The organism is Pseudomonas sp. NPDC012596 (assembly GCF_042902325.1).
In the GTDB taxonomy this organism is placed as follows: domain Bacteria; phylum Pseudomonadota; class Gammaproteobacteria; order Pseudomonadales; family Pseudomonadaceae; genus Aquipseudomonas.
This window is the reverse complement of record NZ_JBIBEB010000026.1, coordinates 1-56,006: the sequence shown is the minus strand read 5'-3', so window position 1 is coordinate 56,006 and position 56,006 is coordinate 1. Positions and strand designations below refer to the sequence as shown.

The following is a 56,006-nucleotide window of genomic DNA, read 5'->3' as shown; positions in this document are numbered from 1 at the left end:
CCAACTGAGCTATTCCCGCGTCGTGATGGGTGCCATTCTAGCAACATCTAAAACGGCGTCAACCCCTTGATTCAAAAAAGTTTTATTTTTGCTCAGAACCTTCGCGCAGGTGCGGCCAGGCCGCCAGCAGGTAGTGCACCATCGACCACAGCGTCAGCGCGGCAGCCACCAGCAGCAGGCCGTAACCGAGAATGACCCAGAACGTCACCGCCGGCGGGTTGGCCAGCAGGATCACCAGCGCCAGCATCTGCGCTGCGGTTTTCCATTTGCCCAGGTTGGACACCGCGACGTGCGCCCTCGCCCCCAGCTCGGCCATCCATTCGCGCAACGCCGACACGACGATTTCACGGCCAATGATCACGGCGGCCGGCAGGGTCAGCCAGAAGTTGGCGTGTACCTGCACCAGCAGCACCAGCGCCACGGCGACCATCAGCTTGTCGGCCACAGGGTCGAGGAAGGCACCGAACGGCGTGCTCTGCTGCAGGCGACGCGCCAGGTAGCCGTCCAGCCAGTCGGTGGCGGCGGCGATGGCGAACACCGTGCTGGCGGCCATGTAGCTCCAGTGATAGGGCACATAGAACAGCAGGATGAAAATCGGGATGAGCAGGACGCGTAGAACGGTGAGCAGGTTTGGAATATTCATCGGTACGACTGGCTGCGGGTTGAGCCCGGCATTCTACTCGCTATGCAGGCTGGCATAAATCGACTCGGCAAGCTTTTTACTGATGCCGGGGGCTTTGGCGATTTCATCGATACTGGCGCGGTTGAGCTCTTGCAGGCCACCGAAATGTTTCAGCAGGTCGCGGCGGCGCTTGGGCCCTACCCCGGCAACGTCTTCCAGGCTGGACACGCGCCGGGCCTTGCCACGGCGGGCGCGGTGGCCGGTGATGGCAAAACGGTGGGCTTCGTCGCGGATCTGCTGGATCAGGTGCAGCGCCGGGTTGTCGCCCTTGAGGGTGAATTCGTGGGCCACATCGTTAAGGTACAGGGTTTCGAAACCGGCCTTGCGGGTAACGCCCTTGGCCACGCCGAGCAGGGTCAGGTCGGTGAAGGCCAGCTCCTGCATCACTTCGCGGGCCATGTTCAACTGGCCTTTGCCGCCGTCCACCAGCAGTACATCGGGCAACTTGCCCTCACCGTCCTTGATGCGCCCATATCGGCGCATCAAGGCCTGGCGCATGGCGGCGTAGTCGTCCCCAGCGGTCACACCTTCGATGTTGAAGCGGCGGTAGTCGGACTTCAGCGGGCCTTCCGGGCCGAACACCACGCAACTGGCCACCGTGGCTTCGCCGCTGGAATGGCTGATGTCGTAGCATTCGAGACGCTGTGGCACTTCATCCAGGCCCAGCACCTCGGCCAGGGCCTCGAAGCGCGCAGCCATGTGCTGGCGGTTGGCCAGGCGGGCATTGAGCGCTTGCTCGGCGTTGGTGACCGCCAGTTGCTGCCAGCGGGCGCGCGTGCCGCGCACCCGGTGGCTGATGGTCAGCTCGCGGCCGCGCAGGGTCTGCAGCGCCTCGCTGATGGCGGCGAAGTCCTCGTGCACCACGTTGACGATCAACTCGCCCGGCAATTCACGCTCAGCGTTGCCCAGATAGTACTGGGACAGGAAGGCCGCCATGACTTCGGCCACCTCCTCCTCGATGCCCACCTGGGGGAAGAAGTTCTTGCTACCCAGCACGCGCCCGCCGCGCACGCTGATCAAGTGCACGCAGGCACCACCTGGGTTGACGAAGGCGGCAACCACATCGACATCGCCAGAGCCGCCTTCCATGTATTGCTGGTCCTGCACCCGGCGCAACAGGGCGATCTGGTCGCGCAGTTCGGCCGCTTTCTCGAAGTTCAAGGCCATGGCGGCCTTTTCCATCTCGGCGTTGAGCTCGTTGCCCAGCTGCTGGCTGCGGCCTTCGAGGAACATCACCGAGTGGCGCACGTCCTCGGCGTACTCTTCGGCGGCCACCAGGTCGACGCACGGCCCCTTGCAGCGTTTGATCTGGTACTGCAGGCAGGGCCGGGTGCGGTTGGCGTAATAGCTGTCCTCGCACTGGCGCACCGAGAAGGCCTTCTGCAGAAGGCTGAGGCTTTCGCGGATGGCGCCGGCGCTGGGGTATGGCCCAAAGTATCGGCCCTTGGCTTTTTTCGCACCGCGGTGAATGCCCAAACGTGGGAATTGGCCGTCAGACAGGAATACATACGGGTAGGATTTGTCGTCGCGCAACAGAATGTTGTACGGCGGCCGCCACTCTTTGATCAGGTTCTGCTCAAGCAGCAGCGCTTCGGTTTCGTTAGCCGTGATGGTGGTTTCGACCTGGGCGATACGCGCCACCAGCGCGGCGGTTTTCGGCGCCAGGCCGGCCTTGCGAAAATAGCTGGCCAGACGCTTCTTGAGGTTCTTGGCCTTGCCCACATAGAGCAGCCGAGCCTCGGCGTCGAACATCCGGTAAACGCCCGGGCGACCGCTGCAGGTCGCCAGGAATGCGCTGGCATCAAAGATTTGGGACATGAGGTTTTACAGGCTTGCGTCGACCATACCGTGGCGAACGGCCAGCAAGGTCAGTTCGACGTCGCTGGTGACCGAGAGTTTTTCGAAGATCCGATACCGGTAAGTATTGACGGTCTTGGGAGACAGGCACAACTTGTCGGAGATGATCTGCACTTTCTGGCAGCCAACGATCATCAGGGCAATCTGGATTTCCCGCTCCGACAACGCGTCGAAGGGCGAGCCCTGCGGCTGGAACGACTTGAGCGCAAGCTGCTGGGCGATCTGCGGGCTGATATAGCGCTGCCCGGCAAACGCCAGACGAATGGCTTGGACCATTTCGTCCAGGCCCGCGCCCTTGGTCAGGTAACCGGCCGCACCGGCCTGCATCAGGCGCGTGGGGAACGGGTCTTCTTCGCACACGGTGACCGCAACCACCTTGGTATCGGGGTGGCTGCGCAACAGTTTGCGGGTGGCTTCCAGGCCGCCGATCCCAGGCATCTTGACGTCCATCAGCACGACATCCGGCTTGAGCTCTCGGGCCTGTTTGAGCGCCGACTCGCCCGAATCCGCCTCACCCACCACCTGCAAGCCGTCGATGTCGGCCAACATGCGTGTAATACCGGTTCGTACCAGATCGTGGTCATCGACCACTAGGACCCTAATCAAGCAGACACCTCGTCAACAGGGCGATTGGATCCCGCCACCTTAACAAAATTTTTCAAGGTGGACCTAGCGTAAAACTTCCGACAGAAACGTCTGACGTTCCAAGCGCTGAGGCCGCGACACCTCACGGCTACCCCCCTCGCCCACCAGGCGCCCCAGCAAATGCCACAAGGCAGCCTGATCGGCCACCGGCAAGCGCCGAAAAGCGCCCAGCAGGCCGGCTTCTTCCGCCGACAGGCTTTCCAGCGGCGCAGGCGTACGCATACCGCTGAGCACATACAGCGCATCCACGCCCTTGCCCGCAAGGGCCGCCAGGTAATCAAGCCGTGGGGTGCGCTCGCCACTTTCGTACTTGCCCTGGGCATTGGGTTCGACGCCGCCGATATCACCGAATACCCGCTGGGTCATGCCCAGCCGTTCACGCTCTTCCCTAAGACGCGGACCGAGTCCATTCATATGACGCTTCTCCTTGTTTCCTGATCGTCACCGGATAACGCTCACGACCCTGTGAGCACTTGCAGACTGCACAGTCACTATGCCCATCGCGGGGGTTCGTCGCAAGCCAGCATCACGCCCTCAAGCCGCGGCTCCCGGCCAACCGGTCTGGCGCTGCATGCGCACAAAACACGCGTCGTCGCCCATTTCCATAAAGCCGTGGCGAAGGTACAGCCGCCGTGCGGGGTTGCTCTTGAACACCATCAAGCGCAACAGCGGCAGGCGCCGTTGCGCGGCCCAGGTAGCCAGCACTTCCAATACCTGGCCGCCGACACCGTGCCCACGGTGCTCGGGCAACAGGTGCAGCTCACGAATGAACAACGCCTGGCGGTCCTGGCTGAGGCTGCAGAACCCCAGCACGCTTTCGCCATCGACCACCAGCCACTGCTCGCGCCACCCCCAGGCCTGATCGAATGCTTCTTCGATCCACAACAGGTCGAACTCCCGGTAGTACGGCAGCATCGCCCGGCGAGTGAGGTCACGGGCGAAGGTGCGGTGGTGGTCGGTGGCGGGGATGAGATCAATGGGCATAGCACACCGGCGAACTGCCAGGCCCGCGCCGCTCCAACTCATCTTCAAGCCAGGCGGCCAATACCTGGGCATGGTTGTGCTCGATGTCCTTGCTGGCATACAGCAATGTGAGGTCTCCCTTGGCTGCCAGGTCCAATAATGAATACCAGTGCTCGGGATGCGCCGCGAGCTCCTGCTGGTAGCGTTGGGCGAAGCCGATGTAATCCACCTCGCCCTGGTGGAACGCCTTGCGCAAGGCGTTCGAAGGCGCGACCTCGCGCAACCACTGCCCGTGCAGGTCTTCCTTGCGTTTATTGCGTGGCCACAGGCGGTCCACCAGCACACGCTGGCCATCGCACTGGTCGACCGCGTCGTAGACACGCTTGCAGCGAATCATCGGTTGCTCCTGCCCTTACCACTCGTCTTGAGCCTAGGTAATCCATTGACCGAGGTCACGTCCCAGTAACGATTTGTTTCTATGCTGACAGCCTTCGGCACCTTCGCCCGACGCCAATCGGAGCCCCCATGGCAACCCCGTCACTGGCCAGCCAGCCGCAACTGGCCCAACGCGATGCCCGCCCGCAGCTCTCACACAAACCCGGGCGTGCCACCCTGCTTCTGTTCTTCAGCCTGCTTATGGCCGGCATCGCCTACACCGCCTGGAGCCTGAAGCAGGATGTCAGCGCCAGCGGCACCGTGATCACCACAGTCACGCCGTTTCTGCTGCTGGGCCTGGCCTTGCTGATTGCCTTGGGTTTCGAGTTCGTCAATGGCTTCCACGATACCGCCAACGCCGTGGCCACGGTGATCTACACCCACTCGTTGCCAGCACCGGTGGCCGTGGTCTGGTCCGGGCTGTGCAATTTCCTGGGGGTGTTGTTTTCCAGTGGCGCGGTGGCGTTCGGCATCATTGCCCTGCTGCCGGTGGAGCTGATACTGCAAGTGGGCTCCACGGCCGGCTTTGCCATGGTTTTTGCCCTGCTGCTTGCTGCAATCATCTGGAACCTGGGCACCTGGTGGCTGGGCTTGCCAGCGTCTTCCTCGCACACCCTGATCGGCTCGATCATCGGGGTTGGCGTGGCCAATGCACTGATGCATGGGCGTGACGGTACCAGCGGGGTGGACTGGGGCCAGGCCAGCAAGGTCGGCTACGCCCTGCTGTTCTCGCCGCTGATCGGCTTTGCCTGCGCAGCCTTGCTGCTGCTCGCCCTGCGTGCACTGGTCAAACGCAAGGAACTGTACCAGGCACCGCAAGGCCAGACACCCCCGCCGTGGTGGATCCGTGGCGTGCTGATCCTGACCTGCACCGGCGTGTCGTTCGCCCATGGCTCCAACGATGGGCAGAAAGGCATGGGGCTGATCATGCTGATCCTGGTGGGTACGCTGCCCATGGCCTACGCGTTGAACAAGACCATGCCCAGTGAGCAGGCGCTGCAGTTCTCTGCCGTGGCCGAAGTCACCCGCCAGGCACTGGTGCGCAGCGACCCGCAACCATTACCGGCAGACCCTCGCCAGGTGCTTACCCTGTTTATCACCGAGCCCAAGGGCAACCCGCAACTGGTGCCAGCCCTTGCAGCGCTCACCGGCATGATCGGTGAAGAGGTCAAGGGCTATGGCTCGCTCAAGCGCGTACCGGCCGAAGCCATGGCCAACGTGCGCAACGACATGTACCTGACCAGCGAAGCCATCCGCCTGATCGAGAAGCACCAGCTGGTGGCCTTCGACGCCGACACCCGCAGCCATGTGCAGCTGTTCAAGACCCAGCTGGACGACGCCACGCGCTACATTCCGTTGTGGGTGAAGGTGGCTGTGGCGATTGCCCTGGGGCTGGGGACCATGGTCGGCTGGCGGCGCATCGTGGTGACGGTGGGCGAGAAGATCGGCAAGACCCACCTGAGCTATGCCCAGGGTGCGTCGGCTGAAGTGGTTGCGATGTGCACCATTGGTGCAGCAGACATGTTCGGGCTGCCGGTGTCGACCACCCATGTGCTGAGCTCAGGGGTGGCCGGGACCATGGTTGCCAACGGCTCGGGCGTGCAGAAGCGTACGTTGATCAACTTGCTGATGGCGTGGGTGCTGACCTTGCCGGCAGCGATGTTGCTGGCGGGTAGCCTGTACTGGCTTCTGAACCAGATGTTCTGATCAGGTCAGCCCCTATCGCCGGCAAGCCGGCTCCCACTGGTGTGACGCAGTATTTGAGGGCTGCGCTGGACCTGTAGGAGCCGGCTTGCCGGCGATAGCGCCCGAACTGCGAGCCTCAGCCCGGGATTTTCAGGCCACGCTGAACGGCCGGCCGCTCCAGGAATGTGGCCAGCACGCGCTGCACTTGCTTGAACTCATCGAACCCCACCAGCTCACGGGCGTTGTAGCGTTCGACCAGGTTGCGCACCCAAGGGAAGATGGCAATGTCGGCAATGCTGTACTCGTCGACCACCCACTGCCGGCCTTGCAGATGCCGGTCGAGCACGCCAAGCAAGCGCTTCGATTCGTTGACGTACCGATCCCGCGGGCGCTTGTCTTCGTATGCCTTGCCAGCAAAGAAATGGAAGAAGCCCACCTGGCCGAACATCGGCCCGATGCCGCCCATCTGGAACATCAGCCACTGAATGGTCTGGTAGCGGGTAGCCGGATCCTGGCTGAGCAGTTGCCCGGTCTTTTCCGCCAGGTATTGCAGGATCGCGCCGGACTCGAACAACGGCAGCGGTTTGCCACCCGGGCCATCGGGGTCGAGGATCGCCGGGATCTTGTTATTGGCGCTGAGCGAGATGAACTCGGGGCTCATCTGGTCATCGTTGTCGAAGCTGACCTTGTGCGGCTCGTAGGGCAGGCCGATCTCCTCCAGCATGATCGAAACCTTGACGCCGTTGGGCGTGGGCAGCGAGTAGAGCTGAAGGCGCTCGGGGTGTTGCGCGGGCCATTTGCGGGTGACGGGGAATGCGCTGAGATCGGTCATGGTCAACCTGTGCCGGATGGATGAAACTGTCACTTTAGTGGACATCCCCGGCGGCTGACCATCACCTGCCTTTCATCAGCCCGGGTGGCCATGCGCCTTGAGCTTGAGCTTCTCGGTGTCCACACGAACGAATACGGAATCGGCGCTGACAGTCAGCACATCCCCCGCCCATACTTCGCACACCACCCGTGTCTTGCGCCCGACTTCGCCTTCCACTCGCGCCTTGAGCAGAAGCTCGACGCCCATGGGGGTGGGCTTGAGGTAGTTCAGGCCAAGGCTGCCAGTGACGCAATCAATGCGCGGCAGGCTGCCTGCTTCGCGACCTTCGGCCCGGTAGTGATAGGCCATGGCAGTCCAGTTGGAATGGCAGTCGACCAGCATCGCCAGCAGCCCGCCATAAACCAGGCCGGGCCAGCCGGTAAACGTGCCATCAGGTGTGTGCCGGCACAGCAGGTGAATACCATCGGCGTCCCAATGGCTTTGCACATGTAGCCCGCTGGGGTGGGCACAACCGCAGCCGTAACAAATACCATCAGGTGCGGCCAAGGCCTGCAGAGACAGAGCTTGTTCGTTCATACGCTTCCTGTGCTTGTTGGAATGGGAAGGAATGCAAGCTGTGATGGTAGCGCCGCTTCTTGTCAGCGCCAATGACAAAGGGGCGCCAGGCGCCCCTCGTGGTTCACGCCGTCTGCGCAACCACCCTGCCGCGCCGCTGGGTGAACGAAACCAGCAGGATGAACAAGGTCACGCCGGCCGTCATCAGCGTTTCATAACGGTAGGCATCGCTGAACAGCATGTAGCCCAGGACCATCACGATGGTGCCGATCACCAGCCAGGTCAGCCAGGGGAACAGCCACATCTTCAGCTCCAGCGGCCGCCCTTCCCGATCTGCACGGGCACGCATGCGCAGCTGCGATACCGCGATCACCAGGTACACCAGCAAGGCGATTGCGCCAGTGGTCGACAGCAGGAAGCCGAACACCTTGCCGGGGAACACGTAGTTGACGAAGCAACCCGCAAAGCCTGCCAGGGTCGAGAGAATGACTGCCACGGTGGGCACACCGGCACCGGAAATGCGCTTGGTGATGCTCAGCGCCTGGCCACGCGCGCCCAGCGAATACAGCATGCGCGAGGCGGTATAGAGGCCGGAGTTCATGCAACTGGTGACCGCTACCAGCACCACCAGGTCGACCAGCAGCTTGGCGCCGGGCACGTTGAGCACCTCCAGCACACGCTGGAACGAACCCACCGCCTTCAGCCCTGGGTCGTTCCAGGCTACCAGCGATACCACCAGGAAGATCGAGGCCAGGTAGAAGATCGCAATGCGGTACACCACCAGGTTGGTCGCGCGGCGGATCTTGTCTTTCGGGTTGGCCGTCTCATCAGCGGCGATGGTGACGATTTCGGCGCCGAAGAACGAGAAAATGGTGATCAGCACACCGCCCAGCACCGTGCCGAAACCATTGGGCATGAAGCCGCCGTTATCCCACAGCCGGCTGATCCCCGAAACCTCGGCCAGCGGCCAGAAGCCGAACACGGCCAGGCTGCAGACCGCGATGAAGGCGACGATCGCGATTACCTTGACCAGGGCAAACCAGTACTCGAACGCACCGAAGTTCTTCACGCTGATCAGGTTGGTGCACGACAGCAAAAGCATGATCAGAAAGGCGAACAGCCAGGACGGTACGCCCGGGAAATAAGCGTGCAGGATGTCGGCACCGGCAATGGCTTCGACAGGAATGATCAGCACCCAGAACCACCAGTACAGCCAGCCGATGGTGAAGCCGGCCCAAGGGCCGATGGCCTCGGAGGCGTAAGTCGAGAACGAACCGCTGTTGGGGTTGGCGATGGCCATTTCGCCGAGCATGCGCATCACCAGCAGCACCAGCAGGCCGGTCATGGCATAGGAGATGAGAATGGCCGGGCCGGCCGTGGCAATGGCGTTGGAGGAACCGATGAACAGGCCGGCGCCGATGATGCCGGCGATGGAGATCATGGACACCTGACGGGACGTCAGGCCGTGCTGCAGGGAACGCTGTTTGTTGTTTTCTAGCGAAGCCATGGAGAACCCTCGAATGGGTCGGCCGCCGCGCGGACGGCTGAAAGTTGGAGCAGAATTCTTGTAGGTCGTATTGCTCTTTTTTCTTGTTGTGAAGTCGCCGGCGGTGCACTTGCCTCCTCTTCGCAGTACCGGTTGTAATCGTTGACTCAGGTCAGTATTAATCTATAGGGCGAGGTCAACAAACGACCTTTTCGAAGCACATGATTCCGATACGGAATGAACTTCTTCCTTTTCTGCTCGGTACGCGCCTGCCATGTCCAAACGCCTGATGCCCTCGACCACCGCCTTGCAGTGCTTCGAAGCCGCCGCCCGGCACCTGAGCTTCACCCGTGCCGCCCACGAGCTGCACCTGACCCAGAGCGCCGTCAGCAAGCAGGTCGCGCAACTTGAGGAAATGCTCTCGCACTCGCTGTTCCAGCGCATTCGCCGGCGCCTGCACTTGACCCCGGCCGGCGCGCTGTACCTCACCGAGGTGAACAAGATCCTCACCCAGATCGACATCTCCAGCCGCTACATCCTCAGCTACGGCGACGAGACCGAAGTGTTGCGCATTGCCACTCAGCCGACCTTCGGCGCCCGCTGGCTAGTGCCCAGGCTCAAGGGCTTTGGCGACCGCTACCCGCGCATTCACCTGGACATCCGCAACGAGCTGGAGCCCTTCGACCTGGTGCAAGCCAAGGCCGACATCGCCTTCTTTTTCGGCCAGGGCACCTGGCCTGGGGCAACCTGCATCGAGCTGTTCAGTGAGGAGGTGGTGCCGGTGTGCGCACCGCAGCTGCTGGCCACGCACAGCTTCGGCAGTGCCGGGGCGCTTACCGAACACCGCCTGCTGCAGTGCGCGTCGCGGCCGGAGGCCTGGCACGAATGGTTTCTGGGGCTGGGGCTGCACAGCCAGAACAGCTACCACGGGCCGCGGTTCGACACGTTTTACCTGTGTATCCGCGCGGCCATCGCTGGTTGCGGTATCGCCTTGATTCCGCGCTACCTGGTGGCCGAGGAGTTGAGCGAAGGCAAGCTGGTGGTGGCCTGGGACCACCCGGTGGCTAGCAACGGGCGGCACTTCATCGCCCATGCCGAGCACGCGGCCGAAGTGCCGAAGATCAGGGCCTTCGTGCAGTGGATCCGCGAGCGGGTAGCGGAGGGAGATTGACCAAGTTCACGAATCGAGGGAATGATCGCAATCGAATAATTCGTTTGCGGAATAACACGTCGGCGCGCTTCGATATTAAGAAACTCGAACAAGGTCCGCGTGCCCATGAATCTGGAAAGTATCAGCCAATCCATTGCCGTCGTTCACCCGATTACACTTTCCCATGGCCGTAATGCCGAAGTTTGGGATACCGATGGCAAACGTTATATCGACTTTGTCGGCGGTATCGGTGTGCTCAACCTGGGCCACTGCAACCCGGCCGTGGTCGAGGCGATCCAGGCTCAAGCCACCCGCCTGACCCACTACGCGTTCAACGCCGCGCCCCATGGCCCGTACCTGGAACTGATGGAACGCTTGAGCGAGTTCGTCCCGGTCAGCTACCCGCTGGCCGGAATGCTCACCAACAGCGGTGCGGAAGCGGCGGAAAACGCGCTGAAAGTCGCCCGCGGCGCCACTGGCAAACGGGCGATCATCGCCTTCGACGGTGGCTTTCATGGCCGCACCCTGGCAACCCTGAACCTGAACGGCAAGGTCGCCCCGTACAAGCAACGGGTGGGTGAACTGCCGGGGCCTGTGTACCACCTGCCCTACCCCAGCGCCGATACCGGCGTGACCTGCGAACAGGCGCTCAAGGCCATGGACCGCCTTTTCAGCGTCGAGCTGGCAGTCGAGGACGTGGCGGCGTTCATCTTGGAACCGGTGCAAGGCGAAGGCGGCTTCCTCGCCCTCGACCCAGCCTTCGCCCAGGCCCTGCGCCGCTTCTGCGACGAGCGTGGGATCCTGATCATCATCGATGAAATCCAGTCCGGCTTCGGCCGCACGGGCCAGCGTTTCGCCTTCCCACGGCTGGGCATCGAGCCGGACCTGTTGCTGCTGGCAAAAAGCATTGCCGGCGGCATGCCGCTGGGTGCAGTGGTCGGGCGCAAGGAATTGATGGCAGCGCTGCCCAAGGGCGGCCTGGGTGGCACCTATTCGGGCAACCCGATCGCCTGTGCGGCAGCCCTGGCGAGCCTGGCGCAGATGACCGATGACAACGTCGCCACTTGGGGCGAACGCCAGGAGCAGGCGATCATCAGCCGCGTTGAACGCTGGCAAGGCCAATACCCGTTCATCGGCCGCCTGACCGGCGTGGGCGCCATGCGCGGGGTCGAGTTCGTCAATGCCGATGGCAGCCCGGCGCCGGCTCACCTGGCCAAGGTCATGGACGCGGCGCGGGCCAAAGGTTTGCTGTTGATGCCCAGCGGCAAGGCGCGGCACATCATCCGCCTGCTCGCACCGCTGACCATCGAGGCCGAGGTGCTCGAAGAAGGGTTGGATATCTTCGAGCAATGCCTGGCCGAGTTGAACTGAGGCTTACAGGCCCAGTTCTTCAGGGGTGAGCATGTCCGACTCGAAGGCGATCCAGCCGCCTTCGAGTTCGGCGTGGCCGTTGACGATCGGGCCGTAGTAGGTCAAGCCGTTCTCCAGGGTCACGCAAATGTGCGTGGCCGGTTTCTCGGGGGCCGCGAGCGTACCAACGAAATGCACCTTCTTCAGGGTTTCGGTCACCGCTTCCAGGCCCACGCGCATCTTGGGGTTTTCCGAGGCCTCGGTGTCACCGCCTCGGTCTTCGGCGCTGATGGTCACGGTGGCGGTGTACGGGTACTTGTTGCTCAAGCGGGTTACCTCGGTATTGATGGGTTTGTTTTGCGGGCGCGTAGAGTACGGCAGCGGCCAGCACTTGTCTCTATTGGCCTTATGGGCGGCACGCCACAACACATGGCCTCCCCCGCCCCGATCTGTTAGGGTGCCCACCGATGCACGCCACACCACACGAGGACACCGAGTGAGCGCCGAAGAACCCCTGATCGCCGACCTGTTCGAGGTCGATAAACGCCTGACCCTCAAGCCCGTCGTGGACTTCAACAGCTACCTGCGCAATGCCTTCGGCGAAGGCCCGTGCCGCTGCCACCGCTGCACCGAAGGCAGCGACCAGGGCGCCTATAGCCATGCGCACAACTTCACGTTCGAAGGGCGCCAGTGGCACCGCCGCTTCGCCAGCACTGCCGGCAGCGATGTCGCGCAGGTGCTGAAAAAGGCCTGGTTGTCCTACACCAAGGCCGACCTGAACCTGATCGGTGCGCTGGACCTGAGCACACTCAAGACCTTCACCGATGCCACCCTTCACGAGCGCCTGCTGGCCCTACTGCCGGCCAGCGGCCTGGCCCGCGAAGTGGATGGCCAGTGGTTGCTGCAAGCCCAGGCCGACTGACGGCTCGGCGGTAAAGCAGGATTCTCCCGCTCTGCTACCGTGGGAGAATCCGCACAGCCGCAGGTAGTCCGTCATGGCCCGCACAACGCCCATCGAGCTGTACCGCAATATTGGTATCGTCGCCCACGTGGACGCCGGCAAGACCACGACCACCGAGCGCATCCTGTTCTATACCGGCGTCAACCACAAAATGGGCGAAGTGCACGACGGTGCCGCGACCATGGACTGGATGGCCCAAGAGCAGGAGCGCGGTATCACCATCACCTCGGCGGCGACCACGGCCTTCTGGCAAGGCTCCACCAAGCAGTTTGCCGACAAGTACCGCTTCAACATCATCGACACCCCCGGCCACGTCGACTTCACCATCGAGGTGGAGCGCTCCTTGCGCGTGCTCGATGGCGCGGTGGTGGTGTTCAGCGGCGCCGACGGGGTCGAGCCGCAATCCGAGACGGTGTGGCGCCAGGCCAACAAATACCACGTGCCGCGCCTGGCCTACATCAACAAGATGGACCGCCAGGGCGCCGACTTCCTGCGCGTGGTCAAACAGATCGACAAGCGCCTGGGGCATCACCCGGTACCCATCCAGCTGGCCATCGGCAGCGAAGAAAACTTCATTGGCCAGATCGACCTGGTGAAGATGAAGGCCATCTACTGGAACGATGCCGACAACGGCACCAGCTACCGTGAAGAAGAGATCCCCGCCGAACTCCAGGCGCTGGCCGATGAATGGCGCGCGCACATGATCGAAGCTGCAGCCGAGGCCAATGACGAGCTGACCATGAAGTTTCTCGATGGCGAGGAGCTGAGCATCGACGAGATCAAGGCCGCCCTGCGCCAGCGCACCATCGCCAACGAGATCGTGCCGACCATTCTCGGCTCGTCGTTCAAGAACAAGGGCGTACCGCTGATGCTCGACGCGGTCATTGACTACCTGCCCGCGCCGTCTGAAATCCCGGCTATCAAGGGCACCCACCCGGACGACGAAGAAAAGCACCTGGAGCGCCACGCCGACGACAAAGAGCCCTTCTCGGCCCTGGCTTTCAAGATTGCCACCGACCCGTTCGTCGGCACTCTGACCTTTGCCCGGGTGTACTCAGGCGTGCTCAGTTCCGGCAATGCCGTGCTCAACTCGGTCAAGGGCAAGAAGGAACGCATCGGCCGCATGGTGCAGATGCACGCCAACCAGCGTGCTGAGATCAAGGACGTGTGCGCCGGCGACATCGCCGCACTGATCGGCATGAAGGATGTCACCACCGGCGACACGTTGTGCGACATCGACAAGCCGATCATCCTCGAGCGCATGGACTTCCCCGACCCGGTAATCTCCGTGGCCGTGGAGCCGAAAACCAAAGCCGACCAGGAGAAAATGGGCATTGCCCTGGGCAAGCTGGCCCAGGAAGACCCATCGTTCCGCGTGCGCACCGACGAGGAAACCGGCCAGACCATCATCTCCGGCATGGGCGAGCTGCACCTAGACATCATCGTCGACCGCATGCGCCGTGAATTCAACGTCGAGGCCAACATTGGCAAGCCGCAGGTAGCCTACCGCGAAAAAATCCGTAACACCTGCGAAATCGAGGGCCGTTTCGTTCGCCAATCCGGCGGGCGCGGCCAGTACGGCCATTGCTGGATCCGCTTCGCGCCTGGCGATGAGGGCAAGGAAGGCCTGGAGTTCATCAACGAAATTGTCGGCGGCGTGGTGCCGCGCGAGTACATCCCGGCAATCCAGAAAGGCATCGAGGAGCAGATGAAAAACGGCGTGCTCGCCGGCTACCCGTTGATTAGCCTGAAGGCAGCGGTGTTCGACGGCTCCTACCACGACGTCGACTCCAACGAGATGGCCTACAAGATCGCCGCTTCAATGGCCACCAAACAGCTGTCGCAGAAAGGGGGTGCTGTGCTGCTGGAACCGGTGATGAAAGTCGAGGTGGTCACGCCCGAGGAGTACCAGGGCGATATCATGGGCGACCTGAGCCGCCGCCGCGGGATGATCCAGGATGGTGACGAGACGCCTGCCGGCAAGGTGATCCGCGCCGAGGTGCCGCTGGGTGAGATGTTCGGCTATGCCACCTCAATGCGCTCCATGACCCAGGGCCGCGCCAGCTACACCATGGAATTTACCCGGTACGCCGAGGCGCCGGCGAGCATTGCCGATGGGATCGTGAAGAAAAACCGCGGGGAGTGATTAAGCGAGCGGCTGCGCCCTTGATCGTCGGCAAGCCGGCTGCCACAGGTAACGCGCATGCCTCGGAACATGCGCTGTACCTGTAGGAGCCGGCTTGCCGGCGATAGGGCCATTGCAGACCACAAAAAAATCAGTGCTGCTCGCCAGCCCGCTTTAACAGCTTCTTGCAGCGCTCGGAAAGGTGCACCACCCGCAGCTGCTTGCCGGCCTTGGCATAGCGCTCGCGCAAGGTCTTGAGGGCCGCAATTGCCGAGTAATCGACAAAGCTCAAGTGCCTGCAGTCCAACGTCACCTTGGCCGGGTCGCCTGCCGCGTCGAACTGGTTGAGAAACGGTGTGACCGACGCGAAGAACAACGTGCCATGCACCTGGTAATGCTTGACCCCCTCCCCATCCTCATGGCTGTCGGCATACAGCTCCCGTGCATGCTGCCAGGCAAAGTTCACCGCTGCGATGACGATGCCGAACAGCACAGCCGTGGCCAGGTCGGTAAACACTGTGACCAGCGTGACCGCAATGATCGCCAGTACATCGCTCACCGGCACCTTGTGCAGCACCCGCAGGGACGCCCAGGCAAACGTCTGTTGGGCGACCACGAACATCACCCCGACCAACGCCGCCAGTGGTATACGCTCGATCAGCGGCGACAGGAACAGCACGAACAACAGGATCATCACCCCCGCCACCACACCCGAGAGCCGGCCTCGGCCGTTGGAGCTGAGGTTGATCACGGTCTGGCCGATCATCGCGCACCCACCCATGCCGCCGCACAGGCCCGAGACCATATTGGCCGCGCCCAGGGCCACGCACTCACGGTCCGGGTAACCGCGGCTCTCGGTGATTTCGTCGGTGAGGTTGAGCGTCAGCAGGGTTTCCAGCAACCCGACCATGGCCATCAGCACCGCATAGGGGGCGATGATTTTCAGGGTTTCCAGGTTCCAGGGCACATCCGGCAGGGCCAGCGCCGGAAGGCCACCGGCGATGTGCGCCATGTCGCCGAGGGTGCGGGTCGGCAGGTCGAGCAGGTACACCAGCAAGCCAACGCCAAGGATCGCCACCAGCGCAGGCGGTACGGCGCGGGTCAGCTTCGGCAGCACGTAGACCACCAGCATGGTCAGCGCCACCAGGCCGATCATGAGGTAAAGCGGCGAGCCGCTGAGCCAGTGCTCGCCCTGTTTAAAGTGCTCCAGCTGGGCCAGGGCGATGACGATCGCCAGGCCGTTGACGAAGCCAAGCATCACCGGGTAAGGCACCAGGCGTACCAGCTTGCCCAGGCGCAGCAGCCCGAACAGGATCATCACCAGGCCACCCAGCAGCACCGTGGCCAGCAGGTATTGCGCACCGTGCTGTACCACTAGCGCGACGATCACCACGGCCATCGAGCCGGCGGCACCGGAAATCATGCCCGGGCGGCCGCCGAACAGAGCGGTCAGGGTACAAATGATGAAGGCGCCATACAGCCCCATCAGCGGGTTGAGGTGGGCCACGAGGGCGAAGGCGATGCACTCGGGCACCAGGGCGAAGGACGTGGTCAGGCCGGCAAGCAGGTCGGCGCGAAGGCGAGCGGGTTTCATCAAGATCCTACAGGGACGGCAACAATCGAGGGGCGCGATGTTACGGAATTTGTCTGACAGCAGCCACCGCTTGAGGTAATCACCCGTGGCACTGACGAGCATTATCGAGTGCGCGGCGCAGCGGGGAAGGGCCTTAGATTATCCGCAAACATCATGCTGACTATAATTTGTCGCTAGCCGGATAATGCCAGGATAAAAAAGCTGCCCTTGATGTGCATCCAGTGCAAGCTGAACCTTTTTGACATCATGGCAAATTCTACCTGCGGAGATCATGGACATGCCGCTACGCCCCCTTTTCGCCTCACTGCTGCTGGCTGCAAGCCTGGCCGCCCAGGCTGCTACCGAAGTGCTGCCCCTGCAGCACCGCAGCAGCGCCGAACTGCTGCCTGCCGCGCAATCCTTCATCGGCAAGGACGGCAGCGTCAACGCTTTCGAGAACAAATTGATCGTCAATGCCAGCCCCGAGCGCATCGACGACCTTCGCGCCCTGCTGCAGCAACTGGACACAGCCCCCAAGCGCCTGCTGATCAGCGTCGACAACAACGACAGCAATTACCAGGACAACCGCGGCAACGCACGCGTCATCCATTATGGCACCAGCAACCGTGACGGCGGCCTGCAGCAGGTTCAGGCCAGCGAGGGCCAGCCGGCGCTGATCCAGGTTGGCCAGAGCATCCCGGTCACCAGCAGTAGCACCGATGGTTATGGGCGCATCCAGAGCAACACCGAATACCGCAATGTTACCCAGGGTTTCTACGTGACTCCAAGCCTTAGCGGCGAAACGGTTCGTTTGCAAATAAGCACCAATAACGACCGAATGAGCCAGGAACGTGCTGATGTAGTGAAAGTGCAAAGTACCGACACGACCATCACCGGCAAGCTCGGCGAGTGGATCACCCTGGCAGGGTTCAACGAGCAGAGCCAAGCCGACCGCAGCGCGTCAAGCCACACGTACAGCACGCAACGGGGTGAAAACATGACACTGCGTGTCAAAGTCGACCTTATCGACTAATCCCAGGCAATTCCAGGCCTCGACCCAAGGCCTTGAAACTGACCGCCGAGTCGCATTAGACCAAAGATGTAGTAAGCAAAAAAAAGCACTACAAAACATTTGACAGGCACTTTTTACCAAGGGCATGATGGCCTCGCTCCCGCTAATCAGGGGCCCTGGCAAGGGCCTTCGAGGCGTGCTCCTCCCACCCCTGGAGGCGCCTCGTGTCTATACGGCCCACAAGGCGGTTCGACGGGATTGCGACTGCAACGAAGAAGTTGTCCCGAGGGACGGAAGCGCATCACCGCAGTTCTGGCAATCGCGTAGCACCGCAGCAAGGCAACCACGAGCCGACCTGCCGGAGCACTCCTTCGCCTGGCCTGTACCTCCTTCCCCCTCGAGCCTTCGCGTTCGCCGCCGCATTCCCCCGAACAGGACAGCCGCCAGGTCCCTGATTCGTACCCGAGCATCAGCACAATTACCCCAAGATCGATGCGACGAGGTTTATTTCCATGGCACTGACACGCGAACAGCAAATTGCAGCCCTCGAGAAAGACTGGGCCGAAAACCCGCGCTGGAAAGGCGTGACCCGTACCTACACCGCCGCTGATGTCGTTCGCCTGCGTGGCTCCCTGCAGCCGGAGCACACCCTGGCCCGCCAGGGCGCAGAAAAACTGTGGAAGCTGGTCACCCAGGGTGCCCACCCCTCCTTCCGCCCCGACAAAGATTTCGTCAACTGCATGGGTGCCCTGACCGGCGGCCAGGCAGTGCAGCAGGTAAAAGCCGGCATCCAGGCCATCTACCTGTCCGGCTGGCAGGTTGCCGCCGACAACAACTCGGCCGAGTCCATGTACCCTGACCAGTCGCTGTACCCGGTCGACTCGGTACCGACCGTGGTCAAGCGCATCAACAACTCGTTCCGCCGCGCCGACCAGATCCAGTGGAAAGCCGGCAAGAACCCGGGCGACGAAGGCTACATCGACTACTTCGCCCCCATCGTGGCTGACGCCGAAGCCGGCTTCGGGGGCGTACTGAACGCCTACGAACTGATGAAGAACATGATCGAAGCGGGCGCCGCCGGTGTGCACTTCGAGGACCAGCTGGCCTCGGTGAAAAAATGCGGCCACATGGGTGGCAAGGTACTGGTACCGACCCAGGAAGCTGTACAGAAGCTGGTTGCCGCACGCTTGGCAGCTGACGTGTCGGGCGTGCCGACCATCATCCTGGCCCGCACCGACGCCAACGCCGCCGACCTGCTGACCAGCGACTGCGACCCGTACGACCAGCCGTTCGTGATTGGCGAGCGCACCCGTGAAGGCTTCTATAAAGTGCGCGCTGGCCTTGACCAGGCGATCTCCCGTGGCCTGGCCTACGCACCGTACGCCGACCTGATCTGGTGCGAAACCGCCAAGCCGGACCTGGACGAAGCGCGCCGCTTCGCCGAAGCGATCAAGAAGGAATACCCGGACCAGATCCTTTCCTACAACTGCTCGCCTTCCTTCAACTGGAAGAAGAACCTGGACGACGCGACCATCGCCAAGTTCCAGCGCGAACTGTCGGCCATGGGTTACAAGCACCAGTTCATCACCCTGGCTGGCATTCACAACATGTGGCACGGCATGTTCAACCTGGCGCACGACTACGCCCGTAACGACATGACCGCCTACGTGAAGCTGCAAGAGCAGGAATTCGCTGACGCCAGCAAAGGCTACACCTTCGTGGCGCACCAGCAGGAAGTGGGCACGGGCTACTTCGACGACATGACCACCGTGATCCAGGGTGGCGCTTCGTCGGTGACTGCCCTGACCGGCTCGACCGAGGAAGAGCAGTTCCACTGATAGTGGCTAGCGGCAGAAGAAAGGCCCGGGGTTGGTGAGGACCCTGGGCTTTTTTTTGGGGCGCCACTTTAGCTCAAGATTTGAGATCTTCGGCGCTGATGAAATCGAGCGCCGCCCGCGCGGCGCATCGCGGCTAAAGCCGCTCCTACATTTGTTGCAACGTGCCGTTCCAGCCAGGCCATGGTTGTTCGCCTTAGCGCCTGACTGAAGAATGGCGGAGCGGCGGCAGCGCCAGCCGATAAATCGCGTCGTGCCAACAAGGCTGACAACTATGGCCTATCAGGCCATGGCACGTTGCAACAAATGTAGGGGCGGCTTTAGCCGCGATGCGCCGCGCGGGCGGCGCTCGATCTCGTAGGCACCACTCCCCTCCCGCCAAGCACCTACCCGCCCCCCCTCACCAAGGCATGCAAAGGCAGAACCCAGAATCCCGACTATGCTTGGGGGCTCCATCTCCCTGGCCATCAACGCGACGCCTGCCGCGCTCCCTTCGCCGACCCACGAGCGCTCAACCGATAAAGTATTGACCCAGAGCGGTGCGCGCAGTGTCGGCAGCTGCTAGAACAGGAGTCTTTCGCATTTGCAAGTAGGGCAAATCGCCAGATGAACTTTACAAGGCACATAACAGCCCAATTACATAGCATCAGGTCAAATGATATTAATTATCATTACGACATTTGTAATTCGTTACCAGTCGCAAGAAACATAATTAACAAAACCGCGTGCAATGCCCGAATTTCAAGGCTTTCAGCCAGTTACGAAGGGCTTTTGTTCTAAATGCTACGAATAAATTTGCGACAGAAATTTTACTTGCACCGGGTTTACCCATAAAATCAGCGCGATTGATTCAGCTGCGACATTTGGTCACTGCACCTGCGACACCACGTCGCCGCTTTACTTATTTCAGACTGCAGAGCTGGGTCTCTGTATAAGGATCTCTAGCATGTCCGATTCGGCAGGACTCATCGCCCACAACTGGGGCTTTGCCATCTTCCTTCTGGGTGTCGTCGGCCTGTGCGCCTTCATGCTCGGCCTGTCCAGCCTGCTCGGTAGCAAGGCCTGGGGCCGCGCCAAGAACGAACCCTTCGAATCCGGCATGCTGCCCGTTGGCAGCGCCCGCCTGCGCCTGTCCGCCAAATTCTATCTGGTCGCGATGCTGTTCGTGATCTTCGATATCGAAGCCCTCTTTCTCTTTGCATGGTCTGTGTCCGTCCGCGAAAGCGGCTGGACCGGGTTCGTCGAAGCTCTCGTTTTCATAGCAATTCTGTTGGCAGGTCTTGTCTACCTATGGCGCGTCGGTGCTCTTGATTGGGCTCCCGAAGGTCGCCGCAAGCGGCAAGCGAAGCTGAAACAATGAGGCTTTGGCAATGCAATACAATCTCACCAGAATCGATCCGGATGCGCCTAACGAGCAGTACCCGGTAGGTGAACGGGAAACCGTCACCGACCAACTGCTAGAGGACCAGGTCCACAAGAACATCTACATGGGGAAACTCGAAGATGTGCTGCGTGGAGCGGTCAACTGGGGTCGCAAGAACTCCCTCTGGCCGTACAACTTCGGCCTGTCCTGCTGCTACGTGGAAATGACCACGGCCTTCACGGCGCCCCACGACATCGCCCGCTTCGGCGCCGAAGTCATCCGGGCCTCGCCGCGTCAGGCCGACTTCATGGTCATCGCTGGTACCTGCTTCATCAAGATGGCGCCGATCATTCAGCGCCTCTACGAGCAGATGCTCGAGCCGAAGTGGGTCATCTCCATGGGTTCGTGCGCCAACTCCGGTGGCATGTACGACATCTACTCGGTCGTTCAGGGGGTCGACAAGTTCCTCCCCGTGGACGTCTATGTGCCTGGCTGCCCGCCACGCCCTGAGGCTTTCCTGCAAGGCTTGATGCTGCTGCAGGAGTCGATCGGCCAAGAACGACGCCCGCTTTCCTGGGTTGTTGGTGATCAAGGTATTTACCGTGCCGAGATGCCCGCCCAGAAAGACCTGCGTCGTGAGCAGCGCATTGCAGTAACCAACCTGCGCAGCCCCGACGAAGTCTGATCCAGCGACCTGCCGCCCGCTCCCCCTGGAGCCGGCGGCCTGGCTTCATTCTTAACGTTGACCCAAAGCGACCGAGACCATGACAGCGGACAACGCTATTTTCATTCCGCCCTACAAGGCTGACGACCAGGATGTGGTCGTCGAACTGAACAACCGTTTTGGCGCCGAAGCATTCGTCGCCCAGGAAACCCGCACCGGCATGCCTGTGCTGTGGGTCAAGCGCGCCCAGCTCAAAGAGGTGCTCAGCTTCCTGCGCGGTGTCGCCAAGCCCTACAGCATGCTGTACGACCTGCACGGCGTCGACGAGCGCCTGCGCACCCAGCGCCGCGGCCTGCCTGCCGCCGATTTCAGCGTGTTCTACCACCTGCTGTCGGTTGAGCGTAACAGCGACGTGATGATCAAGGTGTCGCTCAGCGAAGGCGACCTGAACCTGCCGACCGTGACCGGCATCTGGCCAAACGCCAACTGGTACGAGCGCGAAGTCTGGGACATGTTCGGCATCGACTTTGCCGGCCACCCGCACCTGAGCCGCATCATGATGCCGCCCACCTGGGAAGGCCACCCGCTGCGCAAGGATTACCCGGCCCGTGCGACCGAGTTCGACCCCTATAGCCTGACCCTCGCCAAGCAACAGCTTGAAGAGGAATCGGCGCGTTTCAACCCGGAAGCCTGGGGCATGAAACGTCAGGGCGCCAACGAGGACTACATGTTCCTCAACCTCGGCCCCAACCACCCGTCCGCCCACGGTGCGTTCCGTATCGTCCTGCAGCTGGACGGCGAAGAGATCGTCGACTGCGTGCCGGACATCGGCTACCACCACCGTGGTGCCGAGAAGATGGCCGAGCGCCAGTCCTGGCACAGCTTCATCCCCTACACCGACCGTATCGACTACCTCGGCGGTGTGATGAACAACCTGCCGTATGTACTGGCGGTGGAAAAGCTGGCAGGCATCAAGGTGCCGCAGAAGGTCGACGTGATTCGCATCATGCTCGCCGAGTTCTTCCGCATCACCAGCCACCTGCTGTTCCTGGGTACCTATATCCAGGACGTCGGCGCCATGACCCCGGTATTCTTCACCTTCACCGACCGCCAGCGCGCCTACACCGTGATCGAAGCGATCACCGGTTTCCGCCTGCACCCGGCCTGGTACCGCATTGGTGGCGTCGCCCACGACCTGCCGCGCGGCTGGGACAAGCTGGTCAAGGACTTCGTCGAGTGGCTGCCCAAGCGCCTGGACGAATACACCAAGGCTGCCCTGCAGAACAGCATCCTCAAGGGCCGTACCGTCGGCGTTGCCGCCTACAACACCAAGGAAGCGCTGGAATGGGGCACCACCGGTGCCGGCCTGCGTTCCACCGGTTGCGATTTCGACCTGCGTAAAGCACGCCCGTACTCCGGCTACGAGAACTTCGAGTTCGAAGTACCGTTGGCCCACAACGGCGATGCCTACGATCGCTGCATGGTCCGTGTCGAGGAGATGCGCCAGAGTATCCGCATCATCGACCAGTGCCTGCGCAACATGCCGGAAGGCCCGTACAAGGCGGACCACCCGCTGACCACGCCGCCGCCGAAAGAGCGCACCCTGCAGCACATCGAAACCTTGATCACGCACTTCCTGCAAGTCTCGTGGGGCCCGGTCATGCCGGCCAACGAGTCGTTCCAGATGATCGAGGCGACCAAGGGCATCAACAGTTACTACCTGACGAGCGATGGCGGCACCATGAGCTACCGCACCCGGATCCGCACCCCGAGCTACCCGCACCTGCAGCAGATCCCTTCGGTGATCAAAGGCAGCATGGTCGCCGACCTCATTGCGTACCTGGGCAGTATCGACTTCGTTATGGCTGACGTGGACCGCTAAGCATGAACAGCACGCTTATCCAGACAGACCGTTTCGCGCTGAGCGAAACCGAGCGCTCGGCCATCGAGCACGAAATGCATCACTACGAGGACCCGCGCGCGGCGTCCATCGAAGCCTTGAAGATCGTCCAGAAGGAACGTGGCTGGGTGCCGGACGGCGCCATTCACGCCATCGGCGACGTGCTGGGCATCCCTGCCAGCGACGTTGAAGGTGTCGCCACCTTCTACAGCCAGATTTTCCGCCAGCCGGTTGGCCGCCACATCATCCGTGTGTGCGACAGCATGGTCTGCTACATCGGCGGCCACGAGTCGGTGGTCAGCCAGATCCAGAGCGAACTGGGCATCGGCCTTGGCCAGACCACGCCTGACGGGCGCTTCACCCTGCTGCCGGTGTGCTGCCTGGGCAACTGCGACAAGGCCCCGGCGCTGATGATCGACGACGACACCTTTGGCGACGTGCAGCCTGCTGGCGTTACCAAACTGCTGGAGGGTTACGTATGACCATTACTTCCTTCGGCCCGGCCAACCGCATCGCGCGTTCGGCCGAAACCCATCCGCTGACCTGGCGCCTGCGTGACGACGGCGAGCCGGTCTGGCTGGCCGAATACGAATCCAAGAACGGCTACGCCGCTGCCCGCAAGACGCTGGCGCAGATGTCGCAGGACGACATCGTTCAGGCGGTCAAGGACTCCGGCCTCAAGGGCCGCGGCGGCGCGGGCTTCCCCACTGGCGTGAAGTGGGGCCTGATGCCCAAAGACGAATCCATGAACATTCGCTACCTGCTGTGCAACGCGGATGAAATGGAGCCGAACACCTGGAAGGACCGCATGCTGATGGAGCAACAGCCCCATCTGCTGGTCGAGGGGATGCTGATCAGCGCCCGCGCCCTCAAGGCCTACCGCGGCTATATCTTCCTGCGCGGCGAATACACCACCGCAGCGAAAAACCTCAACCGCGCCATCGACGAAGCCAAGGCCGCAGGCCTGCTGGGCAAGAACATCCTCGGTTCGGGCTTTGACTTCGAGCTGTTCGTGCACACCGGTGCCGGCCGCTACATCTGCGGTGAAGAAACCGCACTGATCAACTCGCTGGAAGGCCGCCGCGCCAACCCGCGCTCCAAGCCGCCCTTCCCTGCCGCCGTCGGCGTGTGGGGCAAGCCGACCTGCGTGAACAACGTCGAAACCCTGTGCAACGTGCCGGCCATCGTCGCCAACGGCAACGACTGGTACAAGTCGCTGGCCCGCGAAGGCAGCGAGGACCACGGCACCAAGCTGATGGGCTTCTCCGGCAAGGTGAAGAACCCAGGCCTGTGGGAACTGCCATTCGGCGTAACCGCCCGCGAGTTGTTCGAAGACTACGCCGGCGGCATGCGTGACGGTTTCAAGCTCAAGTGCTGGCAGCCAGGCGGCGCCGGTACCGGCTTCCTGCTGCCCGAGCACCTCGATGCGCAGATGTACGCCGGTGGCATCGCCAAGGTCGGCACCCGTATGGGTACTGGCCTGGCCATGGCGGTCGACGACAGCGTCAGCATGGTCTCACTGCTGCGCAACATGGAAGAATTCTTCGCCCGCGAATCGTGCGGCTGGTGCACACCCTGCCGTGACGGCCTGCCGTGGAGCGTGAAAATGCTGCGCGCACTGGAAAACGGCCAGGGCCGCGCCGAAGACATCGAGACCCTGCTGGGTCTGGTCAACTTCCTCGGCCCAGGCCGTACCTTCTGTGCTCACGCACCGGGTGCCGTCGAGCCATTGGGCAGTGCCATCAAATACTTCCGCTCCGAGTTCGAGGCCGGTGTCGCGCCAGCCAGTGCTGCCGACGCCCTGCGCCCGAACCTGGCCAAGCCAGTGCCGAGCGGGCCGATCGTGGTCGGCGCATAACAAGATGAGCTGCGGGTGGTCCGTGCCACCCGCCAGCCTGCAGGCCGGCCCGAACGAATCGTGGCGGGCCGCAGGCGTACAGATTTCCATTAGCCACGCCCGCTCACGCGGGCCAACGAAGAACTTTGAACAATGGCCACTATCCACGTAGACGGCAAAGCGCTCGAAGTCAACGGTGCAGACAACCTGTTACAGGCCTGTCTGTCACTCGGCCTCGACATCCCTTATTTCTGCTGGCACCCGGCGCTTGGTAGCGTTGGCGCCTGCCGGCAGTGTGCGGTCAAGCAGTACACCGACGAGAACGACACCCGTGGTCGTATCGTCATGTCGTGCATGACCCCTGCCTCCGACGGCACCTGGATCTCCATCGAAGATGACGAGTCCAAGGCATTCCGCGCCAGCGTCGTCGAGTGGCTGATGACCAACCACCCGCACGACTGCCCGGTGTGCGAGGAAGGCGGTCACTGCCACCTGCAGGACATGACGGTAATGACCGGCCACAACGAGCGCCGTTACCGTTTCACCAAGCGTACCCACCAGAACCAGGACCTCGGCCCGTTCATCGCCCACGAGATGAACCGCTGCATCGCCTGCTACCGCTGCGTGCGTTACTACAAGGACTACGCAGGCGGCACCGACCTGGGTGTCTACGGCGCCCACGACAACGTGTACTTCGGCCGCGTTGAAGACGGCGTGCTGGAGAGCGAGTTCTCCGGCAACCTGACCGAGGTCTGCCCGACCGGCGTGTTCACCGACAAGACCCACTCCGAGCGCTACAACCGCAAGTGGGACATGCAGTTTGCCCCAAGCATCTGCCACGGCTGCTCCAGCGGCTGCAACATCAGCCCGGGCGAGCGCTACGGCGAGCTGCGTCGGGTCGAAAACCGCTTCAACGGCTCGGTCAACCAGTACTTCCTGTGCGACCGTGGCCGCTTCGGCTATGGCTACGTCAACCGCACTGACCGCCCGCGCCAACCACGCCTGGCCGATGGCACCAAGCTGAGCCTGGACGCCGCCCTGGACAAGGCCGCCGACCTGCTGCGCGGCCGCACCATCGTCGGTATCGGCTCGCCACGCGCCAGCCTCGAAAGCAACTACGGCCTGCGTGAGCTGGTCGGCGCCGAGTACTTCTATTGCGGTATGGAAGCAGGCGAACTGGCCCGTGTGCGCCTGGCCCTGAACGTGCTGAACAACAGCCCGCTGCCGGTACCGACCCTGCGCGACATCGAAGACCACGACGCCGTGTTCGTGCTCGGTGAAGACCTGACCCAGACCGCCGCCCGTGTGGCGCTGTCCGTGCGCCAGGCCACCAAAGGCAAGGCCGAGGCCATGGCCGAAGCCATGAAAGTGCAGCCTTGGCTGGACGCCGCCGTGAAGAACATCGGCCAGCATGCGCTGTACCCGCTGTTCATCGCTTCGCTGGCTGAAACCAAGCTGGACGACGTGGCTGAAGAGTGCGTACACGCAGCTCCGGCGGACCTGGCCCGCATCGGTTTCGCCGTGGCCCATGCCATCGACCCGAGCGCACCCGCAGTAGCCGGCCTGGACGAAGAAGCCAAGGCCCTGGCCCAGCGCATCGCCGACGCCCTGGTGGCGGCCAAGCGCCCACTGGTCATCGCCGGTACTTCCCTGGCCGACCCGGCGCTGATCGAAGCCGCCGCCAACATCGCCAAGGCCCTGAAGCTGCGCGAGAAGAACGGTTCGCTGAGCCTGGTCGTGCCTGAGGCCAACAGCCTGGGCATGGCGATGATGGGTGGCGAGTCGGTCGATGCGGCGCTGGACGCAGTCATCAGCGGCAAAGCCGATGCCATCGTGGTCCTTGAAAACGACCTGTACACCCGCGTGCCGGCCGCCAAGGTCGATGCCGCGCTGGCTGCCGCCAAGGTGGTGATCGTCGCCGACCATTCCCACACCCCTACGCTGGAACGCGCCCACCTGGTGCTGCCAGCGGCGTCGTTCGCTGAAGGCGACGGTACCCTGGTAAGCCAGGAAGGCCGTGCTCAGCGCTTCTTCCAGGTGTTCGACCCGCAGTACCTGGACAGCAGCATCCTGGTCCATGAAGGCTGGCGCTGGATGCACGCCCTGCGTGCCACCCTGCTGAACAAGCCGGTCGACTGGACCCAGCTGGACCACGTCACCAGCGCCTGCGCCGAAGCCGCGCCGCAACTGGCCAGTATCGTCAACGCCGCACCCAGCGCCGCATTCCGCATCAAGGGCATGAAGCTGGCGCGTGAGCCACTGCGCTACTCCGGCCGTACCGCCATGCGCGCCAACATCAGCGTGCACGAACCGCGTACCCCGCAAGACAAGGACACCGCGTTCGCCTTCTCGATGGAAGGCTACTCGGGCTCCGTTGAACCGCGCCAGCAAGTGCCGTTTGCCTGGTCGCCGGGCTGGAACTCGCCGCAAGCCTGGAACAAGTTCCAGGACGAGGTCGGTGGCCACCTGCGTGCCGGTGACCCGGGCGTGCGCCTGATCGAATCGCAAGGCGATCGCCTGAACTGGTTCAACGCCATCCCGGGTGCTTTCAACCCGGCCCGTGGCACCTGGACCGCCGTGCCGTTCTTCCACCTGTTCGGCAGCGAAGAAAACTCCTCGCGCGCCGCTCCGGTGCAAGAGCGCATTCAGCCTGCCTACGTGGCCCTGGCCAAGTCCGAAGCCGACCGCCTGGGTGTCAACGAAGGTGCCCTGCTGAGCCTGAACGTCGCCGGTGTGGCCCTGCGCCTGCCGCTGCGCATCAATGAAGAGCTGGGCGCTGGCCTGGTCGCGCTGCCGAAAGGCCTGGCCGGCATTCCGCCTGCCATCTTCGGTGCATCCGTCGAAGGCCTGCAGGAGGCAGCACAATGAGCTGGTTCACCCCCGAAGTGATCGATGTGATCATCCAGGTCGTCAAGGCCATCGTGGTGCTGCTGGCCGTCGTCGTCTGCGGTGCGCTGCTCAGCTTCGTCGAGCGCCGCCTGCTGGGCTGGTGGCAGGACCGCTACGGTCCTAACCGCGTCGGCCCGTTCGGCATGTTCCAGATCGCTGCCGACATGCTGAAGATGTTCTTCAAGGAAGACTGGAACCCGCCCTTCGTCGACAAGATGATCTTCACCCTGGCGCCGGTCGTGGCCATGAGCGCGCTGCTGATCGGCTTCTCGATCATCCCGATCACACCGGGCTGGGGCGTCGCCGACCTGAACATCGGCCTGCTGTTCTTCTTCGCCATGGCCGGCCTGTCGGTCTACGCGGTGCTGTTCGCCGGCTGGTCGTCGAACAACAAGTACGCCCTGCTGGGCAGCTTGCGTGCTTCGGCACAGACCGTGTCGTACGAAGTGTTCCTGGGCCTGGCGCTGATGGGCGTGGTGGTGCAGGTGGGCTCGTTCAACATGCGCGACATCGTTGAATACCAGGCCCAGAACCTGTGGTTCATCATTCCGCAGTTCTTCGGCTTCTGCACCTTCTTCATCGCTGGCGTCGCCGTGACTCACCGTCACCCGTTCGACCAGCCGGAAGCGGAACAGGAACTGGCCGACGGCTACCACATTGAGTATGCCGGCATGAAATGGGGCATGTTCTTCGTCGGTGAGTACATCGGCATCATCCTCATCTCGGCGCTGCTGGTCACCCTGTTCTTCGGTGGCTGGCACGGCCCGTTCGGCATCCTGCCGCAAGTGCCGTTCCTGTGGTTCGCGCTGAAGACCGCGTTCTTCATCATGCTGTTCATCCTGCTGCGCGCCTCGATCCCGCGCCCACGCTATGACCAGGTGATGGACTTCAGCTGGAAGTTCTGCCTGCCGCTGACCCTGATCAATTTGCTGGTGACCGCTGCGATCGTGCTTTACAACACGCCAGCCGTCGCGGCCCAGTGAGGATTTGACCCATGTTCAAGTATATCGGCGACATCGTTAAGGGCACCGGCACACAGCTGCGCAGCCTGGCCATGGTGTTCTCCCACGGGTTCCGCAAGCGCGACACCCTGCAGTACCCCGAAGAAGCTGTGTACCTGCCGCCGCGCTACCGTGGCCGTATTGTCCTCACCCGCGACCCCGATGGCGAAGAGCGCTGCGTGGCGTGCAACCTCTGCGCGGTGGCCTGCCCGGTTGGCTGCATCTCGCTGCAGAAGGCCGAGACCGAGGACGGTCGTTGGTATCCGGAGTTCTTCCGCATCAACTTCTCGCGCTGCATCTTCTGCGGCCTGTGCGAGGAAGCGTGCCCGACCACCGCGATCCAGCTGACCCCGGATTTCGAAATGGCCGAGTTCAAGCGTCAGGACCTGGTGTACGAGAAAGAAGATCTGCTGATCTCCGGCCCCGGCAAGAACCCTGACTACAACTTCTACCGTGTTGCGGGCATGGCGATCGCTGGCAAGCCGAAAGGCTCTGCGCAGAACGAAGCCGAGCCGATCAACGTGAAGAGCTTGCTCCCATAAGGACAGAAAGATGGAATTCGCTTTCTACTTCGCATCCGGGATCGCCGTGGTTTCCACCCTTCGTGTGGTCACCGGCACCAACCCCGTGCACGCCCTGCTCTACCTGATCATTTCGCTGATTTCCGTGGCAATGATCTTCTTCGCCCTGGGTGCGCCGTTCGCCGGCGCCCTGGAAGTGATCGCCTACGCCGGCGCCATCATGGTGCTGTTCGTGTTCGTGGTAATGATGCTCAACCTGGGGCCGGCCTCGGTCGCCCAGGAACGTGGCTGGCTCAAGCCCGGCATATGGGCGGGGCCGGTGATACTCGGCACCCTGCTGTTGCTGGAGCTGCTGTACGTGCTGTTCGTCACCCCGAGCGGTGCCGGCATCAGCGGCACCACCGTGGGCCCGAAAGAAGTGGGCATCAGCCTGTTCGGCCCGTACCTGCTGGTGGTCGAACTGGCTTCGATGCTGCTGCTCGCTGCAGCCGTCACCGCCTTCCACCTGGGCCGCAACGAGGCGAAGGAGTAAATCATGGGTGCTATCCCTCTCGAGCATGGTCTGGCGGTCGCTGGCATCCTGTTCTGCTTAGGTCTGGTTGGCCTTATGGTCCGCCGCAACATCCTCTTCGTGCTCATGAGCCTGGAAGTCATGATGAACGCCTCTGCCCTGGCGTTCGTCGTCGCCGGTGCCCGTTGGGTCCAGCCCGACGGCCAGGTGATGTTCATTCTGGTGATCAGCCTGGCAGCCGCCGAGGCCAGCATTGGCCTGGCGATCCTGCTGCAGCTGTATCGCCGCTTCCACACTCTCGACATCGATGCTGCCAGTGAGATGCGCGGATGAACCTTATCTTCCTGACTTTCGTCTTCCCCCTGATCGGCTTCTTGCTGCTGTCGTTCTCGCGCGGGCGGTTCTCGGAGAACCTGTCTGCCCTGATCGGCGTCGGCTCGGTCGGCCTCTCGGCCGCAACAGCCGCCTACGTCATCTGGCAATTCAACGTCGCCCCGCCTGAAGGCGGCGCGTACAGCCAGCTGCTGTGGCAGTGGATGTCGGTGGACGGCTTTGCGCCGAACTTCACCCTGTACGTGGACGGCCTGTCGGTCACCATGCTCGGCGTGGTCACTGGCGTAGGCTTCCTGATCCACCTGTTCGCGTCGTGGTACATGCGTGGCGAAGCGGGCTACTCGCGCTTCTTCTCGTACACCAACCTGTTCATCGCCAGCATGCTGTTCCTGGTGCTGGGCGATAACCTGCTGTTCATCTACTTCGGCTGGGAAGGCGTGGGCCTGTGCTCGTACCTGTTGATCGGTTTCTACTACAGCAACCGCAACAACGGTAACGCAGCACTCAAGGCCTTCATCGTCACCCGTATCGGCGACGTGTTCATGGCCATCGGCCTGTTCATCCTGTTCGCCCAGCTGGGTACCCTGAATGTGCAGGAACTGCTGGTGCTGGCACCGCAGAAGTTCCAGGCAGGTGACACCTGGATGGTCCTGGCGACCCTGATGCTGCTGGGTGGCGCGGTCGGTAAATCGGCCCAGCTGCCGCTGCAGACCTGGCTGGCCGACGCGATGGCAGGCCCTACCCCGGTTTCGGCACTGATCCACGCCGCAACCATGGTGACCGCGGGCGTGTACCTGATCGCCCGTACCAACGGCCTGTTCCTGCTGGCGCCGGACATCCTGCACCTGGTCGGCGTAGTCGGCGGTGTGACCCTGGTGCTGGCCGGCTTCGCCGCGCTGGTACAGACCGACATCAAGCGTATCCTCGCCTACTCGACCATGAGCCAGATCGGTTACATGTTCCTGGCTTTGGGCGTCGGTGCCTGGGACGCGGCGATCTTCCACCTGATGACCCACGCCTTCTTCAAGGCCCTGCTGTTCCTTGCTTCCGGTGCGGTGATCGTTGCCTGCCACCACGAGCAGAACATCTTCAAGATGGGCGGCCTGTGGAAGAAACTGCCATTGGCCTACGCCAGCTTCGTGGTCGGTGGCGCCGCCCTGGCGGCCCTGCCGATCGTGACCGTCGGTTTCTACTCCAAGGACGAGATCCTCTGGGAAGCCTTCGCCAGCGGCAACACCGGCCTGCTGTACGCTGGCCTGGTCGGTGCGTTCATGACCTCGCTGTACACCTTCCGCCTGATCTTCATCGCCTTCCATGGCGAAGCCAAGACCGAAGCCCACGCCGGCCACGGCATCAGCCACTGGCTGCCACTGGGCGTGCTGATCGTGCTGTCGACCTTCATCGGCGCCTGGATCACCCCACCGCTGGCAGGTGTGCTGCCTGAAAGCGCAGGCCATGCTGGCGGTGACGCCAAGCACTCGCTGGAGATCGCCTCGGGCGCCATCGCCATCGCCGGTATCCTGCTGTCGGCCATGCTGTTCCTGGGCAAGCGCCGCTTCGTCAGCGCGGTCGCCAACAGCGGCATCGGCCGCGTCCTGTCGGCCTGGTGGTTCGCCGCCTGGGGCTTCGACTGGATCTACGACAAGCTCTTCGTCAAACCTTACCTGCTGATCAGCCACATCCTGCGCAAGGACCCGGTTGACCGCAGCATCGGCCTGATCCCTCGGATGGCACGTGGTGGCCACGTCGCCATGAGCAAGACCGAGACCGGCCAGCTGCGCTGGTACACCGCTTCGATCGCCGTCGGCGCCGTGCTGGTACTCGGTGCTGTGGTAGTGGCTGCGGTATGACTATGAATCTTGCGACTTTGCCAAAGGAAACCAACCCGTCATGATTTTGCCTTGGCTGATCCTGATCCCCTTCATCGGCGGCTTCCTGTGCTGGCTGGGTGAGCGCTTCGGCGCCACCCTGCCACGCTGGATCGCGCTGCTGACCATGTCCCTGCTGCTCGGCATCGGCCTGTATCTGTGGGGCACCGGCGACTACACCCTGGCCCCTGCTCCGGGCGCCGAACCTGCCTGGGCACTCGAATACAAAGTCGAGTGGATCAAGCGCTTCGGCATCAGCATCCACCTGGCCCTGGACGGCCTGTCGCTGCTGATGATCCTGCTGACCGGCCTGCTCGGTGTGCTGTCGGTACTGTGCTCCTGGAAAGAGATCCAGCGCCACGTCGGCTTCTTCCACCTCAACCTGATGTGGATCCTCGGCGGCGTGGTCGGTGTGTTCCTGGCCCTGGACCTGTTCCTGTTCTTCTTCTTCTGGGAAATGATGCTGGTGCCGATGTATTTCCTCATCGCGCTCTGGGGTCACAGCTCTGCAGACGGCAAGAAGACCCGGATCTACGCTGCGACCAAGTTCTTCATCTTCACCCAGGCCAGCGGCCTGATCATGCTGGTGGCGATCCTTGGCCTGGTGCTGGTCAACTACAACACCACCGGCGTGCTCACCTTCAACTACAGCGACCTGCTCAAGGCCGAGCTGCCAGCTGGCGTCGAGTACGTGCTGATGCTGGGCTTCTTCATCGCCTTTGCGGTGAAGCTGCCGGTGGTGCCGTTCCACTCCTGGCTGCCTGATGCGCACGCCCAGGCGCCGACCGCAGGTTCCGTGGACCTGGCGGGTATCTTGCTGAAGACTGCGGCCTACGGCCTGCTGCGCTTCGCCCTGCCGCTGTTCCCGAACGCCTCGGCCGAGTTCGCGCCGATCGCCATGACCCTGGGCCTGATCGGTATTTTCTACGGTGCCTTCCTGGCGTTCGCGCAGTCCGACATCAAGCGCCTGATCGCTTTCTCCAGTGTTTCGCACATGGGCTTCGTACTGATCGGTATCTACTCCGGCAGCCAGCAAGCCCTGCAAGGCGCGGTGATCCAGATGCTGGCCCACGGCCTGTCGGCCGCTGCGCTGTTCATCCTGTCCGGCCAGCTGTACGAGCGCCTGCATACCCGTGACATGCGCCAGATGGGTGGCCTGTGGCACCGCATCGCGTACCTGCCTGCAATCAGCCTGTTCTTCGCTGCTGCCTCCCTGGGCCTGCCCGGCACCGGCAACTTCGTCGGCGAGTTCCTGATCCTGATCGGCAGCTTCGCCAGCGTGCCATGGATCACCGTGATCGCCACCACCGGCCTGGTCTTCGGCTCCGTCTACTCGCTGATCATGATCCACCGCGCCTACTTCGGCCCAAGCAAGAGTGACACCGTGCTGGCCGGCATGGACGGCCGCGAGATGATCATGGTGCTGGGCCTGGCGGTGCTGCTGATCGTGCTTGGTGTGTACCCGCAGCCGTTCCTCGACACTTCTGCCGCCACCATGAGTGGTGTGCAGCAGTGGCTCGGTTCCGCTTTCACTCAACTCGCTTCGGCCCGGTAAGAGCGCTATGGAATTCACCACTCAACACTTCATCGCATTGGCGCCGATGCTGATCACCACCATCACCACGGTGGTGGTGATGCTGGCGATCGCCTGGAAGCGCAACCACTCGCAGACCTTCCTGCTGTCCACCGTGGGCCTGAACCTGGCCTTGCTGTCGATCTTGCCGGTACTGAAGGTCGCGCCGCTGGCGGTTACCCCGCTGATCACCATCGACAAGTTCGCCTGCCTGTACATGGCGATCATCCTGGTGGCCACACTGGCCTGCGTCACGCTTGCCCACGCTTACCTGGGCGAAGGCTCCAAGGGCTTCCCGGGCAACCGTGAAGAGCTCTACCTGCTGCTGCTGATGTCGGCACTCGGTGGGCTGGTGCTGGTCAGCGCCAACCACCTGGCCGGCCTGTTCATCGGCCTGGAGCTGCTGTCGGTGCCGGTCTACGGCCTGGTGGCGTATGCCTTCTTCAACAAGCGTTCGCTGGAAGCGGGCATCAAGTACATGGTGCTGTCGGCTGCAGGTTCTGCCTTCCTGCTGTTCGGCATGGCACTGCTGTACGCCGATGCTGGCAGCCTGAGCTTCGACCAGATCGGCAAAGTGCTGGCAGCCACCAACATGCCAAGCCTGGTCGCGCAACTAGGCCTGGGCATGATGCTGGTGGGCCTGGCCTTCAAGCTGTCGCTGGTACCGTTCCACCTGTGGACCCCGGACGTGTACGAAGGCGCCCCGGCGCCGGTGGCCGCGTTCCTGGCCACCGCCAGCAAGGTGGCGGTATTCGCCGTGGTCGTGCGCCTGTTCATGCTGTCCCCAGCTGCCAGCAGCGGCGTGCTGAGCACCGTGCTGGCTGTGATCGCGGTTGCCTCGATCCTGATCGGCAACCTGCTGGCGCTGACCCAGAGCAACCTCAAGCGTCTGCTCGGTTACTCGTCCATCGCCCACTTCGGCTACCTGCTCATTGCCCTGGTCGCGAGCAAGGGGCTGGCCCTGGAAGCCATGGGCGTGTACCTGGTCACCTACGTGATCACCAGCCTCGGCGCATTCGGCGTAATCACCCTGATGTCCTCGCCTTACGGCGGCCGTGACGCCGATGCGCTGTACGAGTACCGCGGCCTGTTCTGGCGCCGCCCGTACCTGACCGCCGTACTGACCGTGATGATGCTGTCGCTGGCCGGTATCCCGCTGACCGCAGGCTTCATCGGCAAGTTCTACATCATCGCCACCGGTGTCGAATCGCACCTGTGGTGGCTGGTCGGTGCGCTGGTGATCGGTAGCGCCATCGGCGTTTACTACTACCTGCGCGTCATGGTCACCCTGTACCTGGTCGAACCAAACCTGCGTCGCCACGATGCCCCGCTGAAGTGGGAACAGCGCACCGGCGGCGTCATGCTGCTGGCCATCGCCATCCTCGCCTTTGTGCTCGGCGTGTACCCGCAACCGTTGCTGGAAATGGTCCAGCAAGCCGGGCTGCAACTGATCGGCTGATTGCCCCGCCAACACAAAACACCCCGCCTAGGCGGGGTGTTTTTTTATCTGCGCAATTTCTGCCTGCCCCCAGTGACGCCTCACTCAACCGAGCTGGCCTGGCCTGCCCCAGGCAGGGCGGCCTTGCGCAAATCACCGTTGGCTGAAGGCAGGTACACTTCCGGATTGGGCATCCCGCTAGGGGACAGTTCATGGGTCATTTCGAATTCGGCGCGTACTGACCAGCCGCACGCCTCGGTGGTGCATTGCAGATAAGCGATACGCAGGAAAATATGGCGCCCTTCGCTCGTGCGTATGCGCATCCGGCTGTGGCAATGCGGGCAAACCAGCTTGTAAGTACTCACGGCAAGTACCTGCTAGCATTGCCCAGGCCAACCTGTGTGTCAGTATTGGCTGCAACTGTGGGTGTATTCTTCAATTTGATGGTTCTCATTGCAGAAGTGCTCCTTAAAACGCAGGGCTGTATTCATAACGAGTAGTTTAAGCCCATGGAATATCATTAAACCAGTCATGGATATATGTTATGAGTACTCACGTACTTGCTGCGGTGCTCACGCGCCTTAAGCTTCTCACTGGTGCGCAGACTGATGCCGAGCTATCTCGTGCGTTATCGGTCAGCCCGCAGACGCTGAGCAGCTGGAAAGTTCGCGACAGCGTTCCATACTCAATTTGCATAGATATAGCCAGACAACATACGTGCTCACTGGACTGGTTGCTGTTGGGCGAAGGGGAACAACGCCCGGCATGCCAAAGTGAGGCAGGCTGGGAGTTCGACATGCTCGACAGGCTGCGCACGTTGTCCCCAGCTGATCGCCAGGCCATCCTGCTGCTCATCAAGGACAAGCAACGCATCCAGCAGCTGGAACAGCTATTGAGCGAGCTGACCAGCCACCTGCCCAAAGCCACCAGCGGCTAACCTCGACGGCGCCAGCGCTGGATGAGTTCGCGGGGGTCGAGCGTATCCAGCCAGACCATGACCTTGAGGCTGATGGGGATCACCACCACGGCAGCGACGAATGCCGCCATGCCACGGGTCAGCAAGGGCGCCAATGACGACACCAGCGGTTCGAACAGGTGGCCCACCCCCACGGTCACGAAGACCAGCAACAGCTTCTTGCCCAGCGTCAGGCGCCTGGTGGCATTGGTGATCAACCGGTCGCGCGCCGCGCCCACCAGCAAAGCCCCCAGCAGCGCGGCAAACAACACGCTGCCATCCATGCCTAGCAGTTCAATCAGCCCCGCGGCCAAGCGGTCGATAACAGATGCCTCAGGCATGAGCAGCCCCCCGACGCATAATGGGCAGACATGAGCTCGCGCCCAGGCTGTACATGACTGCGGCCTCGACAAAGCGGATGTAGCACACCCGCAATGCGCGGCCTTGGTCATGCCCGGCCACATCCTCAAGACGCTTGTAGCCCCGCTCTCGCAGCACCGCTCGCCAGCGCGCGAATTCCCGTGCTGCATCGATGGCGGCACAACGTGCGGCCACTTCCAGGGCGGCCTCACTGACCGGCCACGTCAGGTTCAGGCGCTCACGGAGCCTGCCAAGGTCCACCCGTGGCCAGAACGGGTCATGGCTGTCTACATAACGCGGTAACCGAGGGTCTTTGCGCATACCTCACCTCTTCATTGCTCGGCCAGCATGCCGTAGCGAATAGCCTTGATTACCGCCGCCACCCGTGTAGGTACGTCGAACTTGCGCAAGATGTTGGACACGTGGAAGTTCACCGTCGACTCCTTGCATTCAAGGATCCGGCCAATCTCCCACGAGCTCTTGCCGTAGGCACACCACAACAGCACTTGCCGTTCGCGTGCTGTCAGGCGAACCGGGGCATCCGCCGGGGGTTGCTGTGGGTGTCGTGCGTTGTCAGTCATGCTTGTACTCCACGGGTGATTGAGCGAGGCATCGCTGCCGATCTGCTGCCACCTTACGAAGCGCATGTCGCCCCGCTCCACCGGTGCGGCGTGTAAAGAACTTTCGTACAAAACCGTCTGACGAAAGCCATTCAACATTTGCTGACTTTCTTCGTGCTCCAAGCGGCATTTCGCTCGTCTCAACGCCGTTGTCCATTCGTCTTTCGCCTGGAGTCGTACAATGCGTTCCGTTTTTCCCCCATCGTCGTGCCTTGGCCTGCTGGCTGCCTTTGCTGCCACCCAGCCCGCCCTGGCGGCATCCGCGGTCGAATTGGGCCAGGTGCTGATCACCGATGAGGAGCAGAACGACCTGACAGCCGCCAGCGAGCGCCTACGCGAGCTACCTGGTGCCAGCAACTTGGTGGACATGCAACGCGTCGGGCAAGGCCGGGTGGCCAGCAACCAGGACGTGCTGGCCTACCAACCCGGCGTATTCGCCCAATCGGCGGGCAACGACGGCATCAAACTGTCGATCCGCGGCTCGGGCATCAACCGCGCGCCGGGTGCCCACGGCTCCGGGGTGTACACGATGTTCGACGGCCTGCCGTTGACTGGCCCGGGCGGTACGCCCTACGAGCTGTTCGAACCGCTATGGTTGAGCCGCGCCGAAGTGCTGCGCGGGGCCAATGGTTTCGACCAGGGTGCCCTGGCGCTGGGCGGCGCAATCAACTACGTCACCCACACCGGCTACGACGCCGCGCCGCTGCAGGTGCGCTACGAAGTCGGCAGCCGCGGTTACCAGCACCGGCACATCAGCTCCGGTCAGGTGCTGGGCAATCTCGACTACTACGTGGCCCTGACCGACTCGGAATACGACGGCTATCAGGCGCACAGCAGCGGCAGTGCCAAGGGTATTGCTGCCAATGTCGGCTACCGCTTTAACCCGAACCTGGAAACCCGCTTCTACCTGCGCTACCGGGAAACCGAGAACGACCTGGCCGGGCGCCTAACCAAGGACCAGATCAAGCACGACCCGCGTGCTGCCAACGCGGCCTACCTGGCGCGCGACGACAGCCGGCCACAACCGGGCAGTACCTGGGTGGCCAACAAGACCACCTTTTACCTCGAGGACGATGCCCGCCTGGAAGCCGGGCTGGTCTATCACGACTTCCCGATGGACCTGCGCGAAGGCCCGATGCGCTTGAAGGTTGCCTACACCGATGTCAGCGGCACGCTGAACTACTCGCGCCGCGACACCCTGCTCGGGCACGAGAGCAAGACCACCCTCGGCTGGCGCACCACCAAACACCTGCCCAACAGTGGTGCCTCGCAGTTTGCGCGTACCAGCGGCGACAACTTCGGAGCGCGCAGCCGCGACTTCAGCTACCAGGGGTCGGACACCGTACTGCATGTGGGCAACGACCTGGAGCTGGTCCCGGACCTGTGGCTGACCACCGGCCTGGCGATGATCTACACCCGCCGAGAAAGCGACGTCACCTACCCCGCCACGGGCGGCAAGGTCAGCCAGCACGACTGGGACTACGCGCCACGCCTGGGCCTGCGTTATGACTTCAGCCCGCAACTGCAGGTGTATGGCAACCTGAGCCGGTCCGTCGAGCCGCCACACCCGTGGTCGCTGATCTGGAGCTCCACGGTCGCCACGCAGCCGATCGAGATGCAGAACCAGACCGCCACCACGCTGGAGCTGGGCGCACGCGGCGATTCGGTGCTGGGGCGATGGGACCTGGCCTGGTACTACTCGCAGGTACGCCACGAACTGTTGGCCGTGGAAATCGTGCAAGGCCAACCGGCCAAGGAGTTCAATGCCAGCGCTACCGTGCACCAGGGTGTTGAAGCCGGGCTGGACAGTACGCTGTGGGAGCGCCCCGGCACAGGCAAGCTGAGCCTGCGCCAGGCCTACACCTTCAGTGATTTCCACTACCGCGACGATGACACGTTTGGCGACAACCGCTTGCCAGGCATCCCCATGCACTATTACCAGGCCGAACTGCGCTACGACTGGCCAAGCGGCTTCTACGCCGGGGTCAACACGCAGATGGCCTCCAAGGTGCAGGTGGACTACGCCAACAGTTACCACGCCGACGCCTATGCGCTGCTGGGCGCACGGCTGGGCTGGGACTCGCCGAAGCAGGACTGGCAGACATGGCTGGACCTGCGCAACCTGACCAACAAACGCTATGCCGCGACGGTGACGCCGGGGTACAACGATGCCGGTCAGGACATTGCCCGCTCGACGCCCGGTGAAGGGTTTGGAGTGTACGCCGGTGTGTCGTACAGCTTCCGCTAGTCAAATGCCCAGGGGCCGTCTCGCAGCCCCTACTGAGGCAATTGCACCTGCGGCTTGGTCGCTGCGAAAATCCCCCAGCTCGAGATGAACAACGCCGCGATCAGCGGCCCGATCACGAAGCCGTTGAGCCCGAACACCGCTAGCCCCCCCAAGGTGGAGACCAGGATCAGGTAATCGGGCATCCGCGTATCCTTGCCCACCAGGATGGGCCGCAGCACGTTGTCCACCAGGCCGATCACCAGCACGCCAAAGGCAGTCAGAATCGCCCCCTGGAGGATCGCCCCGGTCAGCAGGAAGTAAGCCGCCACCGGCGCCCAGATGATCCCGGCACCTACCGCTGGCAGCAGCGACAGGAACGCCATCAGCACCGCCCAGACCAGCGCGCTGGGAATGTCCAGCACCCAGAAGATGAAACCACCCAGCGCCCCCTGGGTAATCGCCACCAGCACATTGCCTTTGACCGTTGCCCGCACCACCCGGTTGAACTTCAGCTGCAGCCGGCGCTTCTGGTGTTCCGGCAGTGGTATGGCAAGGCGTACCCGGCGCGCCACCTCCGCCCCCTCGCGCAGAAAGAAGAACAACAGGTAGAGCATGATGCCGAAGCTCACCAGGAACTCGAAGGTACCCTGGCCAAAACTGAACGCCTGGCTGGCCAGCACCTGGCTACCCTGGGTTGCCCACTTGGTGATCTTGTCACGCAGGCCGTCGAGGTTGCCCACGCCCATGCTGTCCAGCCCGTGTTGCAAGAATGGGGGCAGCATGTTCATGCCGCGCTCGACATAGCCGGCGATGTCCAGTTGCCCGCTTTCGATACGCTGGTACAGCGTGGCGCCTTCCTGCACCAGCAGGGCACTAGTGATGATCACCGGCAAGATCGCCACCAGCAGGCACACCAGCAAGGTAGCGGCGGCCGCCACGTTGCGCCGTCGGCCAAAACGCATGAGCAAATTGCGCTGCAACGGCGCGAACAGGATGCCAAGAATCACCGCCCAGAAGATGGCGCCATAGTACGGCAGCAGGATCCAGCCGAAGGCGATGGTCACCAGCGCCAGCAGCACTGCCAGGGCTTTGTTCTGCAAAGCGGTTTGGTTCATGGATTTTCCTCAAGTGTCCTGAACGTTAGTGCACGGCGTATTCATAAAAGTGCCGTCGCTCCGTTGATTCAAATCAATATGCCCTGGGCGGCCAGGCCATAGGATCCGCGCTTTTTGCACCGGTGCGCATATGAAGCTACCCGCCAAGCCCGAATTGCTGGCCCCTGCCGGCACCCTCAAGACCATGCGTTACGCATTCGCTTATGGTGCCGATGCGGTCTATGCCGGCCAGCCGCGCTACAGCCTGCGGGTGCGCAACAACGAATTCGACCACGCCAACCTGGCATTGGGCATCGAGCAGGCGCATGCACTGGGCAAGCGCTTCTACGTGGTGGTCAACATTGCGCCGCACAATGCCAAGCTCAAGACCTTCCTCAAGGACCTGGCCCCCATCATTGCAATGGCGCCCGATGCGCTGATCATGTCCGACCCCGGCCTGATCATGCTGGTGCGCCAGCACTTCCCACACATGCCCGTGCACCTGTCAGTGCAGGCCAACACGGTCAACTGGGCCAGCGTGCAGTTCTGGCAGCAATTGGGCCTGAGCAGGGTGATCCTGTCTCGGGAGCTGTCACTGGACGAAATCGAGGAGATTCGCCAGCAGGTGCCCGGCATGGAGCTGGAGGTGTTTGTCCATGGAGCCCTGTGCATGGCCTATTCCGGCCGCTGCCTGCTGTCGGGCTACCTCAACAAGCGTGATGCCAACCAGGGTAGTTGCACCAACGCCTGCCGCTGGAAGTACCAAGCCACCCCGGCCACCGAGAACGCCACCGGGGACATCGTGCGCGAGGTCGAGCCGACCCTGGGGCTGGGTGCGCCGACCGGGCAGGTGTTCCTGCTGCACGAGAGCAACCGCCCGGGCACCGAGATGCCGGCGTTCGAGGATGAACACGGCACCTACATCATGAACGCCAAGGACCTGCGCGCCATCCAGCACGTCGAGCGCCTGGCCGCCATGGGCGTACACTCCCTGAAGATCGAGGGCCGCACCAAGTCGCACTTCTACTGCGCCCGTGCGGTGCAGGCGTACCGCAAGGCCATCGACGACGCCGCAGCCGGGCGCCCGTTCGACATGGCCTTGATGGACAACCTCGAGTCGCTGGCGCAACGCGGTTACACCGAAGGCTTCCTGCGCCGCCATGTGCACGACGAATACCAGAACTACCTGCGGGGCAACTCGATGTCCGAGCGCCAGCAGTTCGTCGGCGAACTGACCGGTGTACGGGTGGACGGCCGCGCCGAAGTCAAGGTGAAGAACCGCTTCGCCGTGGGCGATCATCTGGAGCTGATGACCCCACGTGGCAATTACCATTTCGACCTGCACCACCTGTACGGCCGCCAGCAGCAGCCGATCGACGTGGCGCCGGGCGACGGGCACGTGGTGTACCTGCCGATCCCCGAACAGGTGTCGCTGGAACATGGCCTGCTGATGCGTGACCTGGGGCACGACGAGCCGGCCGCCTGACAGGACTGTAATGTGCAGCTCAGCTGACTGACAGGCGTGGCAGGCGAGGATCGTGGTTCTTTCGCAAGAGGCCACGCCATGTTGCGCAACCCTAACCGCCGCACCTTCGTCCAGGGTCTGGGCGCCGCCACCGCACTGGCGGGCCTGGGCCTGTGGCGCCCCTTGGCACACGCCTCGCATGGCCGTGAACTGGCCGGCCGGCACTTCGAGCTGTTCATCGGTCAGACGCCGGTGAACATCACCGGCAGCCCGCGCACCGCTGTGACCATCAACAACAGCCTGCCTGGACCGCTGCTGCGCTGGCGCGAGGGCGACACAGTGACCCTGCGCGTGCGCAACCGGCTGGCCGAGGACACGTCGATCCACTGGCACGGCATCCTCCTGCCCGCCAACATGGACGGCGTACCCGGCCTGAGTTTCGCCGGCATCGCTCCCGGTGGCGACTACCTCTACAGCTTCACCCTGCGCCAGAGCGGCACCTATTGGTACCACAGCCATTCCGGCCTGCAGGAACAGGCCGGGGTGTACGGGGCAATCGTCATCGAGCCACGCGAGCCTGAAGCCCACCGCTACCAGCGCGACCATGTGCTGCTGCTCAGCGACTGGTCGGACCAGGCGCCGGAAGCGTTGCTGGCGACCCTTAAAAAGCAGTCCGATGCCTTCAACTACCACAAGCGCACGCTTGGCGACTTCATCGACGACGTCGCGCAACACGGCTGGGGCACTACCGTCGACGAACGCCTGGGCTGGGCGCGCATGCGGATGAGCCCCACCGACCTGGCCGACATCAGCGCCGCCACCTACACCTATCTGCTCAACGGGCAGCCACCGGACGGCAACTTCACCTGCCTGTTCCAGCCCGGCGAAACCGTACGCCTGCGGCTGATCAACGCCTCGGCGATGACCTACTTCGATTTCCGCATCCCCGGCTTGCAGCTCACGGTGATCGCCGCCGACGGCCTGCCGGTGACGCCGGTGACCGTGGACGAACTGCGCATCGCCGTGGCCGAGACCTATGACGTGCTGGTGACCGTGGGCGATCTGCCCGCCTACACGCTGTATGCCCAGAGCATGGACCGCAGCGGCCATGCCCGCGGAACCCTGGCCCGCGCCAGCGGCCTGCAGGCGCCAGTACCGCATCCTGACCCAAGGCCCATGCTGAGCATGGCCGACATGGGCCACGACGAAATGGCGGCCATGACCGGCATGGACCACAGCAAAATGCCCGGCATGAATCACCCAACGATGACCGCCATGCAGCAGCACCCGGCCAGCGAAACTGGCAATCCGCTGGTGGACATGCAGACCATGGCCCCCCAGCCCAACCTGGCCGATCCCGGTATCGGCCTGCGCGACAACGGTCGTCGGGTACTAACTTATGCCGACCTGCGCAGTGCCTACCCCGACCCGGATGGCCGCGAACCCTCGCGGGAAATCGAACTGCACCTGACCGGGCACATGGAGCGTTTCGCCTGGTCGTTCGACGGGGTCAAGTTCAGCGATGCCGCCCCCTTGCGCCTGAAATACGGCGAGCGCGTACGCATCACCCTGGTCAACGACACGATGATGACCCACCCCATCCACCTGCATGGCATGTGGAGCGATCTGGAAGACGAGCACGGGCACTTCATGGTGCGCAAGCACACCGTCGACATCCCGCCCGGCAGCCGCCGCAGCTACCGCGTCAGCGCCGATGCCCTGGGCCGCTGGGCCTACCACTGCCACCTGCTTTACCACATGGAAACTGGCATGTTCCGCGAGGTACGGGTCGATGAATGAACGCAACCACCGCCGCGTCGTCAACGGCGTCGCACTGCTCGCGCTGCTGGCCAGCGTACGGGCCATGGCCGCTGGCATGGACCACATGGGCCACGGTAAGGTGCTCATGGACCACAGCCAGATGAACCACGGCGCTGCGCCGACCGGCCATCCAAGCACACCACTGCCCGTGATCACAGACGCCGACCGCCAGTCCGCGTTCCCACCCCTGCCCGGCCATCGGGTGCATGATCGCGCCCTCAACTGGGCGGTGATCGTCGATCAACTGGAGTACCAGCACTTCGAGAGCAGCAACGCCTTGAACTGGAACGCCACGGCATGGGTCGGCGGCGATATCGACCGCTTGTGGCTACGCAGCGAAGGCGAACGAGAAGCGGGCAAGATGCACAAAGCCGAGCTGCAGGCGCTATGGGGCCATGCGATCAGCCCCTGGTGGGAGCTTGTCGCTGGCCTGCGCCAGGACTTCAAGCCTGCCAGTGGCCAGGCCTGGGCGGCGTTCGGCATCCAGGGCACGCCTTTGTACGGCCTGGAGCTGCAGGCCACTGCTTACGCAGGGGAGCGGCAACAGACCGCGCTGCGCCTGGAGGCTGCCTACGCTATGCTGCTGAGCAATCGCTGGGGCCTCGAGCCCACCCTGGAAGCCAACTTCTTCGGCCACGACGATGCCGCTCGCGAGCAAGGCTCGGGGCTGGCCGACAGTGAGGTCGGCCTGCGCCTGCGCTATGAAATAACCCGCGGCTTCGCACCCTATGTCGGGGTAAGCTTCAATCGCCTGCACGGTAACCGCGCCGACCAGGCCCGAGAGGACGGTGAAGACCTTGGTCAGACCCGCCTGGTCGCAGGCGTGCGTCTGCGTTTCTGAAGGAGTGCCTGGACCATGCTGCATAAACACCTGATCGCTTTCGGCCTGCTGGCCATCACCGGCCTGGCCCAGGCCGCGGAAACCATCGACGTGTACCGCGACCCCAACTGTGGCTGCTGCAAAGCCTGGATCAGCCACCTGCGCGACAACGGTTTCACCGTCAATGACCATGTCGAGCCGAACATGAGCGCCGTGAAGCAACGCCTGGGCGTGGCGCCGCGCCTTGCGTCGTGCCACACCGGGGTGATCGACGGCAAGTTCGTCGAAGGCCATGTGCCGGCTGAACAGGTGCGCCTGCTGGCCAAGCGCAGCGACCTCAAGGGACTGGCCGTGCCAGGCATGCCGATGGGTTCGCCAGGCATGGAAATGGGTGACCACAAGGATGCCTATCAGGTTATCGGGGTGACTCAGGACGGCCAGGACACCGTGGTCGCCACTTACTGATGCTCAGCCTCTGGGCGCTGTTTCTAAGCGCCTTTGGCGCCGCTACGTTGCTGCCGCTGCAATCGGAGGCAGTGCTGGTTGGCCTGCTGCTAAAGCAACCGGACGCCTGGTTGACACTGTTGCTGGTCGCTACTTTGGGCAACGTGCTGGGCTCGGTGGCCAATTGGTTGCTCGGGCGGGCCATCGAGCACTGGCGTGACAAACGCTGGTTCCCGTTCAGCGCCGGGCAGCTGGAACGCGCACAGCAGCGTTACCAGCGTTGGGGGCAGTGGTCGCTGTTGCTGAGCTGGATGCCGGTAATTGGCGACCCGTTGACCTTGATTGCCGGGATCATGCGTGAGCCGTTCTGGCGTTTCATGTTGCTGGTGACCCTGGCCAAGGGCGGGCGCTACATCGTCGTGGCCGTGATTACGCTGGGCTGGTTTCATGCCTGGTAACACCTTTAACGTTTAAGGAGCTTCACCGGCTGCTAAAGTCGCCCTTTCCTACATGGTCCTACATGGAGTGCCCCTATGCTGCGCGCAACCGCCCTGGCCCTGGCCTGCCTCGTCGGCGCCCCGGCCATCGCCGCCGAACCGCCCACCTACGGCAAACAGCTCGAAGGCTTCAGTTACCCTCACCCCCTCAAGCATTTCGACTTCCAGTCCCAGGGCCAGCGCCTGCAGATGGGCTACATGGATGTGCCGGCCAAAGGCCAAGCCAATGGCCGCAGCGTGGTGCTGATGCATGGCAAGAACTTCTGCGCCGCCACCTGGGAAACCACGATCGACGCGCTGAGCGAGGCTGGCTACCGGGTCATCGCCCCAGACCAGGTCGGCTTCTGCACATCGAGCAAGCCGGACTACTACCAGTACAGTTTCCAGCAGCTGGCCGACAACACCCATGCCCTGCTGGAACAGCTGGGCATCAAGCAGGCGGTCATCCTTGGCCACTCCACCGGCGGCATGCTGGCTACCCGCTACGCGCTGATGTACCCGCAGCAGGTCGAGCGCCTGGCGATGGTCAACCCCATTGGCCTGGAGGACTGGAAGGCCCTGGGCGTGCCGTACCGCACGGTGGACCAATGGTATGCCCGCGAACTCAAGCTCGATGCCGAGGGCGTACGCGAGTACGAGCGCAAGACGTACTACGCGGGGCGCTGGAAGCCTGAATACGAGCGCTGGGTGCAGATGCTGGTAGGGCTGAACAAAGGCCCAGGGCACAAAGCGGTGGCGTGGAACTCGGCGTTGATCTACGACATGATCTTCACCCAGCCGGTGTACCACGAGTTCAAGGACTTGAAGATGCCGACCTTGCTCATGATCGGTGATCAGGACACAACCGCCATCGGCAGTGATATTGCCCCGCCGGAGGTCAAGGCGCGGTTGGGCCACTACAAGGATTTGGGGCCGCAGGTCGCCAAGCTGATTGCGCAGGGTGAGCTGGTGACGTTCGAGGGCATGGGGCATGCGCCGCAGATCGAAGAACCACGGCGCTTCAACAAGACGCTGATCGAGTGGCTGGCGCAGTAACTCCGCCAGGGGGCGCTTTGCGCCCCATTCGCCACACAAGGCCGCCCCCACATGTATTGCGCAGTTTGTGTCAGCGCGGCCCCTGGTGCTTCCAGACTTGCCCTTCGCTCCAGCCCAACTCGGCAAAGTCCCCTACCCGCAACACAGCTTCCTCCTCGCAGAAAAACTCATCCAGCTGCGGTGGCCGCACCGCCGTGCCGCTGAGCATCGCATGCACCTGGCCACGGTGATGAACCTGGTGCTCGAACAGGTGCGCAAGAAGGCGCACACGTTGTTCGCGTTGCACGCGGTCGGGCCGCACGATGCTCACATAGCGGGCCAACTGGTCGTCATGCAGCGCGCTGCAGTAGGTGATCAGCCGCCGGTCGGCCTGGGCCTGCTGGGCATGCAGGTCGGTACACGTGGCAAACGGTTGTTCCGGGTCGAAGAACCGCTCGCCATCAGGCTCTGGCGCCTCGCCACGCTGCTCGCACTCGAGCATATGCAGGTAGAACCAGTCCACCGTCAGTAAATGGTTGAGGGTGGCCTTGATCGACGGGAAGAAGCTGCAACGCGGGGCGACGAACTCGTCCTGGGTCAGTTGCAGGCACGCCTTGTACAGGCGGTGATTGGCCCAGCCATTGTTGTAGGCCTGGGTCAGCAGATGATGTGACAGCGGCTCCATAAGGCAACTCCTTCAAGCGAAGCGTTGCAGTTGCATCTCCCGTAGCCGGCTCAGGGTCCGTTGGTACGGGAACGCCAGATACCCTTGAGTGTAGAGCGCTTCGAGCGGTACCTGCGCTTCCAGGTACAACGCGACCTTGCGGTCATAGCATTCGTCGACCAGGGCGATGAAACGCCGCACGGCATCATCCTTGGGTGACAGGGCCGGCACCTGGCGATCGCCCGCCTCCACGCGTGCAGCACCATCCTCGGTACCACGGGCAATTCGCCCGGCACGCGGCTGGCCGCTCAACGCAGGTATGCCTTCGACCAGAATCGCCGGGAAACGGTCGCACAACGCCATGAATTCCATGGCGGCCAGTGGTTGCTCGCAAAGGTCGCTGAAACGGCACCAGAGCGCCTGCGGGCTGTGCCTGACCACTTGAATTTGCCGTGGGCCTACCGACAAGGGCTCTGCACTGCCCGGCTCATCAGGGCTGAGCTGCGCGAACACCGCTGCAAGCGCCCCTGCCTTGCCCGCTTCAGCTACCCAATAGCGCTGGCATGCGGCCCCAGGGTGTAGCCGGTGGTCCTGCTCACCCGCCACTGCAAGCACCTGCATATGCCGCTCGATGGCGCTGATGGCCGGCAGGAAACGCTCGCGGTTGAAACCGTCGCGGTACAGCTGCTGCGGCGGCTGGTTGGAGGTGGCGACCACCACCACCCCGTGATCGAACAGTACCTGGAACAAGCGGCCGAGGATGATCGCGTCGCCGATATCGCTGACGAACAACTCGTCGAAGCACAGCACGCGAATGTCCCCGGCCAGTTCGCGGGCCAGCGCTTGCAGCGGGTCGGCGGTGCCGTTGAGCTGGAACAGGCGCTGGTGCACCCAGGCCATGAAATGGTGAAAATGCTGGCGCCGGGCCGGGATGCTCAGGCAACGGTGGAACAGGTCCATAAGCCAGGTCTTGCCGCGCCCGACCGGGCCCCAAAGGTAGATGCCCTGGGCTGTACGCCCGCGCTCGATGGCCTCGAAGCAGGCTTGCAGGGCGCTGACGGCCTGGGCTTGAGCCGGGTCGGGCACGTAGCCTTGGTCAATAAGGGCCTTGTTGTACAGCGAGCTGGGATCGAGCGTCATGCGGCATTATCATCATCGGCCGTGTCGCCGGCAACCGGCTTCAACCCTCGCTCAGTCCAACCTTCAGCAACAGGCCGTCCTTGTCATCGGTCAGCACATACAGGTAACCGTCCGGCCCAACTCGCACGTCACGAATACGCGCCTTCAGGTCCCCCAGCAGGCGCTCTTCATGGACGATCTTGTCCCCCTCGAGCTGCAGCCGAATCAACTCCTGAGTGGCCAGTGCACCTATGAACAGGTTGTGATCCCACGCTTTGAAGGTCGGGCTGTCATAAAAGGCCATGCCGCTGATGCCCGGCGATTTTTCCCAGACATGGTGCGGGTCGACCATGCCGTCGACGTGTTCGCCCTTGGCTTCGGGGATCGGCAGCAGCGAATAGTTGATGCCGTGCGTGGCGATCGGCCAACCGTAGTTCTTGCCCGCTTGCGGAATGTTGATCTCATCACCGCCACGTGGGCCATGTTCGTGGGTCCACAGCTTGCCCGTCCAGGGGTTGAGCGCTGCGCCTTGCTGATTGCGGTGGCCGAAGGACCAGATCTCCGGTCGTACGTTGTTTTTGCCAACGAAGGGGTTGTCCTTGGGCACTTCGCCATCGGGCAGAATACGCACGATCTTGCCTTGCAGCTTGTCCAGGTCCTGGGCGGTAGGGCGTTGGTTGTTCTCGCCCAGGGCGATGAACAGGTAGCCGTTACGGTCGAACACCAGCCGCGAGCCGAAATGGTTGCCGACCGACAGTTTGGGCTGCTGGCGGAAGATCACGTTGAAGTTCTCCAGGCGGGCGCGGTCCTCGGACAATTGCCCACGGCCGACTGCAGTGCCAGCCTTGCCATCGTCGCCCGCTTCGGCATAAGAAAGGTACAGGGTACGGTCCTTGGCGAACTCAGGTGACAACACCACGTCGAGCAGCCCGCCCTGGCCTTCTGCCCAGACCTTGGGTACACCGTTGATAGGTGGCCCCACCTTGCCTTCGGCATTGACCAGGCGCAGGTTGCCGGGGCGTTCGGTGACCAGCATGTCCTTGCCACCCGGCAGGAATGCCAGCGCCCACGGGTTGCGCAGGCCATCAGCCACGGTGCTGACAGTGATCTGCCCTTCCTCGGTCGGGAACTGCTGCTCGGCGGCAGCGTGTGCAAGTAGTGGCAGCAGTGCGGCAGCAGCCAGCGTGGTCAGCCTGGTGAATCTGATCATTGATGATTCCTTTCGATGAGGGGCTCAAGGCGCACGTTGGGTGTCGCGCGGTGGCCGGATGGGTTCCAGATTGGGGGCCTGCTGCTGGCGGCGCAGATTGTCGCCGTTGCCGATGCCGCGGTTGTCCAGGGACGGTGTGCGCTGAATAGGAGCGGTCGAAGGGCCACGCACCGGCGGCGCGGCCTGCACGCTGCCCTGGCGACTATTGGGGTTGGCGCGCTGGATCGGGCTGTTGTAGGGATTGTTGTTGCTGGCGGCAAGTTGCAGGGGGTGCACGGGCGCCGCGTGTGCCGGCAAGCACAGCAACAGACCGATGGCCAGGGTTGGAAATGTCAGATTCATGCTTCACCTCATGTACGAAAAGGCGCGCCTCATGCGTTGGATAGCCTAAGGCGCTAGGGGTTCGCGGCAAAAGTGTGAATGCGATTCCTGATGTTTCAGTATGAACCTGCGGGGGCAGCCATGCGGCCCCACTGATCAGCCAGGGACATCGACCTTGTGCCGCGCCGCATACAGGCACAGCATTTCCATGGCCAGGGTGGCGCCGGCCAGTGCGGTGATGTCGGCATGGTCATAGGCCGGTGCCACCTCTACCAGGTCCATACCTACCAGGTTGATACCGCGCAAGCCGCCGAGTATCTCCAGCGCCTGCACCGTGCTCAGCCCGCCGCACACGGGCGTGCCGGTGCCTGGCGCATAGGCGGGGTCGAGGCAGTCGATGTCGAAGGTCAGGTACACAGGCCGTTCGCCAACCCGCTGGCGGATCGACGCGATCACCGCCTCTGAGCCTTGGCGGTGCACCTGTCGGGCATCGACAACGGCGAAACCCTGGGTGTCGTCATTGGTGGTGCGCAGCCCGATCTGCACAGAGCAGGACGGGTCCACCAGGCCCTCGCGGGCGGCGTGCCAGAACATGGTGCCGTGGTCGATGCGCTTGCCCTCCTCGTCCGGCCAGGTGTCGCTGTGGGCATCGAAATGGATCAGTGCCAGTGGCCCATGACGCCGGGCATGGGCCTTGAGCAGCGGATAACTGATGAAGTGGTCGCCGCCGAGGGTGAGCATGGCGCAGCCCGCCTCGAGCACATGCGTGGCGTGGGCCTCGATACTGTCCGGTACCGATTGCGGGGTGCCGCTGTCGAACGCGCAATCGCCGTAGTCGATGACGGCCAGATGGTCGAACGGGTCGAACGTCCATGGCCAGTGGCGCGCCCAGGCCTGCTGCACCGAGGCAGCGCGGATCGCACGTGGCCCGAAACGGGCGCCAGGGCGATTGCTGGTAGCGGTGTCGAACGGCACACCGCTGACCACCACATCCACCCCGCGCAGGTCGCGGCTGTAGCGGCGGCGAGCGAAACTGGTGATACCGGCGTAGGTACTTTCTGCAGCGGTGCCATACAGGCTGTCGCGGGTCATCGCTTGGTCGTTGCTCAGGGCTTGCTCCACGGTCGGGCTCCTTTGTCGTTATTGGTCACTGCCGAGTACGGAATGCCGTCCACAGGCGGTTGCGCTGGCGCAGGTCGGACAGCGCCATGCTGCGGTCGGCAAACAGGCGCTCACGCACCGCGGCCGGGGGGTAGATATCCGGGTCATTGCGCACGGCCTCGTCGACCAAGGGCGTTGCTGCCTGGTTGGCGTTGGCAAAGAACAGCGTGTTGGTCAGCGCGGCAACCGATTCGGGCTTGAGCATGAAAGCGATGAACGCGCGGGCCGCCTCTGGGTGCGGGGCGTCCTTGGGAATGACCAGGTTGTCCTGCCAGAGCAGCGTCCCTTCACGGGGGATGCGGTAGATCAGCTCGAACGGCTTACCCGCGCGGCGGGCCTGATCGGCGGCCATGGCCGCATCGCCGTTGTAGGTCAACGCCAGGCACACGCTGCCGTTGGCCAGGTCGTTGATCTGCCGGCCGTTGGCGACGTAGCTGATTGAAGGCTGCAACTGGTTCAACAGGTTCTGCGCTGCGGCAAGGTCAGCCTTGTCCTGGCTGTACGGGTCCTTGCCCAGGTAGTTCAAGGCCACGCCAATTACCTCCTGCGGCGAGTCGGGCATGGCGATGCCGCACGCCTTGAGCCGGCTGGCATACTCGGGCTTGAACAGCAGGTCCAGGCTGTCCAGCGGTACATCACCCAGGCGTTGGCGCACCGCCTCGACATTGACGCCCAGGCCCAGCGTGCCCCAGGTGTAAGGCACCGCATATCGGTTGCCGGGGTCGGTTTCTGCAAGTTTGGCCAGCAGGTCTTTGTCGAGGTTGGCGTAGCCAGGCATGGCCTGCGCATCCAGCGGCTGCAGGGCATTGGCCTTTAGCGCCCGCGCCAACACAGTGGCCGAGGGCACCACCACGTCGTAGCCACTGCCACCGGTCAACAGCTTGGTTTCGAGGACTTCGGTGGTGTCGAAAGTGTCGTAGCGCACCTTGTAGCCGGTTTCCCGCTCGAAGCGCTGCAAGGTTTGCGGGGCGACGTAATCCGCCCAGCTGTAGAGGTTGACGACCTTTTCTTCGGCCTGCAGGGGCAAGGCCAGGATCAGGGGTAGCAGACACAACATTCGACGCATGACGGACACCTCGGCTAATGGGTGGATGCCGCCAGCATGCCAGCCGGGTTACATTGCAAGAATGACAAGTTTGCAAAGCTGACATTCATCGGGAGCAATGTGATGCTCGGACAACTGCACGACCCTGACCTGCATCTGTTGCGGCTGTTCGTCACTGTAGTCGAGGCCGGCGGCTTCAGCGCCGCCCAAGGGGTCTCGGGCTTGAGCCAGCCCACCATCAGCCAGCGCATGGCGCAACTGGAGGCGCGACTGGGATATCGCCTATGCAGCCGTGGCAAGCGCGGCTTTCATCTCACCGAAAAAGGCGCGCTGCTACTGGAGGCTGCTCGTGGCTTGCTGTTGAGCATCGAACAGTTTCGCCAGCAGGCCAATGGTGTGGCTGGGCGTTTGCTGGGGACGGTGCGGGTGGGCATGGCGGAGAACCAGGACGCAACGGTCAGCCTGCAGCTAGCGTCTGCCATCAACCGCTTTCGCGAGCGCGAGGAATCGGTGCAGTTGGAACTGATCAGCGCGCCACCGGCGGAACTTGAGCGCCTGCTGCTGGAGCAGCGGCTGGATTACGCCATCAGTTATTTCTCTGGCAAACAGGCAGCGTTTGACTACCAGCCATTGTTCGAGGAGCGCCAGCGGTTGTACTGCGCCAAGGGGCACGCCTTGTTTGGCACGCTGGACGTGACGCGGGAACAGTTGCTGGAAGCGGACCAGGTACGGCACCCCTATCGCTTTCTCAAAGGTGGCGAGCCGTTTCAGAGCCGGCGCAGCATGGCAGTGGCCGAGCAGATAGAGAGTGTGCTGACGTTCATCCTGTCGGGGCGGCATATCGGTTATCTGCCCTGCCACTGCGCTGCGGGCTGGGAGCGCCAAGGGTTGCTGAGGGCACTGGACACTACGCTGGATTTCGTAGTGCCGTTTACCCTGGCCAGGCATCGGGCGCAAACGCCTGGGGAAGCTCAGCTAGCGTTTGCGCAAGACCTCTTGGCGGTGTTTGGCTGATTGCCGTCAGTTGTCCGTGGGTTGCGGCGATGGGTTGCTCACGCCGCGGGGCAGCCCTGCCACTTTCAACGCTGCCGTGCATTTGCCACACTGCAGGTCAGACTCTGTTGGTAAGGTCCATTGCAATGACTGCCCGCTTACAACGCTGCGCCCGACTGTTGATCGTCACCTTGATGGCCGTTGGGCTCAATGCCTGCGCGCTGTTTCAGCCGCGCGACCCGCTCAATATCAGCGTGATCGGCATCGAACCGCTTGCCGGCCAGGAACTGGAAATGCGCATGGCGGTGAAGATGCGCGTGCAGAACCCTAATGAGGCAACAGTGGATTACAACGGCATAGCGCTCAATCTGGAGGTGAACGGCCAACCGCTGGCCTCTGGGGTAAGTGACCAGCAGGGCCATATCGGCCGTTACGGCGAAGCGGTGGTGGTAGTGCCGGTAAGCATTACAGCCTTCGCGTTCCTGCGCCAGGCCTATGGTTTGAGCACGCTTGAATCGCTGCAGGGCATGCCCTACGTACTGCGCGGCAAACTGGCCGGCGGGCCGTTGGGCACCGTGCGCTTCACTGATGAGGGCAAGCTCGACCTGCCCAAAGGCGGCAGCCTGAACTGGTGAGCGGTTAAATTGCTTCAGCGGCTGGAGCTGGCGGCGGCCATCATCTTGTTGACCTCGCTGCGCACCATGCCGGCGTATTCAGGCGGCGACATACCTTCCAGCTCGGCACGCACCCACTCGGCCCACTTGCCCCTGCGACGTGGTTTTTCCGAGATCAGCCGCGCAGCATCAGCCTTGGCCTTGCCCAAGTTGTTCTGCCACATTTCGAAAAGCCGGGCCTTTTCCGCCTCGATCTGTGCCCGTTCCTCGAAGCTCCTGTTGGCCAGATTGAAACTCATGAACCTACCTGCCTGCCTGCTGAAAATGGCCGCTATATTACACCGTGGCGCCGCTACTTCGGTAAGCCATCGCAACTTTCCGGGCGCGCTGGCATCCATTGCTTAACCACCCCATCGACGAGGACGAGTTCATGGCCCGAAAAACTGCCGCACTGACCGACAGCGATCAGATCAAGGATCAGGTATTCAGTGAGCTGCAGGCATTGATTGAAGAGTCGGAGAAGCTGCTCAACGACAGCGCCTCCCTGGTCGGCGAAGAGGCCGACACACTGCGCGCCCAGGTCAGCCTGAAACTTCGCCAGGCACGTGAGGCCGCCGGCCAGGTACGCGCCAAAGCACAACCGGTGGTAGAAGCCACCCATGACTATATCGGCGGCCACCCGTGGCAGACCGTTGCGATTTCTGCGGGCTTTGGCCTGGTGATAGGCTTGCTGCTGGGGCGCCGCTCCTGATAGCTGACCTGCGTGGTGCCGCCTGCTGCAAATCAGGCGGCCTGCGCCATTGGGATACCGCTGTGAAACCGTAGTTCCTGGTCTGGAGACTGAATCAACTCAGCTTCAGCTTCGCGCACCAACAGCACACGCTTGGCAATATCCCCTTCCTCCCCATACTGATGCGCAAGCTTCAGATAGCCTTGGTAATGGCGCGACTCGCTTTTCAGCAAGCCGTGGTAGAACCTGCCGAGTTCTTCATCCAGGTGCGGTACCAACGCAGCAAAGCGCTCGCAGCTGCGTGCTTCGATGAATGCCCCTACCACCAGCGTATCCACCAGCTTGACAGGTTCATGGGCACGCACCAGCCGGCGCAACCCGGATGCGTAGCGCCCTGCCGACACCGGCCGCAATGGCACGCCACGGCGCTTCATCAGGCGCAGCACCTGCTCATGGTGCACCAGCTCTTCACGGGCGAGGCGAGACATCATGTTGATCAGGTCAAGATGAGTATTGTACTTGGCCATAAGGCTCAATGCCGTACTGGCGGCCTTGAACTCGCAATTCTTGTGGTCGATCAGCAAGGTTTCCTGGTCGGCGAGCGCCGCTTCGATCCAGGCGTCTGGAGTAGGACAGCCGAGGAAGGCGTCGATTTCGGGGATCAGGGACATAGAGGTACAACCACATAGAACAGACGGGACCGGCGATTATACCGGCGGCGATGGGGAGCGCCAGTGACTATGCTTGATATACATCAAGCGCCGGCACGAGGGGCGCCGACTATAGTCAGGCATTGGCCACCACCATCAAGGGAGTTCACGCCCATGCAAGCTGTTCGTAGCATTCTCGTCGTCCTCGACCCTGATCATGCCCACAGCCGCGCGTTAACCCGCGCCAAGCTGATTGCAGGGGTGACCGGTGCCCGGCTGCATCTGCTGATGTGCGACAAGAGACACGACCATAGTGCATTACTCAGCCTGTTGAGCAGCCAATTGCACGATGATGGGTATGACAATGTCAGCCATGAACAGGCCTGGCATGACACCTTGCACGAATCGATCATCAATGTGCAGCAGGCTGAGGGATGCGAGTTGGTGATCAAGGAGCACCGACCGGACAATCCTCTGAAAAAGGCACTGCTTACACCCAGCGACTGGAAACTGCTGCGCCTCTGCCCTTGCGCGGTGCTGATGGTCAAGAGCGAACGCCCGTGGACAGGTGGCGTGGTTCTTGCTGCCGTGGATGTCGGCAACCAGGACGACGATCATCGCAGGCTGCATACGGCCATCGTTGATCACGGGTATGCGATTGCAGGCCTGGCCAAAGGCCAACTACATGTCATCAGTGCCCATCCCTCACCTATGTTGTCGGCGTCTGACCCTGTGTATCAACTCAGCGAGACCATCGACCAACGTTATCGGGAAGCGTGTCGTGCGTTCCAGGCGGAATATGACATCAGCGAAGAGCGCCTGCATGTCGAAGAAGGGCCCGCCGATGTGCTGATTCCGCATTTCGAGAAAAAACTCGATGCGGTAGTCACCGTGATTGGTACCGTCGCACGCACCGGTATTTCCGGAGCATTGATTGGCAATACTTCCGAAGTGGTGCTGGATACGCTGCAGGGCGATGTGTTGGTGCTCAAGAGCGAAGAAGCTACCGCTCACCTGGCGGAGTTAGCCCGCAGTTGAAGCTGGCCAGAAAAGACAAAACCCCTACCTGCTCGCGCAGATAGGGGTTTTGCGAAATGAATCTTGACGATGACCTACTCTCACATGGGGAAACCCCAC

At 62.7% G+C, this 56,006-nt stretch carries 56 protein-coding genes and 1 tRNA gene (1 of these 57 running past the window's edge); 32 read left to right on the top strand and 25 right to left on the bottom strand.

The annotated features are described in order from the left end of the window. The 7 genes from ACFY68_RS24645 to ACFY68_RS24615 all read right to left on the bottom strand — a co-directional run. A tRNA-Gly gene (locus ACFY68_RS24645) sits at positions 1–19 on the bottom strand (it extends 57 nt beyond the left edge of the window). Positions 20–82: 63 nt separating this feature from the next. Beyond that, positions 83–643, bottom strand: coding sequence for a CDP-diacylglycerol--glycerol-3-phosphate 3-phosphatidyltransferase (gene pgsA, locus ACFY68_RS24640; RefSeq protein WP_346612880.1), 561 nt, complete (start codon positions 641–643; stop codon positions 83–85). 33 nt (positions 644–676) lie between these two features. Continuing rightward, positions 677–2,500: an excinuclease ABC subunit UvrC gene (uvrC, locus tag ACFY68_RS24635; protein WP_346612879.1), complete on the bottom strand. Its 1,824-nt coding sequence runs from the start codon at positions 2,498–2,500 to the stop codon at positions 677–679. Positions 2,501–2,506: 6 nt separating this feature from the next. Continuing rightward, positions 2,507–3,145, bottom strand: a complete 639-nt coding sequence (gene uvrY / locus ACFY68_RS24630; RefSeq protein WP_346612878.1) for a UvrY/SirA/GacA family response regulator transcription factor — start codon at positions 3,143–3,145, stop codon at positions 2,507–2,509. A gap of 63 nt (positions 3,146–3,208) precedes the next feature. Then, positions 3,209–3,598, bottom strand: coding sequence for a helix-turn-helix domain-containing protein (locus ACFY68_RS24625; RefSeq protein ID WP_346612877.1), 390 nt, complete (start codon positions 3,596–3,598; stop codon positions 3,209–3,211). Positions 3,599–3,718: 120 nt separating this feature from the next. Further along, the gene (locus ACFY68_RS24620) at positions 3,719–4,168 is read right to left on the bottom strand and encodes a GNAT family N-acetyltransferase (RefSeq protein WP_387532876.1); all 450 of its coding nucleotides are present in this window, start codon (positions 4,166–4,168) and stop codon (positions 3,719–3,721) included. Further along, complete coding sequence (locus ACFY68_RS24615) at positions 4,158–4,544, bottom strand: DUF488 domain-containing protein (RefSeq protein WP_387532874.1); 387 nt, start codon at positions 4,542–4,544, stop codon at positions 4,158–4,160. Before ACFY68_RS24615 ends, ACFY68_RS24620 begins: the two co-directional genes overlap by 11 nt. A gap of 128 nt (positions 4,545–4,672) precedes the next feature. Here ACFY68_RS24615 and ACFY68_RS24610 point away from each other — a divergent pair, with 128 nt between their 5' ends. After that, positions 4,673–6,289 (top strand): inorganic phosphate transporter, encoded by a 1,617-nt coding sequence (locus tag ACFY68_RS24610; protein WP_387532871.1) that lies wholly within the window; start codon positions 4,673–4,675, stop codon positions 6,287–6,289. Positions 6,290–6,404: 115 nt separating this feature from the next. On the opposite strand, the gene ACFY68_RS24605 is transcribed toward ACFY68_RS24610, so the two are convergent. The 3 genes from ACFY68_RS24605 to ACFY68_RS24595 all read right to left on the bottom strand — a co-directional run bounded on the left by ACFY68_RS24605 (position 6,405) and on the right by ACFY68_RS24595 (position 9,162). Further along, complete coding sequence (locus ACFY68_RS24605; protein WP_387532868.1) at positions 6,405–7,100, bottom strand: glutathione S-transferase N-terminal domain-containing protein; 696 nt, start codon at positions 7,098–7,100, stop codon at positions 6,405–6,407. 75 nt (positions 7,101–7,175) lie between these two features. Next, positions 7,176–7,676 carry a PaaI family thioesterase gene (locus tag ACFY68_RS24600; RefSeq protein WP_387532866.1) on the bottom strand — a complete coding sequence of 167 codons (501 nt, stop codon included), beginning with the start codon at positions 7,674–7,676 and terminating at the stop codon, positions 7,176–7,178. Positions 7,677–7,779: 103 nt separating this feature from the next. Beyond that, positions 7,780–9,162 (bottom strand): amino acid permease, encoded by a 1,383-nt coding sequence (locus ACFY68_RS24595; protein ID WP_387532863.1) that lies wholly within the window; start codon positions 9,160–9,162, stop codon positions 7,780–7,782. Between the two features lie 253 nt (positions 9,163–9,415). Between ACFY68_RS24595 and ACFY68_RS24590 the strand changes: the two genes are divergently transcribed. Continuing rightward, positions 9,416–10,312: a LysR substrate-binding domain-containing protein gene (locus ACFY68_RS24590; RefSeq protein ID WP_387532860.1), complete on the top strand. Its 897-nt coding sequence runs from the start codon at positions 9,416–9,418 to the stop codon at positions 10,310–10,312. A 105-nt stretch (positions 10,313–10,417) separates the two neighbouring features. Continuing rightward, positions 10,418–11,662 (top strand): aspartate aminotransferase family protein, encoded by a 1,245-nt coding sequence (locus ACFY68_RS24585; protein ID WP_387532857.1) that lies wholly within the window; start codon positions 10,418–10,420, stop codon positions 11,660–11,662. A gap of 3 nt (positions 11,663–11,665) precedes the next feature. Here the strand turns inward: ACFY68_RS24585 and ACFY68_RS24580 are convergent, their stop codons facing one another. Then, positions 11,666–11,968, bottom strand: a complete 303-nt coding sequence (locus ACFY68_RS24580) for a hypothetical protein (protein ID WP_387532854.1) — start codon at positions 11,966–11,968, stop codon at positions 11,666–11,668. 169 nt (positions 11,969–12,137) lie between these two features. Between ACFY68_RS24580 and ACFY68_RS24575 the strand changes: the two genes are divergently transcribed. After that, positions 12,138–12,563, top strand: a complete 426-nt coding sequence (locus tag ACFY68_RS24575; RefSeq protein ID WP_387532851.1) for a hypothetical protein — start codon at positions 12,138–12,140, stop codon at positions 12,561–12,563. A 73-nt stretch (positions 12,564–12,636) separates the two neighbouring features. Then, positions 12,637–14,748 carry an elongation factor G gene (gene fusA / locus ACFY68_RS24570; RefSeq protein WP_346612867.1) on the top strand — a complete coding sequence of 704 codons (2,112 nt, stop codon included), beginning with the start codon at positions 12,637–12,639 and terminating at the stop codon, positions 14,746–14,748. A gap of 130 nt (positions 14,749–14,878) precedes the next feature. Here fusA and ACFY68_RS24565 read toward each other — a convergent pair whose 3' ends face one another. Continuing rightward, a complete protein-coding gene (locus ACFY68_RS24565) occupies positions 14,879–16,321 on the bottom strand; it encodes a SulP family inorganic anion transporter (protein ID WP_387532848.1) in 1,443 nt (480 codons plus the stop codon). Positions 16,322–16,598: 277 nt separating this feature from the next. Between ACFY68_RS24565 and ACFY68_RS24560 the strand changes: the two genes are divergently transcribed. The 15 genes from ACFY68_RS24560 (at position 16,599) to nuoN (ending at position 35,066) form a co-directional block, all read left to right on the top strand. Continuing rightward, entirely contained in the window at positions 16,599–17,333 is a 735-nt protein-coding gene (locus tag ACFY68_RS24560; RefSeq protein WP_387532845.1) for a secretin N-terminal domain-containing protein, read from the top strand. A 491-nt stretch (positions 17,334–17,824) separates the two neighbouring features. Further along, entirely contained in the window at positions 17,825–19,150 is a 1,326-nt protein-coding gene (gene aceA / locus ACFY68_RS24555; protein WP_016488214.1) for an isocitrate lyase, read from the top strand. A gap of 943 nt (positions 19,151–20,093) precedes the next feature. Further along, positions 20,094–20,507, top strand: coding sequence for an NADH-quinone oxidoreductase subunit A (locus ACFY68_RS24550; RefSeq protein WP_003251427.1), 414 nt, complete (start codon positions 20,094–20,096; stop codon positions 20,505–20,507). A 10-nt stretch (positions 20,508–20,517) separates the two neighbouring features. Next, a complete protein-coding gene (locus tag ACFY68_RS24545; RefSeq protein WP_012313769.1) occupies positions 20,518–21,195 on the top strand; it encodes an NADH-quinone oxidoreductase subunit B family protein in 678 nt (225 codons plus the stop codon). A gap of 79 nt (positions 21,196–21,274) precedes the next feature. Further along, on the top strand, positions 21,275–23,056 hold the full coding sequence (gene nuoC / locus ACFY68_RS24540) for an NADH-quinone oxidoreductase subunit C/D (RefSeq protein ID WP_346616122.1): 1,782 nt from the start codon (positions 21,275–21,277) through the stop codon (positions 23,054–23,056). Positions 23,057–23,058: 2 nt separating this feature from the next. Then, entirely contained in the window at positions 23,059–23,556 is a 498-nt protein-coding gene (gene nuoE, locus ACFY68_RS24535) for an NADH-quinone oxidoreductase subunit NuoE (RefSeq protein WP_387532839.1), read from the top strand. Next, complete coding sequence (nuoF, locus tag ACFY68_RS24530) at positions 23,553–24,932, top strand: NADH-quinone oxidoreductase subunit NuoF (protein ID WP_387532836.1); 1,380 nt, start codon at positions 23,553–23,555, stop codon at positions 24,930–24,932. Before nuoE ends, nuoF begins: the two co-directional genes overlap by 4 nt. Before the next feature lie 132 nt (positions 24,933–25,064). Then, a complete protein-coding gene (gene nuoG / locus ACFY68_RS24525) occupies positions 25,065–27,779 on the top strand; it encodes an NADH-quinone oxidoreductase subunit NuoG (RefSeq protein ID WP_387532833.1) in 2,715 nt (904 codons plus the stop codon). Beyond that, positions 27,776–28,783, top strand: a complete 1,008-nt coding sequence (nuoH, locus tag ACFY68_RS24520; protein WP_012273297.1) for an NADH-quinone oxidoreductase subunit NuoH — start codon at positions 27,776–27,778, stop codon at positions 28,781–28,783. Before nuoG ends, nuoH begins: the two co-directional genes overlap by 4 nt. Positions 28,784–28,794: 11 nt before the next feature. Beyond that, positions 28,795–29,343: an NADH-quinone oxidoreductase subunit NuoI gene (nuoI, locus tag ACFY68_RS24515; protein ID WP_027592814.1), complete on the top strand. Its 549-nt coding sequence runs from the start codon at positions 28,795–28,797 to the stop codon at positions 29,341–29,343. A gap of 10 nt (positions 29,344–29,353) precedes the next feature. Continuing rightward, entirely contained in the window at positions 29,354–29,854 is a 501-nt protein-coding gene (nuoJ, locus tag ACFY68_RS24510) for an NADH-quinone oxidoreductase subunit J (protein WP_012313764.1), read from the top strand. Between the two features lie 3 nt (positions 29,855–29,857). Then, the gene (gene nuoK, locus ACFY68_RS24505; RefSeq protein ID WP_003251446.1) at positions 29,858–30,166 is read left to right on the top strand and encodes an NADH-quinone oxidoreductase subunit NuoK; all 309 of its coding nucleotides are present in this window, start codon (positions 29,858–29,860) and stop codon (positions 30,164–30,166) included. After that, positions 30,163–32,016 carry an NADH-quinone oxidoreductase subunit L gene (nuoL, locus tag ACFY68_RS24500; protein WP_346616125.1) on the top strand — a complete coding sequence of 618 codons (1,854 nt, stop codon included), beginning with the start codon at positions 30,163–30,165 and terminating at the stop codon, positions 32,014–32,016. The genes nuoK and nuoL overlap by 4 nt, the downstream gene beginning before the upstream one ends. A 40-nt stretch (positions 32,017–32,056) precedes the next feature. After that, positions 32,057–33,589 (top strand): NADH-quinone oxidoreductase subunit M, encoded by a 1,533-nt coding sequence (nuoM, locus tag ACFY68_RS24495; protein ID WP_387532827.1) that lies wholly within the window; start codon positions 32,057–32,059, stop codon positions 33,587–33,589. A gap of 7 nt (positions 33,590–33,596) precedes the next feature. Further along, on the top strand, positions 33,597–35,066 hold the full coding sequence (nuoN, locus tag ACFY68_RS24490) for an NADH-quinone oxidoreductase subunit NuoN (RefSeq protein WP_387532824.1): 1,470 nt from the start codon (positions 33,597–33,599) through the stop codon (positions 35,064–35,066). A gap of 80 nt (positions 35,067–35,146) precedes the next feature. Here the strand turns inward: nuoN and ACFY68_RS24485 are convergent, their stop codons facing one another. Further along, entirely contained in the window at positions 35,147–35,410 is a 264-nt protein-coding gene (locus ACFY68_RS24485) for an ogr/Delta-like zinc finger family protein (RefSeq protein ID WP_387532821.1), read from the bottom strand. A gap of 179 nt (positions 35,411–35,589) precedes the next feature. On the opposite strand from ACFY68_RS24485, the gene ACFY68_RS24480 reads away from it, so the two are divergent. Continuing rightward, complete coding sequence (locus tag ACFY68_RS24480) at positions 35,590–35,982, top strand: helix-turn-helix domain-containing protein (RefSeq protein ID WP_387532818.1); 393 nt, start codon at positions 35,590–35,592, stop codon at positions 35,980–35,982. Here the strand turns inward: ACFY68_RS24480 and ACFY68_RS24475 are convergent. Genes ACFY68_RS24475 through ACFY68_RS24465 form a run of 3 tightly spaced genes read right to left on the bottom strand, consistent with a single transcriptional unit; the run spans position 35,979 to position 36,941 of the window. Then, positions 35,979–36,341 (bottom strand): hypothetical protein, encoded by a 363-nt coding sequence (locus ACFY68_RS24475; protein WP_387532815.1) that lies wholly within the window; start codon positions 36,339–36,341, stop codon positions 35,979–35,981. The genes ACFY68_RS24480 and ACFY68_RS24475 overlap by 4 nt on opposite strands. Then, on the bottom strand, positions 36,334–36,681 hold the full coding sequence (locus ACFY68_RS24470; protein ID WP_387532812.1) for a head completion/stabilization protein: 348 nt from the start codon (positions 36,679–36,681) through the stop codon (positions 36,334–36,336). The genes ACFY68_RS24475 and ACFY68_RS24470 overlap by 8 nt, the downstream gene beginning before the upstream one ends. 11 nt (positions 36,682–36,692) lie before the next feature. After that, on the bottom strand, positions 36,693–36,941 hold the full coding sequence (locus ACFY68_RS24465) for a LuxR C-terminal-related transcriptional regulator (protein WP_387532809.1): 249 nt from the start codon (positions 36,939–36,941) through the stop codon (positions 36,693–36,695). 220 nt (positions 36,942–37,161) lie between these two features. Between ACFY68_RS24465 and ACFY68_RS24460 the strand changes: the two genes are divergently transcribed. Continuing rightward, positions 37,162–39,228: a TonB-dependent receptor family protein gene (locus ACFY68_RS24460; protein WP_387532806.1), complete on the top strand. Its 2,067-nt coding sequence runs from the start codon at positions 37,162–37,164 to the stop codon at positions 39,226–39,228. 29 nt (positions 39,229–39,257) lie between these two features. Here the strand turns inward: ACFY68_RS24460 and ACFY68_RS24455 are convergent, their stop codons facing one another. Next, positions 39,258–40,322, bottom strand: coding sequence for an AI-2E family transporter (locus ACFY68_RS24455; RefSeq protein ID WP_387532803.1), 1,065 nt, complete (start codon positions 40,320–40,322; stop codon positions 39,258–39,260). A gap of 130 nt (positions 40,323–40,452) precedes the next feature. Here ACFY68_RS24455 and yegQ point away from each other — a divergent pair, with 130 nt between their 5' ends. The 6 genes from yegQ to ACFY68_RS24425 all read left to right on the top strand — a co-directional run bounded on the left by yegQ (position 40,453) and on the right by ACFY68_RS24425 (position 46,383). Beyond that, the gene (gene yegQ / locus ACFY68_RS24450; protein ID WP_387532801.1) at positions 40,453–41,787 is read left to right on the top strand and encodes a tRNA 5-hydroxyuridine modification protein YegQ; all 1,335 of its coding nucleotides are present in this window, start codon (positions 40,453–40,455) and stop codon (positions 41,785–41,787) included. Positions 41,788–41,868: 81 nt separating this feature from the next. Continuing rightward, positions 41,869–43,566: a copper resistance system multicopper oxidase gene (locus tag ACFY68_RS24445; protein ID WP_387532891.1), complete on the top strand. Its 1,698-nt coding sequence runs from the start codon at positions 41,869–41,871 to the stop codon at positions 43,564–43,566. Next, positions 43,559–44,428 (top strand): copper resistance protein B, encoded by an 870-nt coding sequence (locus ACFY68_RS24440; RefSeq protein ID WP_387532798.1) that lies wholly within the window; start codon positions 43,559–43,561, stop codon positions 44,426–44,428. The genes ACFY68_RS24445 and ACFY68_RS24440 overlap by 8 nt, the downstream gene beginning before the upstream one ends. Before the next feature lie 15 nt (positions 44,429–44,443). Next, positions 44,444–44,872: a DUF411 domain-containing protein gene (locus ACFY68_RS24435; RefSeq protein ID WP_387532795.1), complete on the top strand. Its 429-nt coding sequence runs from the start codon at positions 44,444–44,446 to the stop codon at positions 44,870–44,872. Beyond that, positions 44,872–45,309, top strand: a complete 438-nt coding sequence (locus tag ACFY68_RS24430; RefSeq protein WP_387532792.1) for a YqaA family protein — start codon at positions 44,872–44,874, stop codon at positions 45,307–45,309. The genes ACFY68_RS24435 and ACFY68_RS24430 overlap by 1 nt, the downstream gene beginning before the upstream one ends. A 75-nt stretch (positions 45,310–45,384) precedes the next feature. Continuing rightward, positions 45,385–46,383, top strand: a complete 999-nt coding sequence (locus ACFY68_RS24425; RefSeq protein ID WP_387532789.1) for an alpha/beta fold hydrolase — start codon at positions 45,385–45,387, stop codon at positions 46,381–46,383. Positions 46,384–46,453: 70 nt separating this feature from the next. Here ACFY68_RS24425 and ACFY68_RS24420 read toward each other — a convergent pair whose 3' ends face one another. The 6 genes from ACFY68_RS24420 to ACFY68_RS24395 form a co-directional block, all read right to left on the bottom strand. After that, positions 46,454–47,047 carry a DinB family protein gene (locus tag ACFY68_RS24420; RefSeq protein ID WP_387532787.1) on the bottom strand — a complete coding sequence of 198 codons (594 nt, stop codon included), beginning with the start codon at positions 47,045–47,047 and terminating at the stop codon, positions 46,454–46,456. A 12-nt stretch (positions 47,048–47,059) separates the two neighbouring features. Next, positions 47,060–48,166 (bottom strand): cell division protein ZapE, encoded by a 1,107-nt coding sequence (gene zapE / locus ACFY68_RS24415; protein WP_387532784.1) that lies wholly within the window; start codon positions 48,164–48,166, stop codon positions 47,060–47,062. A gap of 40 nt (positions 48,167–48,206) precedes the next feature. Continuing rightward, positions 48,207–49,355 carry a PQQ-dependent sugar dehydrogenase gene (locus ACFY68_RS24410; protein WP_387532781.1) on the bottom strand — a complete coding sequence of 383 codons (1,149 nt, stop codon included), beginning with the start codon at positions 49,353–49,355 and terminating at the stop codon, positions 48,207–48,209. Positions 49,356–49,379: 24 nt separating this feature from the next. Continuing rightward, a complete protein-coding gene (locus ACFY68_RS24405) occupies positions 49,380–49,697 on the bottom strand; it encodes a hypothetical protein (RefSeq protein ID WP_387532778.1) in 318 nt (105 codons plus the stop codon). A gap of 135 nt (positions 49,698–49,832) precedes the next feature. Then, entirely contained in the window at positions 49,833–50,798 is a 966-nt protein-coding gene (gene speB / locus ACFY68_RS24400) for an agmatinase (protein ID WP_387532776.1), read from the bottom strand. Positions 50,799–50,823: 25 nt separating this feature from the next. After that, entirely contained in the window at positions 50,824–51,903 is a 1,080-nt protein-coding gene (locus ACFY68_RS24395) for an extracellular solute-binding protein (protein ID WP_387532773.1), read from the bottom strand. A 102-nt stretch (positions 51,904–52,005) separates the two neighbouring features. Here ACFY68_RS24395 and ACFY68_RS24390 point away from each other — a divergent pair, with 102 nt between their 5' ends. Both ACFY68_RS24390 and ACFY68_RS24385 read left to right on the top strand, forming a co-directional pair. Further along, complete coding sequence (locus ACFY68_RS24390) at positions 52,006–52,896, top strand: LysR family transcriptional regulator (RefSeq protein ID WP_387532770.1); 891 nt, start codon at positions 52,006–52,008, stop codon at positions 52,894–52,896. Positions 52,897–53,021: 125 nt separating this feature from the next. Continuing rightward, positions 53,022–53,510 carry an LEA type 2 family protein gene (locus tag ACFY68_RS24385; protein ID WP_387532767.1) on the top strand — a complete coding sequence of 163 codons (489 nt, stop codon included), beginning with the start codon at positions 53,022–53,024 and terminating at the stop codon, positions 53,508–53,510. A gap of 14 nt (positions 53,511–53,524) precedes the next feature. On the opposite strand, the gene ACFY68_RS24380 is transcribed toward ACFY68_RS24385, so the two are convergent. Then, positions 53,525–53,788: a hypothetical protein gene (locus ACFY68_RS24380; protein WP_387532764.1), complete on the bottom strand. Its 264-nt coding sequence runs from the start codon at positions 53,786–53,788 to the stop codon at positions 53,525–53,527. Positions 53,789–53,919: 131 nt separating this feature from the next. On the opposite strand from ACFY68_RS24380, the gene ACFY68_RS24375 reads away from it, so the two are divergent. Next, positions 53,920–54,240, top strand: coding sequence for a DUF883 family protein (locus tag ACFY68_RS24375; protein ID WP_346616142.1), 321 nt, complete (start codon positions 53,920–53,922; stop codon positions 54,238–54,240). Between the two features lie 32 nt (positions 54,241–54,272). On the opposite strand, the gene ACFY68_RS24370 is transcribed toward ACFY68_RS24375, so the two are convergent. After that, positions 54,273–54,890: a tRNA-(ms[2]io[6]A)-hydroxylase gene (locus ACFY68_RS24370; protein ID WP_387532761.1), complete on the bottom strand. Its 618-nt coding sequence runs from the start codon at positions 54,888–54,890 to the stop codon at positions 54,273–54,275. 153 nt (positions 54,891–55,043) lie between these two features. Here ACFY68_RS24370 and ACFY68_RS24365 point away from each other — a divergent pair, with 153 nt between their 5' ends. Then, on the top strand, positions 55,044–55,907 hold the full coding sequence (locus ACFY68_RS24365; RefSeq protein WP_387532758.1) for a universal stress protein: 864 nt from the start codon (positions 55,044–55,046) through the stop codon (positions 55,905–55,907). The last annotated feature ends 99 nt before the right edge of the window (positions 55,908–56,006 follow it).

Bases quoted from the DNA above. Each gene is read 5' to 3' on its own strand.
- pgsA (WP_346612880.1), bottom strand. From the start codon at position 643: ATGAATATTCCAAACCTGCTCACCGTTCTACGCGTCCTGCTCATCCCG.
- uvrC (WP_346612879.1), bottom strand. From the start codon at position 2,500: ATGTCCCAAATCTTTGATGCCAGCGCATTCCTGGCGACCTGCAGCGGT.
- ACFY68_RS24625 (WP_346612877.1), bottom strand. From the start codon at position 3,598: ATGAATGGACTCGGTCCGCGTCTTAGGGAAGAGCGTGAACGGCTGGGC.
- ACFY68_RS24620 (WP_387532876.1), bottom strand. From the start codon at position 4,168: ATGCCCATTGATCTCATCCCCGCCACCGACCACCACCGCACCTTCGCC.
- ACFY68_RS24615 (WP_387532874.1), bottom strand. From the start codon at position 4,544: ATGATTCGCTGCAAGCGTGTCTACGACGCGGTCGACCAGTGCGATGGC.
- ACFY68_RS24610 (WP_387532871.1), top strand. From the start codon at position 4,673: ATGGCAACCCCGTCACTGGCCAGCCAGCCGCAACTGGCCCAACGCGAT.
- ACFY68_RS24605 (WP_387532868.1), bottom strand. From the start codon at position 7,100: ATGACCGATCTCAGCGCATTCCCCGTCACCCGCAAATGGCCCGCGCAA.
- ACFY68_RS24600 (WP_387532866.1), bottom strand. From the start codon at position 7,676: ATGAACGAACAAGCTCTGTCTCTGCAGGCCTTGGCCGCACCTGATGGT.
- ACFY68_RS24595 (WP_387532863.1), bottom strand. From the start codon at position 9,162: ATGGCTTCGCTAGAAAACAACAAACAGCGTTCCCTGCAGCACGGCCTG.
- ACFY68_RS24590 (WP_387532860.1), top strand. From the start codon at position 9,416: ATGTCCAAACGCCTGATGCCCTCGACCACCGCCTTGCAGTGCTTCGAA.
- ACFY68_RS24585 (WP_387532857.1), top strand. From the start codon at position 10,418: ATGAATCTGGAAAGTATCAGCCAATCCATTGCCGTCGTTCACCCGATT.
- fusA (WP_346612867.1), top strand. From the start codon at position 12,637: ATGGCCCGCACAACGCCCATCGAGCTGTACCGCAATATTGGTATCGTC.
- ACFY68_RS24565 (WP_387532848.1), bottom strand. From the start codon at position 16,321: ATGAAACCCGCTCGCCTTCGCGCCGACCTGCTTGCCGGCCTGACCACG.
- ACFY68_RS24560 (WP_387532845.1), top strand. From the start codon at position 16,599: ATGCCGCTACGCCCCCTTTTCGCCTCACTGCTGCTGGCTGCAAGCCTG.
- aceA (WP_016488214.1), top strand. From the start codon at position 17,825: ATGGCACTGACACGCGAACAGCAAATTGCAGCCCTCGAGAAAGACTGG.
- ACFY68_RS24550 (WP_003251427.1), top strand. From the start codon at position 20,094: ATGTCCGATTCGGCAGGACTCATCGCCCACAACTGGGGCTTTGCCATC.
- ACFY68_RS24545 (WP_012313769.1), top strand. From the start codon at position 20,518: ATGCAATACAATCTCACCAGAATCGATCCGGATGCGCCTAACGAGCAG.
- nuoC (WP_346616122.1), top strand. From the start codon at position 21,275: ATGACAGCGGACAACGCTATTTTCATTCCGCCCTACAAGGCTGACGAC.
- nuoE (WP_387532839.1), top strand. From the start codon at position 23,059: ATGAACAGCACGCTTATCCAGACAGACCGTTTCGCGCTGAGCGAAACC.
- nuoF (WP_387532836.1), top strand. From the start codon at position 23,553: ATGACCATTACTTCCTTCGGCCCGGCCAACCGCATCGCGCGTTCGGCC.
- nuoG (WP_387532833.1), top strand. From the start codon at position 25,065: ATGGCCACTATCCACGTAGACGGCAAAGCGCTCGAAGTCAACGGTGCA.
- nuoH (WP_012273297.1), top strand. From the start codon at position 27,776: ATGAGCTGGTTCACCCCCGAAGTGATCGATGTGATCATCCAGGTCGTC.
- nuoI (WP_027592814.1), top strand. From the start codon at position 28,795: ATGTTCAAGTATATCGGCGACATCGTTAAGGGCACCGGCACACAGCTG.
- nuoJ (WP_012313764.1), top strand. From the start codon at position 29,354: ATGGAATTCGCTTTCTACTTCGCATCCGGGATCGCCGTGGTTTCCACC.
- nuoK (WP_003251446.1), top strand. From the start codon at position 29,858: ATGGGTGCTATCCCTCTCGAGCATGGTCTGGCGGTCGCTGGCATCCTG.
- nuoL (WP_346616125.1), top strand. From the start codon at position 30,163: ATGAACCTTATCTTCCTGACTTTCGTCTTCCCCCTGATCGGCTTCTTG.
- nuoM (WP_387532827.1), top strand. From the start codon at position 32,057: ATGATTTTGCCTTGGCTGATCCTGATCCCCTTCATCGGCGGCTTCCTG.
- nuoN (WP_387532824.1), top strand. From the start codon at position 33,597: ATGGAATTCACCACTCAACACTTCATCGCATTGGCGCCGATGCTGATC.
- ACFY68_RS24480 (WP_387532818.1), top strand. From the start codon at position 35,590: ATGAGTACTCACGTACTTGCTGCGGTGCTCACGCGCCTTAAGCTTCTC.
- ACFY68_RS24475 (WP_387532815.1), bottom strand. From the start codon at position 36,341: ATGCCTGAGGCATCTGTTATCGACCGCTTGGCCGCGGGGCTGATTGAA.
- ACFY68_RS24470 (WP_387532812.1), bottom strand. From the start codon at position 36,681: ATGCGCAAAGACCCTCGGTTACCGCGTTATGTAGACAGCCATGACCCG.
- ACFY68_RS24465 (WP_387532809.1), bottom strand. From the start codon at position 36,941: ATGACTGACAACGCACGACACCCACAGCAACCCCCGGCGGATGCCCCG.
- ACFY68_RS24460 (WP_387532806.1), top strand. From the start codon at position 37,162: ATGCGTTCCGTTTTTCCCCCATCGTCGTGCCTTGGCCTGCTGGCTGCC.
- ACFY68_RS24455 (WP_387532803.1), bottom strand. From the start codon at position 40,322: ATGAACCAAACCGCTTTGCAGAACAAAGCCCTGGCAGTGCTGCTGGCG.
- yegQ (WP_387532801.1), top strand. From the start codon at position 40,453: ATGAAGCTACCCGCCAAGCCCGAATTGCTGGCCCCTGCCGGCACCCTC.
- ACFY68_RS24440 (WP_387532798.1), top strand. From the start codon at position 43,559: ATGAATGAACGCAACCACCGCCGCGTCGTCAACGGCGTCGCACTGCTC.
- ACFY68_RS24435 (WP_387532795.1), top strand. From the start codon at position 44,444: ATGCTGCATAAACACCTGATCGCTTTCGGCCTGCTGGCCATCACCGGC.
- ACFY68_RS24430 (WP_387532792.1), top strand. From the start codon at position 44,872: ATGCTCAGCCTCTGGGCGCTGTTTCTAAGCGCCTTTGGCGCCGCTACG.
- ACFY68_RS24425 (WP_387532789.1), top strand. From the start codon at position 45,385: ATGCTGCGCGCAACCGCCCTGGCCCTGGCCTGCCTCGTCGGCGCCCCG.
- ACFY68_RS24420 (WP_387532787.1), bottom strand. From the start codon at position 47,047: ATGGAGCCGCTGTCACATCATCTGCTGACCCAGGCCTACAACAATGGC.
- zapE (WP_387532784.1), bottom strand. From the start codon at position 48,166: ATGACGCTCGATCCCAGCTCGCTGTACAACAAGGCCCTTATTGACCAA.
- ACFY68_RS24410 (WP_387532781.1), bottom strand. From the start codon at position 49,355: ATGATCAGATTCACCAGGCTGACCACGCTGGCTGCTGCCGCACTGCTG.
- ACFY68_RS24405 (WP_387532778.1), bottom strand. From the start codon at position 49,697: ATGAATCTGACATTTCCAACCCTGGCCATCGGTCTGTTGCTGTGCTTG.
- ACFY68_RS24395 (WP_387532773.1), bottom strand. From the start codon at position 51,903: ATGCGTCGAATGTTGTGTCTGCTACCCCTGATCCTGGCCTTGCCCCTG.
- ACFY68_RS24390 (WP_387532770.1), top strand. From the start codon at position 52,006: ATGCTCGGACAACTGCACGACCCTGACCTGCATCTGTTGCGGCTGTTC.
- ACFY68_RS24385 (WP_387532767.1), top strand. From the start codon at position 53,022: ATGACTGCCCGCTTACAACGCTGCGCCCGACTGTTGATCGTCACCTTG.
- ACFY68_RS24380 (WP_387532764.1), bottom strand. From the start codon at position 53,788: ATGAGTTTCAATCTGGCCAACAGGAGCTTCGAGGAACGGGCACAGATC.
- ACFY68_RS24375 (WP_346616142.1), top strand. From the start codon at position 53,920: ATGGCCCGAAAAACTGCCGCACTGACCGACAGCGATCAGATCAAGGAT.
- ACFY68_RS24370 (WP_387532761.1), bottom strand. From the start codon at position 54,890: ATGTCCCTGATCCCCGAAATCGACGCCTTCCTCGGCTGTCCTACTCCA.
- ACFY68_RS24365 (WP_387532758.1), top strand. From the start codon at position 55,044: ATGCAAGCTGTTCGTAGCATTCTCGTCGTCCTCGACCCTGATCATGCC.